The sequence below is a fragment of the Shewanella sp. 4t3-1-2LB genome (assembly GCF_017368415.1).
Lineage (GTDB): Bacteria > Pseudomonadota > Gammaproteobacteria > Enterobacterales > Shewanellaceae > Shewanella > Shewanella fodinae.
This window is the reverse complement of the sequence record NZ_JAFNJD010000009.1, coordinates 1-57,671: the sequence shown is the minus strand read 5'-3', so window position 1 is coordinate 57,671 and position 57,671 is coordinate 1. Positions and strand designations below refer to the sequence as shown.

Annotated in this window: 46 protein-coding genes and 1 rRNA gene (1 of these 47 running past the window's edge); 20 read left to right on the top strand and 27 right to left on the bottom strand. The window is 49.0% G+C overall.

The window, feature by feature from the left end; translation table 11 throughout:
- Positions 1-157, top strand: the final stretch of a protein-coding gene (locus J3L11_RS05390) for a thioesterase family protein (RefSeq protein ID WP_189617379.1). Its footprint begins 269 nt before the window's first position; only the last 157 of its 426 coding nucleotides appear in the window; its start codon lies beyond the left edge, outside the window; its stop codon occupies positions 155-157.
- A 91-nt stretch (positions 158-248) separates the two neighbouring features.
- Positions 249-1,184 (top strand): D-alanyl-D-alanine endopeptidase, encoded by a 936-nt coding sequence (pbpG, locus tag J3L11_RS05385; protein ID WP_242695110.1) that lies wholly within the window; start codon positions 249-251, stop codon positions 1,182-1,184.
- Here the strand turns inward: pbpG and J3L11_RS05380 are convergent, their stop codons facing one another.
- The 4 genes from J3L11_RS05380 to J3L11_RS05365 all read right to left on the bottom strand — a co-directional run bounded on the left by J3L11_RS05380 (position 1,185) and on the right by J3L11_RS05365 (position 5,983).
- The gene (locus J3L11_RS05380; protein WP_207570380.1) at positions 1,185-1,589 is read right to left on the bottom strand and encodes a DUF1850 domain-containing protein; all 405 of its coding nucleotides are present in this window, start codon (positions 1,587-1,589) and stop codon (positions 1,185-1,187) included.
- Entirely contained in the window at positions 1,589-3,619 is a 2,031-nt protein-coding gene (locus J3L11_RS05375; protein WP_207570379.1) for a TRAP transporter permease, read from the bottom strand. The genes J3L11_RS05380 and J3L11_RS05375 overlap by 1 nt, the downstream gene beginning before the upstream one ends.
- A gap of 67 nt (positions 3,620-3,686) precedes the next feature.
- Positions 3,687-4,640 (bottom strand): TAXI family TRAP transporter solute-binding subunit, encoded by a 954-nt coding sequence (locus J3L11_RS05370; protein WP_207570378.1) that lies wholly within the window; start codon positions 4,638-4,640, stop codon positions 3,687-3,689.
- Between the two features lie 443 nt (positions 4,641-5,083).
- The gene (locus tag J3L11_RS05365; protein WP_207570377.1) at positions 5,084-5,983 is read right to left on the bottom strand and encodes a LysR family transcriptional regulator; all 900 of its coding nucleotides are present in this window, start codon (positions 5,981-5,983) and stop codon (positions 5,084-5,086) included.
- 94 nt (positions 5,984-6,077) lie between these two features.
- Between J3L11_RS05365 and J3L11_RS05360 the strand changes: the two genes are divergently transcribed.
- Positions 6,078-7,004: a DMT family transporter gene (locus J3L11_RS05360; protein ID WP_207570376.1), complete on the top strand. Its 927-nt coding sequence runs from the start codon at positions 6,078-6,080 to the stop codon at positions 7,002-7,004.
- A gap of 230 nt (positions 7,005-7,234) precedes the next feature.
- Here J3L11_RS05360 and J3L11_RS05355 read toward each other — a convergent pair whose 3' ends face one another.
- From J3L11_RS05355 to J3L11_RS05310, 10 genes are all read right to left on the bottom strand, one after another.
- The gene (locus J3L11_RS05355; RefSeq protein ID WP_242695107.1) at positions 7,235-9,283 is read right to left on the bottom strand and encodes a TonB-dependent receptor; all 2,049 of its coding nucleotides are present in this window, start codon (positions 9,281-9,283) and stop codon (positions 7,235-7,237) included.
- Positions 9,284-9,681: 398 nt separating this feature from the next.
- Positions 9,682-11,472 (bottom strand): long-chain fatty acid--CoA ligase, encoded by a 1,791-nt coding sequence (locus tag J3L11_RS05350; protein ID WP_207570375.1) that lies wholly within the window; start codon positions 11,470-11,472, stop codon positions 9,682-9,684.
- 143 nt (positions 11,473-11,615) lie between these two features.
- A complete protein-coding gene (locus J3L11_RS05345) occupies positions 11,616-12,497 on the bottom strand; it encodes a transglutaminase family protein (RefSeq protein WP_133038277.1) in 882 nt (293 codons plus the stop codon).
- Entirely contained in the window at positions 12,494-15,058 is a 2,565-nt protein-coding gene (locus J3L11_RS05340) for a circularly permuted type 2 ATP-grasp protein (protein WP_207570374.1), read from the bottom strand. The genes J3L11_RS05345 and J3L11_RS05340 overlap by 4 nt, the downstream gene beginning before the upstream one ends.
- A gap of 31 nt (positions 15,059-15,089) precedes the next feature.
- A complete protein-coding gene (locus J3L11_RS05335) occupies positions 15,090-18,425 on the bottom strand; it encodes a transglutaminase family protein (RefSeq protein WP_207570373.1) in 3,336 nt (1,111 codons plus the stop codon).
- The gene (locus J3L11_RS05330) at positions 18,422-19,366 is read right to left on the bottom strand and encodes an alpha-E domain-containing protein (RefSeq protein WP_133038280.1); all 945 of its coding nucleotides are present in this window, start codon (positions 19,364-19,366) and stop codon (positions 18,422-18,424) included. The genes J3L11_RS05335 and J3L11_RS05330 overlap by 4 nt, the downstream gene beginning before the upstream one ends.
- Positions 19,367-19,368: 2 nt before the next feature.
- Positions 19,369-20,823 (bottom strand): circularly permuted type 2 ATP-grasp protein, encoded by a 1,455-nt coding sequence (locus J3L11_RS05325; protein WP_207570372.1) that lies wholly within the window; start codon positions 20,821-20,823, stop codon positions 19,369-19,371.
- A 296-nt stretch (positions 20,824-21,119) separates the two neighbouring features.
- A complete protein-coding gene (locus tag J3L11_RS05320; protein WP_207570371.1) occupies positions 21,120-22,382 on the bottom strand; it encodes a hypothetical protein in 1,263 nt (420 codons plus the stop codon).
- Positions 22,379-23,245, bottom strand: a complete 867-nt coding sequence (locus J3L11_RS05315) for an ABC transporter ATP-binding protein (protein WP_242695106.1) — start codon at positions 23,243-23,245, stop codon at positions 22,379-22,381. The genes J3L11_RS05320 and J3L11_RS05315 overlap by 4 nt, the downstream gene beginning before the upstream one ends.
- On the bottom strand, positions 23,242-23,628 hold the full coding sequence (locus J3L11_RS05310) for a GntR family transcriptional regulator (RefSeq protein WP_207570370.1): 387 nt from the start codon (positions 23,626-23,628) through the stop codon (positions 23,242-23,244). The genes J3L11_RS05315 and J3L11_RS05310 overlap by 4 nt, the downstream gene beginning before the upstream one ends.
- Before the next feature lie 85 nt (positions 23,629-23,713).
- Here J3L11_RS05310 and J3L11_RS05305 point away from each other — a divergent pair, with 85 nt between their 5' ends.
- From J3L11_RS05305 to J3L11_RS05295, 3 genes are read left to right on the top strand one after another with little or no spacing between them, the layout of a single operon-like run.
- Positions 23,714-25,207 carry an alpha/beta fold hydrolase gene (locus tag J3L11_RS05305; RefSeq protein WP_207570369.1) on the top strand — a complete coding sequence of 498 codons (1,494 nt, stop codon included), beginning with the start codon at positions 23,714-23,716 and terminating at the stop codon, positions 25,205-25,207.
- Complete coding sequence (locus J3L11_RS05300) at positions 25,204-25,938, top strand: ATP-binding cassette domain-containing protein (RefSeq protein ID WP_207570368.1); 735 nt, start codon at positions 25,204-25,206, stop codon at positions 25,936-25,938. Before J3L11_RS05305 ends, J3L11_RS05300 begins: the two co-directional genes overlap by 4 nt.
- Positions 25,938-27,071, top strand: coding sequence for an ABC transporter permease (locus J3L11_RS05295; RefSeq protein WP_207570408.1), 1,134 nt, complete (start codon positions 25,938-25,940; stop codon positions 27,069-27,071). The genes J3L11_RS05300 and J3L11_RS05295 overlap by 1 nt, the downstream gene beginning before the upstream one ends.
- Before the next feature lie 258 nt (positions 27,072-27,329).
- On the opposite strand, the gene J3L11_RS05290 is transcribed toward J3L11_RS05295, so the two are convergent.
- The 7 genes from J3L11_RS05290 to J3L11_RS05260 form a co-directional block, all read right to left on the bottom strand.
- Positions 27,330-28,829, bottom strand: a complete 1,500-nt coding sequence (locus J3L11_RS05290; protein ID WP_207570367.1) for a capsule assembly Wzi family protein — start codon at positions 28,827-28,829, stop codon at positions 27,330-27,332.
- A complete protein-coding gene (gene coaD / locus J3L11_RS05285) occupies positions 28,816-29,319 on the bottom strand; it encodes a pantetheine-phosphate adenylyltransferase (protein WP_133038288.1) in 504 nt (167 codons plus the stop codon). Before coaD ends, J3L11_RS05290 begins: the two co-directional genes overlap by 14 nt.
- Before the next feature lie 135 nt (positions 29,320-29,454).
- Positions 29,455-30,564: a glycosyltransferase gene (locus J3L11_RS05280; RefSeq protein ID WP_207570366.1), complete on the bottom strand. Its 1,110-nt coding sequence runs from the start codon at positions 30,562-30,564 to the stop codon at positions 29,455-29,457.
- 39 nt (positions 30,565-30,603) lie between these two features.
- The gene (locus J3L11_RS05275; protein ID WP_242695105.1) at positions 30,604-31,389 is read right to left on the bottom strand and encodes a glycosyltransferase family 2 protein; all 786 of its coding nucleotides are present in this window, start codon (positions 31,387-31,389) and stop codon (positions 30,604-30,606) included.
- A gap of 36 nt (positions 31,390-31,425) precedes the next feature.
- Positions 31,426-32,541: a glycosyltransferase family 9 protein gene (locus tag J3L11_RS05270; protein ID WP_207570365.1), complete on the bottom strand. Its 1,116-nt coding sequence runs from the start codon at positions 32,539-32,541 to the stop codon at positions 31,426-31,428.
- A gap of 49 nt (positions 32,542-32,590) precedes the next feature.
- Positions 32,591-33,664, bottom strand: a complete 1,074-nt coding sequence (locus tag J3L11_RS05265; RefSeq protein WP_207570364.1) for a hypothetical protein — start codon at positions 33,662-33,664, stop codon at positions 32,591-32,593.
- A gap of 17 nt (positions 33,665-33,681) precedes the next feature.
- A complete protein-coding gene (locus tag J3L11_RS05260) occupies positions 33,682-34,725 on the bottom strand; it encodes a glycosyltransferase family 9 protein (RefSeq protein WP_207570363.1) in 1,044 nt (347 codons plus the stop codon).
- 85 nt (positions 34,726-34,810) lie between these two features.
- Between J3L11_RS05260 and J3L11_RS05255 the strand changes: the two genes are divergently transcribed.
- Complete coding sequence (locus J3L11_RS05255; RefSeq protein WP_207570362.1) at positions 34,811-35,530, top strand: 3-deoxy-D-manno-octulosonic acid kinase; 720 nt, start codon at positions 34,811-34,813, stop codon at positions 35,528-35,530.
- Here the strand turns inward: J3L11_RS05255 and waaA are convergent.
- The gene (gene waaA / locus J3L11_RS05250) at positions 35,514-36,794 is read right to left on the bottom strand and encodes a lipid IV(A) 3-deoxy-D-manno-octulosonic acid transferase (protein WP_207570361.1); all 1,281 of its coding nucleotides are present in this window, start codon (positions 36,792-36,794) and stop codon (positions 35,514-35,516) included. The genes J3L11_RS05255 and waaA overlap by 17 nt on opposite strands.
- A 95-nt stretch (positions 36,795-36,889) precedes the next feature.
- On the opposite strand from waaA, the gene J3L11_RS05245 reads away from it, so the two are divergent.
- The 6 genes from J3L11_RS05245 (at position 36,890) to J3L11_RS05220 (ending at position 43,096) form a co-directional block, all read left to right on the top strand.
- A complete protein-coding gene (locus J3L11_RS05245) occupies positions 36,890-37,534 on the top strand; it encodes a TetR/AcrR family transcriptional regulator (RefSeq protein WP_133038295.1) in 645 nt (214 codons plus the stop codon).
- A gap of 208 nt (positions 37,535-37,742) precedes the next feature.
- Positions 37,743-38,936, top strand: coding sequence for a glycine C-acetyltransferase (locus J3L11_RS05240; protein ID WP_207570360.1), 1,194 nt, complete (start codon positions 37,743-37,745; stop codon positions 38,934-38,936).
- A gap of 20 nt (positions 38,937-38,956) precedes the next feature.
- The gene (gene tdh, locus J3L11_RS05235) at positions 38,957-39,982 is read left to right on the top strand and encodes an L-threonine 3-dehydrogenase (protein ID WP_133038297.1); all 1,026 of its coding nucleotides are present in this window, start codon (positions 38,957-38,959) and stop codon (positions 39,980-39,982) included.
- 78 nt (positions 39,983-40,060) lie between these two features.
- The gene (gene glpE, locus J3L11_RS05230; RefSeq protein WP_207570359.1) at positions 40,061-40,366 is read left to right on the top strand and encodes a thiosulfate sulfurtransferase GlpE; all 306 of its coding nucleotides are present in this window, start codon (positions 40,061-40,063) and stop codon (positions 40,364-40,366) included.
- Complete coding sequence (gene glpG / locus J3L11_RS05225; RefSeq protein WP_207570358.1) at positions 40,366-41,196, top strand: rhomboid family intramembrane serine protease GlpG; 831 nt, start codon at positions 40,366-40,368, stop codon at positions 41,194-41,196. Before glpE ends, glpG begins: the two co-directional genes overlap by 1 nt.
- Before the next feature lie 163 nt (positions 41,197-41,359).
- Positions 41,360-43,096: a M1 family metallopeptidase gene (locus J3L11_RS05220; protein WP_207570357.1), complete on the top strand. Its 1,737-nt coding sequence runs from the start codon at positions 41,360-41,362 to the stop codon at positions 43,094-43,096.
- 84 nt (positions 43,097-43,180) lie between these two features.
- On the opposite strand, the gene elbB is transcribed toward J3L11_RS05220, so the two are convergent.
- Positions 43,181-43,831, bottom strand: a complete 651-nt coding sequence (elbB, locus tag J3L11_RS05215; protein WP_207570356.1) for an isoprenoid biosynthesis glyoxalase ElbB — start codon at positions 43,829-43,831, stop codon at positions 43,181-43,183.
- 383 nt (positions 43,832-44,214) lie between these two features.
- Between elbB and polA the strand changes: the two genes are divergently transcribed.
- A complete protein-coding gene (gene polA / locus J3L11_RS05210) occupies positions 44,215-46,989 on the top strand; it encodes a DNA polymerase I (RefSeq protein WP_207570355.1) in 2,775 nt (924 codons plus the stop codon).
- A 572-nt stretch (positions 46,990-47,561) separates the two neighbouring features.
- Here polA and yihA read toward each other — a convergent pair.
- Positions 47,562-48,218, bottom strand: a complete 657-nt coding sequence (yihA, locus tag J3L11_RS05205; protein WP_207570354.1) for a ribosome biogenesis GTP-binding protein YihA/YsxC — start codon at positions 48,216-48,218, stop codon at positions 47,562-47,564.
- 148 nt (positions 48,219-48,366) lie between these two features.
- Between yihA and J3L11_RS05200 the strand changes: the two genes are divergently transcribed.
- From J3L11_RS05200 to hemN, 5 genes are all read left to right on the top strand, one after another.
- Positions 48,367-48,993: a c-type cytochrome gene (locus tag J3L11_RS05200; protein ID WP_207570353.1), complete on the top strand. Its 627-nt coding sequence runs from the start codon at positions 48,367-48,369 to the stop codon at positions 48,991-48,993.
- Between the two features lie 434 nt (positions 48,994-49,427).
- On the top strand, positions 49,428-50,066 hold the full coding sequence (locus J3L11_RS05195) for a methyltransferase domain-containing protein (protein WP_207570352.1): 639 nt from the start codon (positions 49,428-49,430) through the stop codon (positions 50,064-50,066).
- Positions 50,067-50,156: 90 nt separating this feature from the next.
- A complete protein-coding gene (yihI, locus tag J3L11_RS05190; RefSeq protein WP_133038306.1) occupies positions 50,157-50,675 on the top strand; it encodes a Der GTPase-activating protein YihI in 519 nt (172 codons plus the stop codon).
- A 12-nt stretch (positions 50,676-50,687) separates the two neighbouring features.
- Entirely contained in the window at positions 50,688-51,152 is a 465-nt protein-coding gene (locus J3L11_RS05185; protein WP_207570351.1) for a DUF2489 domain-containing protein, read from the top strand.
- Between the two features lie 215 nt (positions 51,153-51,367).
- The gene (gene hemN, locus J3L11_RS05180; protein WP_133038308.1) at positions 51,368-52,744 is read left to right on the top strand and encodes an oxygen-independent coproporphyrinogen III oxidase; all 1,377 of its coding nucleotides are present in this window, start codon (positions 51,368-51,370) and stop codon (positions 52,742-52,744) included.
- 27 nt (positions 52,745-52,771) lie between these two features.
- Here the strand turns inward: hemN and add are convergent, their stop codons facing one another.
- The gene (gene add / locus J3L11_RS05175) at positions 52,772-53,779 is read right to left on the bottom strand and encodes an adenosine deaminase (protein ID WP_207570350.1); all 1,008 of its coding nucleotides are present in this window, start codon (positions 53,777-53,779) and stop codon (positions 52,772-52,774) included.
- Positions 53,780-53,930: 151 nt separating this feature from the next.
- Here add and J3L11_RS05170 point away from each other — a divergent pair, with 151 nt between their 5' ends.
- Positions 53,931-54,884: an alpha/beta fold hydrolase gene (locus J3L11_RS05170; RefSeq protein ID WP_207570349.1), complete on the top strand. Its 954-nt coding sequence runs from the start codon at positions 53,931-53,933 to the stop codon at positions 54,882-54,884.
- On the opposite strand, the gene J3L11_RS05165 is transcribed toward J3L11_RS05170, so the two are convergent.
- A complete protein-coding gene (locus J3L11_RS05165) occupies positions 54,832-57,144 on the bottom strand; it encodes a GGDEF domain-containing phosphodiesterase (RefSeq protein ID WP_207570348.1) in 2,313 nt (770 codons plus the stop codon). The two genes, J3L11_RS05170 and J3L11_RS05165, sit on opposite strands and share 53 nt — an antisense overlap.
- A 408-nt stretch (positions 57,145-57,552) precedes the next feature.
- Positions 57,553-57,668 (bottom strand): 5S ribosomal RNA (rrf, locus tag J3L11_RS05160).
- Positions 57,669-57,671 lie beyond the last annotated feature (3 nt).

Genomic DNA, 57,671 nt, shown 5'->3' with positions numbered 1-57,671 from the left:
TGACAGATTTACCTTACATTACGAAGTGTTTAGCACTCAGCAACAGTGTGTTACCACCACGGGGAGTTCTGTTGCGGTGATGTTTGACTTCAAACAAGGTAAAAAAACGCCATTGCCCACAGATTTACGCGCCATTCTGCAGCGATTGCAACAATAAATCAGTCGTGGGTACTTGCGACTCATGCGCATTTAATTACACTTGGGCAAATATTTTTATCTGATCAAGCTGTAGGCTGCTGCTCATGAGTCTGAAAATCCTGCCCTTGCTCGGCGGTCTGTTACTGCTGCTCCCATCGCTGGCAAATGCCAAAGCCGTTCCCAAGACCCATCAACCGTTAGCGGCCGCCAGTGCCATGCTGGTAGATGTTAAAACGGGTGAAGTGCTGTATGCCGATCATGCCGATGAATCGCACCCCATTGCTTCAGTCAGCAAACTGCTGACGGTCTTGGTGGTGTTGGATGCCCAACAACCGCTGAATGAGCGGATAGATGTCAATGTTGATGGTGTTCCAGGAATGGACAATGTGGTATCGCGACTACGCTTTGGCAGCACTCTGCAACGCAAGGAAGCCATTGCACTGGCGCTGATGGCATCTGAGAATCGCGCGGCTGCGACATTAGCTCACCATTACCCTGGTGGGTTTCCGGCTTTCATTAAAGCCATGAATCACAAAGCCAAAACGCTAGGTATGACACACAGTCACTTTGTGGAACCTACCGGACTTTCCAGTCAAAACGTCTCCAGCGCCAGTGATCTCATCAAATTGCTGAAAGCCACCCAAAAATATCCGCTGATGGGACAACTTAGCAGCGCTAAAAATCGCAGTGTCACCCTCCAAAAGCCGCGTTATAGCTTGGCATTTTATAACACCAACCCTTTGGTTAATAAAAAAGGTTGGAAGATCCATTTGACCAAAACCGGTTATACCGATGACGCAGGACACTGCCTAGTGATGTTGACGGAAATGGCCGGACGACAAGTGGCATTTGTCGTATTGGATGCATTCGGCAAATATACTCACATTGCCGATGCCGGGCGGCTGAAACAATGGTTGAGTACGGGCAAAGTCAGCAAGGTACCGGCCGATGCGCTGGCATATAAAGCGGAAAAACAGCAACAAACGCAACAGACCGCCAACAACCTAGAGCAAGGCGATAGCATTAGTGCTACCGCCCAACCCTAATCATTTCTGCTGACGAGGCAAGGGGAGTTCACAGGGCCACATCTCCACGGTCTCGACCTGGTAGTTCGGCTTGCCAATCCAGTGGCTCATCGGCTGACACTGACCGTTAAAACAGATGTCGTAATCTCCACCTTCTGGCGCCCGGCCCAATTTCAGTAAAGGGATCGGCGGGCGCTTTTCATAGTAATGCCAACTGTCATCACGAAATACCGCACCGTCGGGGATTTCCATGCCAGCACCGGTGCCCTTAACTCTGGCCTCCGTCAGTTGTAAGCCTTGTGGCGTCACGTTGTAATCTTCTTCCCAACGGATTTTCTCAACCGTATGGCGCCAGCCTAAGGTGAACTCAGGCTGGGGTACACTTGCCCACAACTGCCCCGCCAGTCCCAGACACAAACCTAACATCAACTGGCACTCCGTAAGGCAGCGCGCCGACTAAACCACCAATGTTGCAGCACCACGATTGCCACCAGCGCAAATCCTATCTCATCGCTCATCGGCGTGGCGAGGATCAAGCTACCACCTGCAACAAACCCTCCTAGCCGCTCCCACCATTTCATTGGCCGCAACAGGAACCCGGTAAACACTGCGCCCCAAAGGCCAATGGCCAGCAACGCTTTAAACACCACGTATACGATGGCGCTAATGCTGTCACTCTGCAGCATCAAAGCCGGGGAATACACCGACATGTAGGGAATGATGAAGCCCGCGATCGCGATACGAATCGCCCACAAGCTAATCTTCAGTCCTTTTTCCTTGGCAATAGGTGCGGCGGCAAAACAAGCCAGTGCCACTGGCGGAGTCAAATCCGACATAATGCCAAAGTAAAAAACGAACATATGTGACACGATCAGCGGCACACCTAAGTCCAGCAATGCGGGAGCAGCAATGGAACTGGTAATGATGTAGTTGGGAATCGACGGGATCCCCATCCCCAGCACCAAACAGGTAATCATGGTCAGCACCAATGATAAGAACAGATTGCTTTGTCCCACGGCGAGAATGTATCCCGCAACGGTTGAGGCAACGCCTGTCAGAGACACAATGCCGATAATTACCCCCACCAGCACACAGGCGATCCCCACCGGTACCGCATGGCGAGCACCATCAACCAGCGCGTGGACACAAATGCGCAGCGTGTCTCTGCCACCTTTGACAAACCAACAGATCACCACTAGTGCGCCAATAACACCGAACACCACACCAATCCCCATGCGGAAAAATCCAGCACACATCAACCCTAGCGCTATCCAGAAAGCCACACGCAACCATTTGGATGACACTTGCATAGCGATAGCGGAGCCAAGGATCACAATCGCGGTAAGAGACAATCCAACGGTACCGGAAAACAGCGGGGTACGTCCGGCGAATAGCAGATAAATCAACACTGCTAAAGGAAATAGCAAGTACCAGCGCTGACTCACAGCTTGCCAAGGATTGGGGCACTCTTCTTTTGGCAAACCATGTAACCCGGCACGTTTGGCTTCAAGATGTACCATCCAGAACACCGAGCCGAAATACAACATCGCGGGCACCAGTGCCGCTTTGGCGATCTCGATAAAGGGCACATTGATGGTTTCAGCCATGATGAACGCCACCGCCCCCATGATCGGTGGCATGATCTGGCTACCCATACTGGAGGTCGCTTCCACGCCTCCCGCGAACGCGCTGCGGTAACCAAAACGTTTCATCAACGGAATAGTAAACTGGCCGGTGGTCACCACATTGGCCACGCCTGACCCAGTAATGGTGCCCATCAACGCTGAAGACACCACCGACACCTTGGCGGGGCCACCGAGCTTATGTCCAAACAAGCCCATTGCAAAATCGGTAAACAGCCGGATCATTCCCGCTTGTTCTAGGAATGCGCCAAACAGAATAAACAGGAAAATGTACGTGGCCGACACATAGGTTGGGGTGCCATAGAAGCCTTCAGTACCGAAAGATAACTGGTTCACGATCTGGTCAAGGCCATAACCACGGTGCATAAATTCACCCGGAAGATATTGACCTAACAACCCATAAGCCAGAAACAGGGTGCAAATGAATGGTAACGCTGGCCCCATCACACGACGAGCAGCATCAAATACCAGCGCGATCAACATCAACCCCATGAACATATCCATCTGGGTCAAATCACCGGAACGCTGGATCAGATCCGCTTCAAAAATCCATTGATAAGCCGCTGTAGACATACCTGCCAGTCCCAGCAACCAGCCGAGCGGTGCCCAGACTTTGTGACCTTTGAAGGTAGGGTAAGTGATATAAACTATCAGCAGCAAAAAGCCTACATGCACGGCACGCAGGACTTGAGTAGAAACCGGGTGAAACGCTGCAGTGATCAGCTGAAACGCTGAAAACAACAGTGCCACGGTAAATAACGCTTTCGGCCACTCTGAGGTGGCTGCTTCTAAACCCTCACGGGATTCAGTCATATTGTGTGCCTCGCTACTTCAAACAACAGTGAGTCACTCCCCGGCAGACCCGGGGAGTCTTTATCGCTTATTTCAATAAGCCCACTTCTTTGTAATAACGTTCAGCACCAGGATGGATCGGGATGGGTGAGTTAGTCGCTTTGTCCAGAGTGATTGCCTTGGCGGCTGCATGGGCATTCCCCAAATAATCCAAGTTTTCAAACAATAACTTGGTCATCTGATACGCCACATCGTCAGACACCGCAGTAGTGGTCACTAACAGATTCTGAATGGCGATGGTCGGTACATCGGTATCCTGGCCATCATAAGTCCCGGCAGGGATCACCCCAGCCTGGAATGCCGCATTGCCAGTTTTTGCAATCACATCGGCAGGGATCGGCACAAAATTCACTGACATAGTGGCGGCCAGATCACGCAACGCCGCCATGCCCAATCCAGAAGACTGCAGTGTTGCATCTAACTGACGGTTCTTAATTAACTCTACTGATTCCGCATAGGGCAGAAATTCCACTTTACCCAGATCATCATAGGTCAGTCCGGCGGCGGCAAAGATAGCCCTGGCATTCAGCTCAGTACCGGATTTAGGTGCCCCCACAGATACCCGTTTACCTTTCAGATCTGCCAGACTTTTGATACCGGCATCCTTGTTCGCCACAATCTGAATATAGTTAGGATAAATCGCCGCCAATAAACGTAGTTTATCCAATGGCTTTTTAAACCCGGCTTCTTCATCGCCTTTCCAGGCGGCAGCCACTGAGTCGCCGATAGAAAACGCCAGTTCCCCGCGGCCAGCCTGCAACAGGTTCAGGTTTTCCACTGAAGCTTTAGTGGCCTGAACAGAGGTTTTTGCCCCTTCGATATGGTTACCATAGATTTGTGACAGCGCCACCCCCAGCGGATAATACACACCGCTGGTACCACCGGTGAGAATATTGATGAACTTGGGTGCCGCCCAGACTGCGGAACTGACACATACCGCAGCGATAGCCCCAATAACGCCCATTTTTCTTATCAGTTTCATTATGGTGTTCCTTGTTCAATTTGCGGCAATTGCCGACTCTCCACCTTAGCACCATTTATTGCACGGTGAAAATTTCACCGGGTGCTTATGACAAAAAATAGAGAGTAATTTTTGATTTCGCAACAAACTCAAGGAGCTACTGCATATTCCCTGAATATGTTACCTATGATTTCGCTAATATACTGACGCTTTTCTGTTTTCCAGTCATAGTGGACTAAGGTCGTAGTGGCGTCCGTCGGCGGATTATGCTGTTACCAAAGGTCTTGCTGAAATTCAGCCAATTGCTGGCATAACACATCGGAGCTAATGAGATGCTGCGCAAAATAGCATACTGGAGCGGCCAGCCATCGCACAATGCTGTCTATTACCGCAAACCCAACTCATATAACTAAGGTAGGAGCTAATTTTCACTAAAACTTCTCAACCCTATCGGGAAAACGAGATCAATCCACCATTGTCGCAAAGCGCTGCAGCACATATTCGACAAACATCCTGACCCGCAGCGGTAGGTTATTACGGTCGCGATATAACATCATCAGTGTGCGCTCTTTGCTATGCCAGTCCGGTAACACACGCTGTATTTCACCTGCGGCAATCATTGGTAAGGCCGCGTAATCAGGGAGGTAGCCAATACCCAGTCCGGTTTTCACGGCATGAGCTAATAAGCCCACTTCATCCACCTCTAAACGCACCATCTTCTGGGGATGATAGTCAAATGCCTGTCCGTTGGTCTGATGTTCCAAATGCCAAGGGATCATCGGTCGGCACAGAATAATCGGGTGACCACAGAGTTGTGTGGGAGTAGTAATGGTACTGATATCGTAATCCGCCGGGGCACACAGAATAAAACGCATATGTTTCAGCGGCCTAGCAATCCAATTTTCGACAATGGGACTGCCGACACGAAATACTACATCCATGCCTTCGGCTTCGATATCAATCAACGAGTTGGAAAGATTCATGTCTAGCTGGATCTTTGGATAATGCTTGAGAAAATCGTAGAAAATGACCCGCAGAAAGTAAGAGCCAGAATTGATAGGTGCCGAGATCCGGATCTTGCCGCTGGGACGATGTTTATCTCGATGCAGATCTTCGTCGATATCCAGCAACTCCTCGAACAAGGCACTGCAGCGTTGATAATACTGTGCACCGGTGCTGGTTAGTACCACCCGATGCGCATCACGGTTAAGCAATCGCAGTTGCAGGTCGCTTTCGAGCTGACGAATACGGCGACTGAGAGTAGATAACGGTATGGCAAGTTGCTCTGCCGCCGCCGTAAAACTGCCCAAGCGCGCGACGGTGCAAAAGCAACGTAAATCATCCAGTGAATAGTTAGATTTCATTTTTGGAATTTGAAGTCTTATTTTTGCCTGTTTATCCAATTAATGAAATCAATACACTAGCCTGACGGTTTTCACAAGTTCTTTGGAGTAGGCGATGAAGTCAGACTCTGTACTCAAGGCGATTGCGCTATTGATTTTATGTGCGTTCTTTTGGGGAAGCTGTTTTCCCATCGGCAAGCATGCATTACATGAGGTGCATGCGCTGACACTCGTGCTATGGCGTTTTATATTAGCGGCAATCTGTTTGGCGATTTATCTGCAATTCACCCGCAGCGATAAACCCAACTTGACGGTTATGCAATGGAGCTGGGTGGTTATTGTCAGCGCTATCGGTATCGGCGGACTTAATCTCGGCTTATTTACCGGATTAACCCTTACCAACGCCACAAATGGTTCGTTGATTATGGCATTAAGCCCGTTAACCACGTCGCTAATTGCCTGTATCGCATTGCGGCGCTTGCCGACGTTTGCGCAGGTAATAAGTTTGCTAGTCTGTCTCTCCGGCGTACTAATAGTGATCACTAATGGCAATCTTGCCAGTCTTTTGCACATGCAACTGAACCAAGGTGACCAAATGATTTTCTGTGGCATGTTGGCCTGGAGCCTGTACACCTATTTCAGTCAAGGGATTAGTCGTTGGCTGGCCATCATCCCTTATACACTGATTGGGATGATCTGTGGCGCGCTGGTGATTGGCACTATGATAATATTCAACCCCGAAGTTAAGCCCTTAACTGAGCTCACCAGCGCCTCAACAGTGGTGATCAGCGAAGTTCTCTATGTAGCTATTTTTGGCACGGTTGCTGGCTACCTGTTGTGGATTAATGGGGTACGCCGTTTAGGCTCAGCCACAGCATCCGTGTTTTTCAACTTTGTGCCGATCTTTGCCGTGCTCACCGCCTTCTTGATGGGACAACCGGTGACACAACTGCAACTATTAGGGATTGCCGTAGTCATTGCTGGCTTGCTGTTGCCGCGTCTAAAGCTGCCGAAACGTACACCGCAACCCTGTAATTCATAGCACCGCTGGGGTTGCAGCAATACGCTTTAGCCGCTGCGACGACTTTGTACTTGGACTACGCTGAAGAGAGCAGGGCAGTGCTTTGAAAATAGTGTCATAAAAATAGGCATCTTCACGATGCCTATTTTTATATCTTGCTTAATCGTTATTAACGATAGATATCGTCGCTAGATTTTTTTATTTAGCAGTAAATTCATCTTATCAACTAAATATAAACGGCTCACTATTAGCTAAAATGAATAAGTCACTGATATCCCCATATTACGAGGGTCGGCAACAGAGGCATATCCGGTAGGATAGCGGCCATCAGGTGCAGTGCGACTCATCACTGCCAATTCATCAAAGGCGTTGTTCACAAATGCGGTAACTTGCCAATCTGCCGATTTATAGCTGGCTTGCACACGTACCAGTGTATAATCACCGGCTTTGTTACCCTCGGTATTGGTAAAGTCGCCATAGTATTCGCCAACATAGTTAGCAGATACACCAGCGCTAAACTCATTGGTTAGCCAATAAGTGAAGCCAAGATTGCCAGTAAATTTAGGTGCATTATTTAACTCATTGCCGTTGGCCGTTTGATACTCTGCGCCAGCATCTTTAATCTCACTATGCAATACCCCAATGCCTGCATTCATCTGCAAGGCATTGGTTAGATCAGCATTGATGCCCAGTTCAGCACCATAGGTCACCACATCATCCATGTTGGTGATGTAACGGCTTGAGTTAAGTGATTGAAAGCCATCGTAATCGTTGTAGAACAGGTTCGCGGTCAGAAACAGATCGCCATCCAGCAAGGCACTACGGCTACTGAGTTCATAGGTCATCACCTTCTCTTCGTCGTAGTAATAGTAATCTTGTGCGGTAAAGTTCAGCGCACCACCGCCCGCGTTGTAGCCTTTGCGAGCACTCAACGCCAACGTCGTCGCGTCAGTGATGGCATATTGCAGCTCCAACTTTGGCAGGAAAATATTGGTGTCTTTATCAAGATTGGCGTCGATAGCGCCATAGATAAAGTGACGCGTTTGCGACTCGCGCTCTAAGCGAGCACCAGTTAACAAACTCAGTTTATCGGTGAGGGTGAAAGTCACTTCACCATAAGCTGCCAAAGAATCACTCGAGTCGTCACCGTTATAGGCGGTTGAGCCAATACTGAGAATGTCATGCTCGCGTTTGAAATAATCTAAGCCCACAAAACCAAAAGCAGCATCGCCACGTCGATTGAAAGATAACTTAGCATCCACGGTGTAGTTGTCTTCATCAAAGCTAAGCACTTGTTTTTCCGCTTCGGTTTCATCGTAGCTATCAAAGCCCCAGTGATAGTCCATGTAAGCAGTCAACACTTCCAAGCGCAGATCGTCGCTAAATTCGTAATCAGTTGTTAGACTGGTGGTTTTCACGCGGGTTTTAATGTCGCGAAAGTAGATACGATTGAACTGCGACAGGTCATCCGCCTTGTAAAAGATACGGCCCACATCGCCCTTTTCATCGCTATCGGAATAGCTCAACAACATCGATAGTTTATCGGTTGGTGTCCACTTTAGTTTGGTGCGCACATGGGTGGCTTTCACTTTATCCAGGTCATAATCCGGCGGATTACCTTGATAACCGCTATCGTCGGTAATGGTATTGCCATTGAGTTGTTGCGCACTCACTCTGAACGACAAAGTATCAGTCACCAACGGCCCTGACAGCGCCACTGATGTATCAACGTAACTATCTTCATTGCGATAACCTACGCGTGCCGCACCATGCCAGTCTTCAGTCGGATCTTTGGTTTTGATATAGATCGCTCCAGCCATACTGTTACGGCCGTTGCTGGTAGATTGTGGGCCACGGTAGATCTCCATCTGCTCCATATCCCACAAGCCCATATCGCCACTATTATCCGCGACAAAAGGCTGCGCCACCCCATCGACAAGGATCGATACGCGCCCTTTAGCACCACCAGAAATGGAGTTAAATCCGCCCGCTGAACCGTTACCACTGACACCGCGAATATCAGGCAATGAGCCAGCAACTGCGACCACGTTAGGAATTTCAGATACTGCTTCTGTCACTGATTTGTATTCAGTACTGTTCAGTATCTCTTCTGACAATACCGCGACAGATGAACTGGTTTCTTTGAGTGATTTAGGCGCTTTCTCACCAATCACAACGATTTTTTCAATCGATTTTACATCGGTAATCGCCGCATCATCCGCCAAAGCACATTGGCTAATAAAGACGGCAGATACCGCCATAGCAAGCGGCAGTTTTTGGTATTGCTGGGGTTTTATCATCAGTTCCAACCTATCTGTTTTGATCTATTTAAGCCTGTTCCAACCAAACAGCAGCAGAAATGGACTACTGAATACCACCATGCAGGAAAGACTTATTTATATTTAAATCAATTTGTTAAATGACATTTATCATTAAACGGCCAATTAAGGTTGGAAGGTACTTTAGCCTTTATACACAAAAATGCAAATGAGTTTGATTCTCATTTGTGATCATATACACAGATAATCAGCAAATTACGTCGCCATTTACATTTGCCCTTCAGTATTCCCCTGAATCACAGCATCCACCAGCTTAAACCAGCAAGTAACTAGCGAACCGAGGTCGATAGGAAAGCTACTGGCTCGCTTCAATCATAAAAAAAGGCTGCCAAGCAGCCTTTTTTCAAATCACCCAGAGATTAATGACCATACATGGCATTAATTTCATTGGCATATCTATGGTAAATCATCTTACGCCGCAGTTTCAGCGTTGGAGTAATCAACCCGGCTTCCATAGAGAAGGCTTCAGGGAGCAAGGTAAACTTCTTGATCTGCTCGAACCCTGCCAAACCTTGCTGTAGTTGTTTCAGGCGCTCGTCAAAATGCGCCAGCACCTGAGAATGGCGGATCAATTCCACCGGTGACTCATAACTCAGCCCTTTTTGTTTTGCCCAGGCTTCTAACGCTTCAAACGCTGGCACGATCAGCGCAGTCACATAGTTTCTGGCATCAGCGATAATGGCCACTTGTTCAATGAAGGGGCAGCAACCTACTTTGCCTTCAACCCGTTGTGGTGCAATGTACTTACCGTTAGAGGTTTTCATCAGTTCTTTCAAACGGTCAGTAATAAATAGATTGCCGTTGGCGTCCAACTGCCCGACATCACCGGTTTTCAGCCAGCCATCTTCAAATACTTCGGCGGTATCCTGCGGCCGGTTAAAGTAACCGCGCATCACAGTATCACCACGCACTAGGATTTCATTGTCGGTGCCTAAGCGTACTTCTACTTCATCCAGCGGTTTACCGTTAGCGCCAGGCACCCGGTTATCTGGACTACAGCAAGCTACTGTCGCCGTGGTTTCAGTCATGCCATAGCCCACCAGCAACGGCACATTAATGGCGGCAAAGAAGGCACTGACATGTGGGTCCAATGCCGCGCCACCACAAGGCATGTACTTAATATTGCCCCCCAGTGCTTGATGTAACTTGCTGTACACCAAGCGGTTTGCCAGTAACCACTGCGCTTTCAGCCACAAACTGCCTTTAGCTCGTCCCTGGGATGCTTCAAATTGCCGTTGACCCACCGCTAGTGCCCAAGCAAATAACTTACGACTGAACGCTGGCGCTTTGGAAAGTTTGTCCTGCACCGCACTGTAGACTTTTTCAAGAAACCTTGGCACCACGCACACGGTATCGGGTTTTACGGCAACTAAGGCTTCTTTTACTTTATGGGTATCGGACAAATAGACATTACGGCCACCTTGACTGAGCACATAAAAACTCCAGCCACGCTCGTAAACATGACTCAAGGGCAGAAAGACTAAAGATACCTGATCACGCTTAAATGGCACTCGTTTATGGTGTTGCCGCATCGCCGAAGCAATATTACGTTGATCCAGCATTACTCCTTTCGGGTCGCCGGTAGTGCCAGAGGTATAGATCAACGTCATCAGGTCATCCAGTTGGCTCTGTGCCAACCGTTGTTGCAACTCTGGGTGTGGTTGTCCAGCCTCTTCGCTGATCATCTTATCCAGGTAGAAATGGCTAAAAGATATCAGTTCAACGCTATTATCGAACACAATCAACTGCTGCAAGCTTGGACACAACTGCTGCAGCTTGCAGGCCAAATGATACTGTTCATTATTGGCCACACACAGCACTTTGGCGCCTGCGTCACGGATGATATACGCCGCCTGTTCCAAGGTAGATGTGGGATAGATGGGCACCAATACGCCACGCGCCTTGATAGTCGCCACGTCAATACATGTCCACTGTGGACAGTTGTTAGACAGAATAGCAACCCGATCCTGCACCTCTAGACCGCTATCAATCAGCGCTGCCGCCAGTTGATCGGTGATATTTTTGAATTGAATCCAGCTGACCTTATCCCACGGAGCTGCTGTTTCAAAGCCTTCCAGGGCAATTTTATCCTGTTGTGTCTGCACCTGTTGGTCCAGCAACCTGATAATCTGATACTGCTCAAGAGACATGTTGTAACTTACCTTTTAGCTTACAGCTGTTTCGCTTTTGGCTATTCTAACTCAAGCGCAAGGCAAGCATAAATACTTTTGCTGCAATATCAGACTATCGTCCCATGGCAGCAAACGATTACAGTAGCTTAATTGAGGATACGTCAGAGACGTTGCACATCCACTGAAACATTGAGTTTCTGGCTGTCACCACCATCAAAAATAACCCCTTGCAGTGGTGAGACATCGGCATAATCACGGCCCCAGGCGGTGATGATATGCTGACCATTGGGCATCAGGTCGTTAGTGGGATCGAATTCCACCCAGCCTAACTCAGGCACAAAGATGGCAAACCAAGCATGGGAAGCGTCGGCTCCCACCAGCTTTTCTTGTCCTGGTGGCGGTAAGGTTTCCAGATAGCCACTGATATAACGTGCGGGTAAACCCACTGAGCGAATACAGGAAATCGCAAAATGGGCAAAGTCCTGGCACACGCCACGCCTCTCTTCTAACACCTGTTCCGCTGGGGTGCTGATGCTGGTGGCAGTGGCATCAAAAGTGAATTCTTGAAAAATTTTATGGGTGAAATCCAACGCAGCCTGCAATACCGATACCTCATCGGCAAAGGTATCCGCGGCATACGCCGCCAGCTTGGCAGAACGGTGAATATGGGTGGAATCCAGTAGATATTCTTTCACCATGCGCAGTTCAGGTGTATCCGCATAGGCCAGCATCTGTCGCAATTCGCCGCAGGTCGGTACCTGCAGACTCAGTTGATTAGGCAAATCCTGTTCATCAATATCGAAAATACTCTCCACTTCAATGGCGAGCTTTTTATGAGCTTCCTGGATGGAAAAATAGTAGGTTTCGTTACCGAAATAATCTTCCCCGGCGCTGTGATAGATAGGCGTCGGGCTGACCTTGATATTCCGGCTGAGACAACGCTGTTTCGGTGTATCTCTAGGCAAAAGATGGGTCATGTTGTAGCACAGCGTTACCGGCGCTACGTACAGATATTCGGTCAGATGTCGTACCCGGTATCTCATAGCTCGGCCTTCCATTTGGCTTTAATCAGCTGTTGTGGGCCCGCCGTGTGATCAAAGTATTTATCACTGAGCAACGAGGTAAACTGCTCCAATTGTTCAATAATCTGGCTCATCAGCTGTTGCAGGCTAGCACGACTGCGATGCCGGTGATCAACATGCGCCAACTGCGCCAGATCTGCCAGTTGAATATCGTTCAATGACTTGATGATCAGCCGATTTTCCGGCGACAATCCCGAGGTCATGCTTTCGTTGCGCGGCAACTCATTGAGATATTTACGCAATTGATTGACCTGATAGATCAGCGACCGGGGATTGGATAGATCTATCATCAATAAATCCAACCCGAACTCGATGCGGGTGCCGGTACGATAACGGCGGCGGAAGGAGATCAACGCTTCCACACTCAACAGTAGTGATTCCAGGATCAACTGCTGCTGCATCCCCGGTAACGGTTTACCCAACGTGGCCTTCAGCAGCGTTGCAGTCAGCAATGCCCGCTCGGTACGGCGGCCGATTTCCTGGAACATCCAATCCATGCCTCGCAGCATGCTTTCATTATTCAGGCCGGATAGCGCCAGCAAAGTGGTGACCAGACCGTCTAGTGATTCTTCTGGCACCGATGGCAAGCCATGGGTATAAGCGCGGTCGACCTCATGAATATGGTCACGCAGTTCGTTGAGAATAATGCGGGTATCGGCCGACAACATCTCTTTGACCTGCTCGCCACAGGCCAACATCGCTTGCAAGTTAGCCTTAATTGACCCGGCACGTTCATGATCCGTGACCAACGCTGCCAGTTCATCATTGGGATGTTCCAGCAATTCTTCGTTTTCAGTAAATCCCGGCAGGCACCCCGTTACTTGTGATAGCGCCTGCAGCAAGATATTGCGGCTTTCCGGCGGTAGTGGTTCCACACCGTTGAGCTGCTTAAAGATGGTGCGCATCAAACGCAGGCTCACTTCTGCCCGCTCGGCGTACCGACCAAACCAGAACAGGTTTTCAATTACCCGGCTCGGCAGATTGGTGACCTGCGCTTCATCACGCGGGAATTCTGTTACCGCAGATTGTTCTACCTCTGGTTTGTCACTCAAGATCCAGGTGTCTTTACTGCGCGAACCCGATAACTTAGTGACAATCACTTCGGCGGTAGATTCTGCCACCCGGCTAAGGCCACCAGGCATCACGCTGTAACCATTTTTCGTCGCCACGGTAAAGGTGCGCAAAATCCCCGTGCGCCCCTCCAGCCGTTGCTCGTGCCAGATAGGCGCTTGTGAACCTGGGATATAACACTGTGCCACATAACCCGCTGGATTTTTGGCCAACATTGCCAAGGTTTCCGCCCGCGCTTTGGCATCAAGACTGTGGCCGTAAATACTTCTGCTGGCAAAACTGCGATAAGTGGGTTTGATGATCAGTTGATCCAGATGATTGACAACATAGTCGTAATCCTGTGGATTACCACACCACCAGGTGCGTACCGATGGCAGTTGTAATGATTGCCCCAAGAGGAACTGGCAGATATCCGGCAAAAACGCCAACAACTCCGGCGCTTCCAGCACCCCGCTACCCAATGGATTGGCTAGCACCACATTGCCGTTACGCGCCACTTCCAACAACCCGGGAACCCCGAGCATGGAGTCAGCGCGTAGCTCCGCCTGGTCACAGAAAGAGTCATCCAGCCGCCGCAAAATAACATCCACTGGCGACAAGCCATTAAGGGATTTCATCCACACCTTGCCGTTACGCACAGTCAGATCACCGCCTTGCACCAGCGGATATCCCAAATGGTTGGCAAGATAGGCATGTTCAAAATAAGTGCTGCTGTAAGCACCTGGCGTGAGCACCACCACCCGCGGGTTATCGGTTTTATGGCTTACTAATCCCGCAAGGGTTTGCCTTAGTGTCTGGAAAAAAGCGGAGAGCCGTAACACATTGCTGTCGCGAAATAATCCCGGCATCACCCGTGACACTACTGTGCGATTTTCCAGCGCATAGCCACTACCGCTGGGGGATTGGGTGCGATCGCCTATCGCCACAAACTGACCATTTTCACCGCGAACTAAATCTACAGCGTGCAATATCAATGCGTTAGCACCAGGCAAACGCATGCCATGACACTGACGTAAAAAACCCGGGTCGGCAAAGACTATTTCTGACGGCACAATCCCTTGCTTCAGCAACTGTTGTTCGCCGTATAAATCGCGGTAGATAAGTTCGAACAGTGTCGAACGCTGTGCCAGCCCTTGTTCAACAAACGCCCATTCAGCACTGCTAATCACATTAGGGATGATGTCCAGCGACCAGACACTGGGTGACAAGGGATCATTATTCAGGTCATAGGTCGCGCCGTCATCTCGCAGAATGCGCTGCGCCCGGCGATAACGGTCATCCATGCCATCCGTGCCTAACCGACCAATGTGCTCCAGTAGTTGCAGCCAATGAGCACGAGGCTGCCGTCCTTCATCAAAGGCTTCGTCAAAGGCCCCAGCAGGCTTGACGTAGGGCGCATTGGGCACCGGTTGAGTTTCCGGTGCCGAGTTATTGGCTAAAGGCGAACGCATCAGTTAATGGCTTACTCCGGCAAATTGGCGCCTAGTATACTTTCTTTCTGAGATCTAATGTATGGGGGTATTCATGACTGATTTCCTCCATGGGCGGTGCCATTGGTCGCGGTACTTGTTCATTCACATAAAAATGGCGTATAGCATTAAATTCCGGCGGCGGTATCAATGGCCCCTGGGTAAAACCTTGCTCCTGGAACCGGTTAACGCGACGCGCTTCCGCTTCGTTACTGTTGACTGGCACGCTGGCAAAGTTGCGGCCGCCTGGGTGACTGACGTAATAGGTACAACCGCCTATCGACATGCCATTCCAGCTATCAATCAAGTCGAACACCAACGGCGCATCAACCCCTAATGTGGGATGCAGCGCTGAGGGTGGCGACCAGGCGCGATACCGCACCGCACCAATCATTTCGCCTTTGGTGCCAGTCGCACTTAACGGCACCCGGCGACCATTACAGGTGAGAATGTGTCGACCATCGGTTATACCGCTGAGTCGCACCTGCAACCGCTCCACGGAAGAGTCCACATAACGTGCGGTACCTGAGTGAGTCACTTCTTCCCCCAGTACGTGCCAAGGCTCGATGGCCCAGCGCAGCTCCAGCTGAATATCATCCAACTGCTGGCGGCCATAATGCGGGAAACGAAACTCTTCAAAAGGTGCCAGCCATTCCAGTTTGAACGGATAGCCGTGCCGTTGCAGGTCATCCACCACTGACTTGATGTCCTGCCAGACGTAGTAAGGCAGCATAAAACGGTCATGCAGTTCAGTGCCCCAACGGATCAACGGCTTGTTGTAGGGCTTCTTCCAAAAACGCGCCACTAAGCAACGCAGTAATAACATCTGCACCAGCGACATACGGGCATGCGGCGGCATTTCAAAGCCACGAAACTCCAGTAATCCCTGACGACCACTAGCGGTGCCGGCGGCGTAAAGCTTGTCAATGCAAAACTCAGAACGATGGGTGTTACCGGTAATATCCACCAGCAGATTGCGCATCAGACGATCAATCAGCCACGGCTGTGCCACCAAGCCATCCGGCATGTTGGCAAAGGCGATTTCCAGTTCATACAACGACTCTTCACGGCCTTCATCCACTCGAGGCGCCTGACTGGTGGGACCGATGAACATCCCAGAAAACAGGTAGGACAAGCCGGGATGGTGCTGCCAGTAAGTCACTAAACTGCGCAGCAGATCGGGTCGCCGTAACATCGGGCTATCCGCAGGCGTCAAACCGCCTAAGGTGACGTGATTGCCGCCACCCGTGCCGGTATGGCGACCATCCAACATGAATTTCTCGGAGCCCAGACGGGACAGATAAGCCTGCTCGTACAAGGTTTCGGTATTGTGTACCAACTCATCCCAACTGCTGGCAGGGTGAATATTGACCTCAATTACCCCTGGGTCTGGGGTGATCAGGAATTTCTGTATCCGATAGTCTTTCGGTGGCTCATATCCTTCAATCACCACAGGCAGTTGTTGCTGGCTGGCGACCGCCTCAATAGCACTTATTAGAGCTACGTAGTGCTCTAAATAATTCAGTGGCGGTAAGAATAGATGCAAGCGCCCATCGCGCACTTCCAGACAAATAGCGGTGCGCACCACAGGTTTAACAATTCTTAACGGTGGTTGTGGCGTTTGCCCGGTCTGCTGCGCAGCAATACTCGGGCTGTCACCACTCACGTCAAATGTTGCCAGCGGTTCCCTTGGTTCAAACGGATCGCGTTCAGCGTCCAGCTCCTCTTCGCTCATTGGCGGTAAGGAACCCAGTGGCAAACGAAATCCCATTGGGCTGTCGCCGGGGATTAAGGTAATCACCTCCGCCCGTAGTGGCCACAAACTGCTCTGCCACAAATAGCCGTCAAACATTACCGGCAGCACAAAGCCGGTGGGATTTTCCAACCCGTGAGTCAGCAGTTTTGCCAGACGACGCCGTTCCAGATCATCTTGCAGATTGGCCTTACGCGGGTTAGCTGCATCTGGCAGATTGCGCTCCAACCAAAGGTAGTACAAGGTGTCTTCAAACGCTGGCTGTAAATACTTGGCTGAGAGCCCTAACTCACCGCATAAGGCGTTACCAAAACGTCGTGCTTCGGTCTCAGTAAAACCATAATTTTTGTCGACCCGCGCCAACCATTGTGGATCATGCCACAGCGCTTCGCCGTCAGTACGCCAGAAACATCCCAGCGCCCAGCGCGGTAACTCTTCGCCGGGATACCACTTGCCCTGCCCATAATGCAACAAGCCGTTGCTACCAAATTTGGCTTTCATGCGTAGCAGCAGGTCTTTAGCCAGCCGCAACTTGTCGGCACCGAGAGCTTCGGTATTCCACTGCGCGGAATCCATATCATCAATGGAGACAAAGGTGGGTTCGCCGCCCATCGTCAGCCGCACATCGCCCTGTTGCAGCTCCTGATCCACCGCGCGGCCCAGCGCCTTGATGTTTTCCCAAACATCATCGCTATAAGGCTTGGTAACTCGCGGATCTTCATGAATGCGGGTCACCACGTTGGTATAGCTGAAGTTGACTTCACACTTGTCGGTATAACCGGTAATCGGTGCTGCAGAGATGGGCTCCGCAGTACACGCCAGCGGGATATGGCCTTCACCGGCTAACAGGCCACTGGTGGGATCTAGGCCAACCCAGCCAGCGCCAGGCAGATACACCTCACACCAGGCATGCAAGTCGGTAAAGTCGTGATCGGTACCCGACGGGCCATCCAGCGCCTTCACATCGGCCACTAGCTGCACCAGATAACCAGAAGCAAAACGAGCCGCCAACCCGAGCCGACGCAGGATCTGCACCAGCAGCCAGGCAGTGTCACGACAGGAACCTTTTTTCAGCGTCAGCGTTTCCTGGCACGTTTGAATTCCGGGTTCGAGCCGAATGCCATAGCCAATGTCCTGTGCCAACCGGCTGTTAAGTTCCACCAAAAACCCTACAATCGCCTGGTCTTTGCCATCAATGCTTGCCATCCAGGCTTCCAGTTCCGGGCAATCTTCAACGGTTTTCAGATAAGGCGCCAGTTCCTCTTGCAGTACCGGCTCATAGTTAAAAGGGTAAGTTTCGGCGTACTCTTCGATGAAGAAATCAAAAGGGTTAATCACCGTCATATCGGCAATCACTTCCACCGCAAACTGCAACTTGCGCGTTTTTTCTGGGAATACCAAGCGCGCCTGCCAGTTGCCAAACGGATCCTGTTGCCAGTTGATGAAGTGCTGCTCAGGAGTGACTTTCAGCGAATAGCCATGAATATGAGTGCGCGAGTGCGGCGCGGGCCGCAACCGCAGTATATGCGGCGATACTTTAACATCCCGGTCAAACTTGTAAGTAGTGGTGTGCTGGATGGCGATGCGAATGGTCATGCGGCATCCTCTTGGCGAAAGTGAAACCAGTTTTCTGTGATCTGATGATGCAACGCAATCATCCCCAGTTGCACCTCATTGAGATAGTCACTGAACTGTTGATTGAGATCTTCCGACTTTTCCACTCCTTGCGTGAGTTGCAGCAACTTGTCGACATTAGCCGCGATAATGCCAAAGCGAGGCAAGGTGGCAGCAGCGATTTTTATCTGCTCCAGACAATAGCGCTGCGAACGGGGAAAACAGGGGTCGGTCAGCATGAATGTCACCACCGCGGCGCCCGTAATGGAACAGCGCATGGTGCGGCGAAAACTCAAATAAGCGCTCTGAGATTTTAGCACTTTGGACCAGACGACCTGTCCCAGACGCACATCTTCCTCTTCCTGCGAGTGCAGCATTTGGAAATTAGCGGCATCCAGAATACGGGTGTTCATATCGGCCCGTTCCAGAAAACGCCCCATCATGATGAAGTGCCAGCCCGCGTGACGGTCCATGGTGCCGGTCAACAGGCCAATGATCTTCTGGCAACCTTCAATGATGGTGTTGAGATAAGCATGACGCACCGAACGGTTGATCCCTTGCTTGATATTGTGCTGCGCATAGAGATCTAACTCGTTGATCAGTTCCCACATTTCGCCCGGCACCACATCGCGGGTGGTACGGATATTCTCCCGCACCATTTTCAGTGATGACAACAACGAACCAGGGTTAGTGTCATCGGCCAGCAGGAACTTCAGCACATTGTGTTCATCCTTGACCTTGTAGCGCTGATCAAACTGTTCCACGCCACTGTTGATCTCCACCAGATTGTACCAAGACACCGCAATATCACGCGGCAAGTCATACATGAGGTCATCATAGACACTGACCAGACGGGCAATATTTTCCACTCGCTCCAAATAACGCGCACTCCAGTAAAGGCGCTCGGCAACCCGTGACAACATGTTCAGTCTCCTTTTGTCCCAACAATCCAGGTGTCTTTACTGCCACCGCCTTGGGAAGAGTTGACCACCAGCGAGCCTTTTTTCATCGCTACCCGGGTCAAACCACCAGTGGTGACGTAAGTGTCCTTGCTTTGCAAAATGAATGGCCGCAGATCCAGATGGCGCGGTTCCAGCACATCTTTACCTATTAACGTCGGTGCAGTTGACAGTTTGAGTGTCGGCTGGGCGATATAGTTACGCGGGTTGGCCTTGATCAGTTCCGCAAAGGTTTGTTGCTCTTTTTTAGTGGAATGCGGCCCCACCAGCATGCCATAACCACCGGACTCGTTGGCCGGTTTCACTACCAGCTTGTCGAGGTTTGCCAGCACATATTCACGTTCATCATCCCGATCACACAGGAAGGTTTTCACATTGGGCAGAATGGGTTCTTCGTTGAGGTAATAACGGATCAGTGCAGGAACGTAGGCATAGACCACTTTATCATCAGCAACACCTGCACCAGGTGCATTCGCCAGAGCTACATTGCCCGCTTTCCAGGCCCGCATCAATCCCGGCACCCCCAAAACAGACTCGGGATTAAAGGCTTCTGGATCAATAAACAAGTCATCAATACGCCGATAAATCACATCCACCCGTTCTGGGCCGTAGATGGTTTTCATGTAGACACAATCATCACTACCCACAAACAGATCTGAGCCTTCTACCAGCTCTACCCCCATCTGCTGCGCTAAAAACGCATGTTCAAAATAGGCGGAGTTATAAATGCCTGGCGTTAACACTACGATTTCTGGACGAGCGACCTTGCGCGGAGACAGCGCCGCCAGGGTATCGAACAGCTGTGATGGATAAGAGCCTATGGGTTGAATGTCATCATTTTCAAAGAGTTCCGGCAACACCCGTTTGGTAATTGCCCGGTTTTCCAACATATAAGACACCCCAGAAGGCACCCGCAAATTGTCTTCCAGAACATAAAACTTGCCATCGGCATCGCGCACCAAATCGGTGCCGCAAATATGCGCCCACACCCCATAAGCGGGCGAAACCCCAACACATTCTGGCCGGAAGTTTTTTGACTCTTTGATAATATGCTCGGGGATAATGCCGTCTTTGATACAGTGTTGTTCGTGGTACAGGTCATCAATAAAGCGGTTGAGGGCGGTCAGCCGTTGTTTCAGGCCCGCTTCGGTCACCGCCCAATCTTTAGCCTCAATGGTGCGCGGAATAATGTCGAACGGCCAGGCACGATCAATATTGCCTTCCTCGGTATAGACGGTAAAACTGATGCCCATCTCTTGGATGGTGGCTTCCGCCGTCAGCCGGCGTTTCTCCAGTTCGTCGGCAGAGAGGGAATCCAGATATTTGAGCAATTGTTTGGCGGGCGGACGGGGGTTTCCGGTGTGGTCGATCAGCTCATCAAAAAAATCGCCGGAATCATAATTTTTTATAAGTCGATCCATAACAAGCAACGCCCCCTCATAATTATCACCGGACACCGCATCATTATGGTGCAAATGAATAGCAGTGCCGATTTATCAATGCTTCAAATTGGTGCTAATACCAGTTTAATTTTCCTTTTTATAATCAATCAAATAACGTATTTGAGTTGAACTATAGCCTGGATAACCTTAAGGGATAGCAGAATTTATGCCAGATAATGAGAGAATGTTTTTAGACAAGCTAATGAAGCAGCACCATCCTGGCGCAGTACTCACAGCTAAAAGATGACACTGAGAGAATTCCAACCGTAATAAATTTATTCAGGCTGAAGAACATCTTTCGACCAAAGCCTATGACCACTTAGTTGCAGCGCAATCAGAGATATGACGACAAACACAGAGTCCAAGGCTAATCCCCAAACCATATCATCCTTGCTGAGCGCGGCATAGAACCCGGCAATACAACCAGAATGGACAAGGTATATCCCCCATAATACCACTCGCTGCCATGTCCGTTGGAAAATACAACCTAGAGCCATCACTGCAGCACATCCCCAAATAGTAGCCAACACCACATGCAGTCCAGCCAGCCAATGCCACTGAGCTTGCCACCATGATTGCACTAACCAAGCAATAGCGATGTTACATGTCAGCAGCCAGAGTAACCGCCACTGTTGCCGACAAAATTGTTGTCTCACTGCTTCAATACCTTCAAACCCGGGAAGTAACATCAGCATCTCGACCGACTGCCAACGTAACATCCGATGCCAGTGCACTAGCAAACAGCAGATGACGGCAAACTGGCTGCCCATAACGGCTGGTGAGTAATCAAAACGGGTCCATTGATTAATAGGCAGTAACACAAAAGGTGCCAATATTGTAAGTGCAATCACAAGCCCTAAACTTCCACCCATGAAAAAACTGATGGGATGTAGCCAACGGTTCAGCCCTTGCAATAAAGACAACGGCCATCGCTCAGCTAAACGGGTGCTGCACAACATTCCCTTGTCCATACCGCCACGGAAAATACTGATACCTTCCGCTTGCCATTTGGGCAGTCGCAATTGCGACATCAGTACCAGCCATAATAGCGAAACACCAAGCCACCATAGTGCCAATGGCAATGCTTTGGTCAGAAAAGCAAATAGCGGCAAACAGAAGAACAGTAAAATGGAAATAAAAAATAACTTAGGGCGGTATAACGTCAGCAAAACAAAACTTAAACCAACAAACCAGCTAGCCCCCTGAACAGCAATAGCTGCATGTGACGCAGGTATCAACGCAACTGCCAATACCAACTCAATCATTATCACCAGAAGTGCAAAACACAGAGACTGCCGAATCATCAGAGCATAGAAACCAGGCACGAGTCTGACCCATTCAGTACTCTGTAGGCGTAATGTGCGCCAAGCAAATGCACTGCAAAAACTCATAATGCTTAGACAGTAAAACAGTTGCAGCAATTCAACTTTAGGCTGGTGAGACATGACCAGAGCCAATATCAGCCCAAACAAGGATGCCCCGAGATAGCTGGCACACGCTTTATCTCTAAACCAAGACTCCCATGCCAAACGATTCATGAATGCAGCTCCAGAAACAACTGCTCGAGGTTTAACGGTTGACTGGTCAACAGACCTGCTGGGTGCAAGTGGCTTAGATCTCCGTCGACCAACCATCTATTACCGTGACGAGCCAGTAACTGGACATTGACAGGTAACACCGGGGCTTCGCCATCAGCAAATTGCAACACCCGTAATTGTTCGCGTAATGCGTCCAGCTCGCGAAACAGTATCAGTTCACCTTGCTTAAGCAGGGCGACATGACTGGCAACACGTTCAAGATCAGATGTGATATGAGATGAAAAAAGCACAGCCGAACCAGACTCGAGCGCTAAATCAAATAGATCAGCCATAAAACTGCGACGGGCGACAGGATCCAGACTGGCGACTGGTTCATCCAACAGCAAGAGTTGTGGTCTGTAAGCCATTGCCATAATCAGTGCCAGTGATTGTCTTTGTCCAATAGATAACTTTTGCACAGCTGTGCTTCTATCGAGTTGAAACCGCGTCAGCCACTCCTGCTCCAAGGTTACGTCCCAATTGTCATAAAAGCTGCGATGCCATTCCAGCGCCTTGCCAACACTAAAACCTTCATAGCCAAATGACTGCTGGGGGACATAACCAATACGGTTTTTTGCGGCAGAACTCAGTTGTTGAGGCTCATCCCCCAGAATCTGTACTGTGCCGCTATCAGCCTTAACAATACCCAATGCGATACGCATTAATGTTGATTTTCCGGCACCATTGGCACCAAGCAAACCTACCACCATTCCGGGCAGCAATTGCATCGTCAGTCCTTGTAATACCGTTTTACCATCAAATTGCTTACTGACATTGTTCAATGATAAAAGTACATCTGGCACCATCATCCGCTCCGAGGTCATTCCTCTTCTCCCTCTAACCAGTGTTGCGCTACCCATTGCTGTAGTTGCATCTGCGATATTCCCAACTGTTTGGCAGTGGTCAAAAGGGCCTGCAATTGAGGTAACAATAGTGTTTCAGCAGAGGCTTGTTGCTGATTGGGTAGAGTTGCCACTCGGGTTGCCTGCCCTCGACGCCGCTCTAACCAGCCCTGATCTACCAGTTGCTGAATAGCCCGCGACACCGTCATTGGATTTACGGCTAGATGTGATGCTATCTGTCGCACGGAAGGCAACACTGTTCCCGACGGTAGCTGACCACCGACAATCAGGTGCACGATTTGGTCAGTCAATTGCCGATAAATGGGTTCACCACTACTGGGATTGACATTCAAGAATTCCAACATTAGTCTTGCTTACTGTATTAATACATTGATACACTACAAACCTTAAATTAACATACTTGTTGCCAATTGCCAAAAGGAAATCAGCATGAAGCAAAGTTATCGTCGCAGGCTCTTTTCGGTGTGTGCACTAGTAATAGCGTGCACTGCAGCACCTCAGCTCAGTGCGACCACCGAAGTACCACAAAAGCGACAGATAGACAGTTGCTACGCCACCGGGCTATCCGACAGGCTCCAATGTGGCAGCGTTGAAGTTGCCGAAAACCCAGCAAAACCGGATGGGCGCAAGATTGCGATCCATTATGTGGTAATCCCCGCCATCAAGAATCTGGCACCACAGGAAGCGGTGCTGGGGATTGCCGGAGGACCGGGGCAATCGGCTATTGAGAACGCGGCCGGGTTTGAGCGGATGCTGCATAAAGTTCGGCAACACCGCGATATTCTACTGATAGATCAACGCGGTACCGGTCAGTCAAATGCGCTGAACTGTAACAGCGAAGATCTGACTGCGATGCTGGCACACAACGATGAAGCCATGGATATTGCTGCCGATGTTCGCAAGTGTAAAAAGCAACTCGAGCAACATGCCGATGTTAGCCAATACGGCAGCGAACAGGCGCTGGCAGATTTTGAAGCGGTACGCCGTCACTTAGGTTATCAAAAACTACATATCTATGGCGTTTCCTATGGCACGCGCATGGCACAGCTGTATATGCGTCATTATCCGCAGGCTATTGCCACCGTTACCCTAGATGGGGTAGTGCCAATGCAGCAAAGTGTCTTGGCAATCGGCGGAGCGATTGCGCGGGCACAAACACTGGTTATCAGTGATTGTGAAAAAGACCCGCTATGTGGCAAAGCCTTTCCCAAATTACGCGAGGAACTGGATACGCTGAGTGATACCTTGCAGCAGTACCCAGTAATGGAAAAAATTCATCACCCAGTGACCGGGGAAACAGCACTGCTAACGCTCACCCGTGACAAACTCCAAGGCGCGTTGCGACTAGCGATGTATTCACCGTCAATTCGCGCCTTGATCCCTTTTGCTGTCCACCAGGCTTATCGCAAAAACTACCAGCCAATATTGGGACTGCTGTCGTTGCAGAGCGGTTCACTGGATCTGGCGATGGGGATGCATGCTGCGGTAGTTTGCGGCGAAGACTGGCCACGATTGACCGCGGCACAGCGACACGATGCGGAAAAAAGTGTGATTGGCAAAGTCATGCTAAAGGGCATTGATGAAAGTTGCCCCATATGGCAGATCCCACCAGCACCGAAAAATTTTAGCGCGCCGATAGCAAGCAGTATTCCTACATTACTACTGTCGGGTGAAAAAGACCCGGCTACACCGCCCGCATGGGCCGATATGGCACTAGCCAAGCTCACCAATGCCAAACATCTGATCTCCCCCTACGCCACCCACAACGTGGCAGCCCAATCCTGTGCTGGTGACCTTATTGCGGAATTAGTGGAGAAAGCATCGGTCAAGCAGATTGACGGCAAGTGCTTGAACAAGGATGTGCGCCGCAGTTTCTACCTGAATGCCAGTACCGTTGAAGCGATTCCGGAGGATAAGCAATGATTAAGGTCAGCAATATCAGCAAACGTATTGGTAAGGTTCAAGCACTGAATCAACTGAGCTTCAGCGCCGATGACGGCATGATCACAGGCCTTTTGGGGCCGAATGGTGCCGGTAAAACCACCTGCCTGCGAACCATCTTTGGACTGCTTAAACCGGATCAAGGCTATGCTGAAATCGATGGTATTGACGTGGCCAAACACCCGGTTGCCGCCAAACAGCAACTGGGGCTATTCCCAGACCCTTTTGGCCTTTATGAGCGGCTGACACCGCGCGAGTACATCCGCTACTTTGCCGCCCTTAACGGCATGAGCAAACCAGCAGCCAGCCGAGCCACGGCCGAGGTGCTGAGTAAACTGCGCATGGAAGATATTGCCGATCGCCGCTGCAAAGGGTTTTCCCAAGGACAACGGATGAAAACAGCGCTAGCACAGGCAATTGTGCACCAACCCACCAATATCATTCTGGATGAACCCACCCGCGGGCTCGATGTAATGAGCACCCGGGTGCTACGGGATTTACTGTTGCAGTTAAAACAGCAAGGCCATTGCGTGCTGTTTTCCAGCCATGTGATGCAAGAAGTGGCCGCACTCTGTGATAGGGTAATTGTGATGGCCAACGGTAAGGTGGCCGCCATCGGTAGCCCGCAGCAGCTATGTGAACAGACCGGACAAACATCGCTCGAAGAAGCTTTTATTCAGTTAATAGGGACAGATGAGGGGATTGCCGCATGATGGCAAAAGTATTTACATTGCTGCGCAAGGAGCTGGTGGATGCCAGTCGTGACAAGCGTTCGGTGCTGGCGGGATTGTATTATGCCATCGGCACACCGCTGCTGATGTGTGGGCTGTTTATTGTGTTGATCAATCAGTTATCCAGCCCGGAAGACTTGCCAGTGAAAATGGTTAACGCCGACAAGGCACCGGATCTCGTGCGTTACTTGGGGCAACAAGGCATCAACAGCGGCAGCGGAGAAAAGGCCGACAAATTGGTGTTACAGATCAGCTCCGACTATCCGCAGAAAATGGCGCGGGGCGAGAGTGCCGAAGTGACCGTCATTGCCGATAACTCCGATGAAAAAATGCAGGATTCTATCCGCCGTTTGCAAAAAGCACTGCAAGCCTACTCTGCCGAGATGGGCAGTTTGCGACTGATAGCACGAGGCATTGACCCTCGCGTGTTGCAACCGCTGAAAGTGGAACTGCACGATCAGGCTACACCGGACTCCAAAGGTGGCATGATCCTCGGCATTGCCTTGTTTACCATGCTGTATTCGGTGTTTATCTCCGGCATGAATCTGGCAATTGACACCAGTGCTGGCGAACGGGAACGCAACTCACTCGGCTTATTGCTGAGCCACCCAGTCACCACCGGCCAATTGGTCATCTCCAAATTGCTGGCGGTCACCGCTTTTGCAATGTTGGGATTGGTATTGATCCTGCTGATTTCCCACTTTGCCTACCCGCTGGTGCCATGGGCAGAATTGGGCTTCAGTATCAGCATCAGTCCGCAATTTATGCTGCTGATGTTAGCGGTGGGTTTGCCCGTTGCCATGTTGGCTGCCAGCCTGCAGCTATTCGTATCTTTTATGGCGAAAACCTTTAAGGAAGCGCAGTCTTATCTAACCATGGTGATGTTCATTCCATTGGCATTAGCCATGAGCGCCAGCTACAACATCGCCCCTGAAGTGCTGAAATGGCTGCCAGTTTCCGGCCAGCAACAGGCGCTGATGGAAGTGATCAAGGGTAAAACTCTGCCATGGATGGAACTGGCAATAGCTTCGGGACTGACATTATTGATTGCGGCGATTCTGGCAACCGCGTTGGCGCGGATGTTACGCAGTGAAAAAGTCGTGTTCGGTTTATGATACCTAGAGGTTCAGCCGTTAAGCCCTAAATTCAGGTAAGGAAAATTAATGTCTCGATTATGGAAACAGCGACGATGGCTCACACTATTACTGTTGCCTGCGGCCTTACTGGCATATACATCAGGCGCTCACTATAGCAGTTTTGTATTAGTGCTAGCCGGAACCTCACTGGAAATGTGTTTTTGGTGGCGGTTATTGGGTCGTTCATAGTAGCAAAACGCCGACATTCGTCGGCGTTTTTCATTCCGATGGTAACAACTAAAAACGGTATTCGTAGCTACCAAAAATGCTGCTATCCGAGTCGTTATCTTTCAGCTCATATTCTGAACGTGATGCTGTGCCGCCTAATGTCACCATGCCGTCAAACATCGGCCAGCGGTAACTGAGCTCCAGCATCAACAATTTTTCCTGTGGAAAATTGGGCGTCCAGGGATTATTCGGACTACGGCCATCATCATTTAGCCGCGCATAACGCAAATAAGCCTGCAATCCGCGGCTATTGCTATACTGGCCAATCAAACCCAAGACATAAACCTTGGCATCGCTATCGTAAGTAGAGCCTAAGCTACGGAGATAGTAACGGGAACCACTCAGATAAGTGCTGTGTTCGTAGAAGCAGTTGAATGAATTGGGATCGGTACCGCAAGCCACCATGGTGTTGGAATATTCCAAAAACAGCTTGTACTGCTGCTGGCTAAAACTAAAACGGGTGTCGGCACCATAGAGCATGGCGCAATCGGTTAACTGCCAAGGCGACGGGCCACTGGAGTCTTCGCAAGTGCGTTCAAAATAGAGGCCAACTGGCACGCCAAACCAGTTATCAGCATAGCGCATATCAAAACCCGCCATCTGATTACCGATTTTACTGTCCAAAGACGAATCACAAGTTGCTGAGCCGTCAGCACATTCAGTGTTCCCTGAAATAGTATCCCAGAATGAACTCAGGCTACATTCCTGCCCCTGACCACAAATCTGTGTTGTCCAGGAAAATCCAATTTCCAGTTGCCGCAATGGTTTCAGCGTACCGCGGAAATTCCATAGCACGGTGTCATCAATAGCACGGTCATCATTTTCCCAACTGAAGCCCGTGGTCAAGGTCCAAGGGCCAATCCACGACAACCAAGGAGTTTCAAAACCATGGGCATCATTACGGCTTAACATGATTGATGGCATGGGTCGGGCATTATTGGTTTTAATCAGGCCAGTATCAAATCCCGGCCCCCACCACTGTGGCACGGTGCCAGCAGTCACCACCCAGTTCCCCAGAATAGCGGCGAAATAGGAATCATCTAAACGTAGTGACTTGTCATCCTGAGGATCTAGGGCGCCAGTGACCGACAACTTGTAAGCAAAGCGCTTACCCACATAGTCATGAGATGCGGTCAGTTCCCCTTTTTCCCGATAGTCGGAACCAAAATGTTGGAACCGAGCAGCGTCTGAAGCCAATGATGCCTTAACACTGCTGTTACCTTCGTTAGAGGTGGCCTGCTGGTAATAGTAATTCACTCTGGCGAAGGCTTGTTGCTGGGCCGCATTGAGCTTTTCCGGCTCCACCTTGGCAAGATCTGCCCCAATGCCAGCCCACATCAAGGGATAGGTGTTGATGGGCACGGTGATCACCCCAGCATCCGCCAATGCCTGAATATCTGCTCGCAGATACACATCGTGGGTGTCGACCCAAGGCGCAGCAGCAGCCAGCGCACTAGCCAACAACATCGCGAGGTACCAAGAAATTTTTAACCCTTTACTTAACATCATGACTTCCTTGTTTACTGAATAACTGTCGCAACGCGGTAGCGACGTCTGGATGCACAAACTGGCTGACATCGCCGCCATGCAGTGCGACCTCTTTTACCAACGTAGATGAAATAAATGAGTTTTCTTCTGCCGGAGTGAGAAACACACTTTCCAAGCCCGGATACAGACGGCGATTCATACTGGCGAGCTGAAACTCATACTCAAAATCCGACACGGCCCGTAAACCACGGACCAGAACAGTTGCCTGTTGCTGTTTAGCAAAATCCACCAATAAACCGCTGAATCCCATCACTTCGACATTTGTCAGATGAGCAGTAACGGTCTGCAACATAGCCACTCGCTGCTGTAGCGAAAAACGCGGTTGCTTGGAAGGATTTGTCGCTACCGCAATCACCAATGATGGAAATAGCGACGCCGCTCGTTCAATCAGATCGGCATGACCATTAGTAACAGGATCAAAGGTTCCCGGATAGATGGCCCTGGTATGCATGATTCCTCCGTAGCCCTGGAGATGATTCGACGGCGCAACTACTGCACCGTTGCCGGATTTTGCTATATTGGAGCGGTATTCTGCCACAACCGCCCCGAGCATGCACAACCCTAGCTTACTTGCTGTTTGTGAATATCAGTCGCGAGCAAGCAAAGACAAGTAACGCGTAACGATAGTGTCTAACGATACCTTGTCGAGGATTTCCGCCGATGAAACATCGGGCGGCTGCTCTAGTGCGCGATCCATAGCTGCCGCCAACGCTGCTGGATCTCGGCGCGGCACCAACCACTGTGATAAAGCACCACTAAGGATTTCACTGGGGCCATGGGGACAACGGGTACTGACGGCTGGCGTTCCCAACGCCAGCGCTTCCAGCAGCACGTTGCCAAACCCTTCATAATCGGAGCTAAGTACCAGCAATTTAGCGTGTTTGATCCACGGAAAAGGATTTTGCTGAAAACCGGGCACAATCACCCGCTGCTCCAGCCCCATCTTACGAATAGCCTTGAGTGCTTTTCTGCGATTACTGCACAACAGTACCAGCGGGATGTCATGCCGCATCTTTTTTAAGGCGGCGAATAACACATCGTGGCGCTTCTGCCGAGCAAAACGACCAACGTGAATAATATAATCACCCGCAGGTAAATCTGCTGTCTGGGCTTCAGCTTGCTGGCGAATCTCTGCTAATGAGAACGGATTATAAATGGTGGTAACTGAGGCGGGCTTAATCCGCCTTGAACGCCGCAGCTCATCAGCGACACCTTCAGATACGGCGATCAACTGCTGGCCATTAAGCGCCCGCTGTGCCCGCCACATCTCCAGCCAAGCCAGCGGCCCCAATTTGCGCTGACGTTGCAGTTCCTCATCCACTGAATTGTGCACCACACAATACAGCGGAGCAACGCCGGTACGCGTCATCAGCAGGTTGGTCTGATGCAAATTGGATAGAAACAGATCAAAGCTCCCCACTTGCTGCTGCAAGGTTTCCAGATATTGTTTGAGTCTGGCGACAGATGTTCCCAAACGCCAGAAGCTGTCCAAGTTGCGTGTGTGTGCATCAAAGCAAAAATGTAGCGGAATCTCGGCGGGCACTTCATGTTCCACCGCACGCTGCAGCACTAGGATATGCGGCTGATGCCCCCGCGCCAGCAAGCCCTTCGCCAGCGTTAACATCACTTTTTCCGCACCACCACCAGCTAGGGAATCAATGACAATGGCAATGCGTTTATTCGAGTTCTGTGACATGTCTGAATCCCTAGTGAATACAACAAGATGGATTCATGTTTAACGATGATCTACGGTGGCGGCGTCTTTGGACAACGATAGCTCCGCTAGCGCCGCATACTTATGAAATGCATATTCGCCGAGAATAATCGCCATCAGCAAACCTCGCCACCCATCTAAGAATCCCAAACTCAGCACATATTGCTGAAAAAAATCGGTGAAAAAACGCAATACCGCGAATCCGATTGTACTCGTCTTACCCTTATTCGCTTTTTCCTGAGCCATCAGACAAGCATATTTAAGGTGTTTTTCCTGTACATGCTGATAGTTACGCCAACTGTAATGCAGTAACGCTGATTTCAGTACTTTGATGCGCTGATTAGGCTGTAGCAAAGTCTCATGTACCTGTCGCTCTTTAAACTTAGCGCCAACCTTATAAAACAGTTTGCCTTGTGGCGCTGTGTAACGACCATGATTTAAAAACTTCCCAAAGAAATAGGTTTTCCAAGGAATTTTGATCATATTGGCATCAGGTTTAGCAACCGACAGCACTGCGTCTATTTCTGCTTTCAAGGCATCAGTGACGACTTCGTCAGCATCAATAGTTAATACCCAGTCGTACTGACACATAGCCAAGGCGCGATTACGTTGCGGACCATATCCCGGCCAGTCAGTGCAATGTACTTTACTGGTGTACTTTTTGGCGATTTCCACTGTGCCATCAGTGCTGCCCGAATCCAGAATAATTAATTCGTCGACCCAACCCTGCAGTGGTGCCAGACACTGCGCTATACGATCAGCTTCATTACAGACGATCAGGAAACAAGAGATTTTATGTTGTCGCATGCGGCTTCATTCTCAGTAAATAATTGATAACGGTTATCAGTCGTTAGTTGCTCTGAACAAAGAACGCTGGGCAATAACATCCATCACCTGCTGCACAGAAATATCGCTGACATAGCCGTTATCAGCCGCATAAATCACCGAGGAGAGTTCACTCCTTGGTGGTGCCCAGTAAGGTTTCCGCTGCCGCATCAACGCAATTAACGGCACATGTAATGCGCCAGCAAAATGCATGATGGAGGTTTCAACACTGATAACTAAATCACTACTAGCAATCATGGCGGGCAGTTCAAAGAAATGCCCCGTCACTGTGAAAACCGCTATCCGCTGCTGCATTGCCGCTGGCAGTTGAGCGACAGCCTGTTGAACTTCCGCCTGCTTTTCGCCAGTAACATTCAAGATAAATCGGCTTTGCTGCAGTTGATTCAAACGATTAATTAACTCAAATAACTGGGTTAAGTTCCAATCGCGTCGATGATCGGTAGAAAGATGATTCAGAAAAATCAACGGGCCAGTTTGCGCGGGGAAGTGCTGTTGCAGCCATTGTTTTGCTGCGGTGAGATGCTGGATACTTGGTCGCAAACGCGGTAATAATGCTGAACCTGACAGCTCAATGCCAAAAATACCATGGGCCCACTGATAATAGCGATCAGTAATATGGTGTTCCTGCGGCAATAACGTGATATCTGGCGAAAAGCGCGCATTGGCCTTGCGATAAAACCAGAACCCGAACATTCTCGCCATCCATGACTGACATGGACCAGCAACTAATAAGGCATTAGGGGCTATTTGGCGCGCAAGACTCAAGTAACGCTTGCCTCTAGATTGCGGCAAAGTGACGACAATGTCGTAATTTTGCTGCGCTGCTTGCGCTATCTGACGCTGCTGCTGTGCCACAGAATCGCAGCATCCCCACATATTGCCAAAGGCGGCTTCTGCCTCAATCCACTGCTGCATAATATGGCTACGAGCCAAGCGCCACGCCTGCTTATCGTTGCGATCATCATCCAGCCAGATATCGATTTGCAGCTGTGGATATTGCTGTTTCAGCGCTTCTAGAAATGTTTTTATGTACAGGAAGTCACCCAAGGCAAAAGGCGACATCACCAACAGTTTTTTGGCTTGAGAGAGTAATGTGTTATCAATTACCGCCATTATTATTTGTCACCTTTCAATACTGCAGAAACATTGCAACCTGTTGTCCCTATCTCAGCAAAGCTTCGAGCTGCGCCATCACCACGTCAAGGCCGTTGCTTAATCCTTGTGACGACATCTGTTGTTTGAGCTGCTTTTGCATCTCAGGTTCCCGTAACGCTATCGCGCAGTTAATCATCAAGCTTGTATCAAATTCAGCTTTGAGGCACAGATGCTGTGCAGCGCAGCTGTTGATCCGCGCGTGTTGGTCTTTCGCCACCGGCACGGCAACGGTAGGAATATGTAAGGCCAACGCTTGCAGCAAGGTATCGCCGCCTGCCAACACAGCACTGGCTGCTGCCGCCAACAGACTGATAAATGACACATTATCGATATCAGCAACGGCCACCACACCGGGATATTGTGGCAAAGCTTGCCGGTAGTTAGCGCCAAACACCATGACACAAGGCATACCTGTTTGTTGATAAACACCCGCAGCGGCTTTGGCAAAAGTATCCGCCACCAGTTTACCAGCCACCTGATGGCCACCTGACCCGGAGTTGAATAACCAGAAATTGTTAGCACGTAAGTTATATTGTGACAGTAGCTGTTGTTGCCGAGACGGTTGCGGAGAGCTAAACACTGTACCAACAGTTATCGGCTCAGGCTTTCGCAGCCACCGTAACTTCAACCGCTCCAACCAACTTATATCACCGATAAAAAACTTTGGCTGCACAACCCAGTGGCTATCAGTTACCCGTAATCGTTGCCATTTAAGGCCACGGCTGCGTTTACGCCGATGTTGGCTGATAAAGATGACTTTAGCACCACAACGTTTCGCATGTTGTAACTGCGTTTTGCGGCCAGAGGCATCGAAAATGACCACATCGGGTCGATAGTCAGAGACTATCTGATTCACCGCCGCCACCCTTTTGGTCGGCGTTTCATCCAGTAACGCTGTTGGGTAACGGCAAGCGCTGGCATAAGGTGCATCGCGATGAAGAATAAAACGGATCTGCGCCTGCGGCCAACGGTCAGCGATAGCGTCTGCGATAATAAGTGAGCGCATATATTCACCAATCCCCTCCGCAGAAGAGACCGGAATAAATAAAAATTTAATTCCCTTATGGGATGACCCAACCATAAATTCATCCATGTAAGCTACAAGTGTTGTTCTAATACAACCTGATCGAACATCCCAATAACGGCTGCTACCGGAATTTGAGACATCAGTTGTTCACCTTTAGCGCGGGTTCCCCAGGGCACTGGTTGCCCCGAAAATTGTGCATCAATGGCCTGCTGGTATGCACTTACCACATACTGTTGCCACAGATAGGGGCCGGTGCGACCGGGGTTTGAATGCGCATACAAACCAATGACCGGCGTGCCCTGAGTCACCGCCATGTGGGTTGGCCCGGTATCCGGCGCTAACACCAATGATGCCTGACGTAAGATTGCCAGCATCTGAACCAAAGTGGTTTTCCCCACAAGATTGGTGATCTGGCATTGACAGGCGTTGATGATATCGCTGGCAAGTTGCTGCTCCATCGCCGCAGGGCCGCCACAAAGCATAATGTTAAACCCATGAGCTGCCGCATGTTCAGCCACGGCAGCATAACGTTCCGGCAACCAATTACGTTCAGCTTTGCTCGCCGCAGGGCAGATAACAAACCACCGTTGAGTTCCCATCAGTTGCTCAGCAAATGCACTATCAGCCGTTGGGATCGGTATATCCCAGTGCGGCTTGAGATCCGTTACCCCCAACTTGGCGGCAAATCCCATAAAACCATCAAGTACATGTGGAGTTGCCAGTGGTGCCACCCGCTCATTAGTGACCAGCCACTGCCCTTCTTTGGCGCGGGCGCGATCAAAGCCAATACGAATTTTTGCCGGGATCATCAAGGACGCAATAGTGGCTCGCAATGCCACCTGCATATGCAGCAGAACATCAAAACGGCGACCGTGAAAGGCTTGTTTCAGCGCGCGATAACTACGCCATCCCTGAGATTTATCAAATACTACAAATTCAATCCCCGGCAGGTATTTGAGAAGTTGGTACTCCACTTTGCCAATCACCCAGGTGATAGCCAAGGTTGGGTATTGCCGCTGAATCGCCTGCACCATGGCAACCGCATGGCACACATCGCCAATAGCAGATAAACGCAATAAACACAGTGAGCGAATTTGGCGGGGATCAAAACTCATCGGAACAAATGCCGGTTATGGGATGCAAGCCCCGGATCTTAATGTAGAATGGCCGCAGGTTCCATGCTTACACATTAGATTTCCCATGCACTTTATTAAAACCACCACAGGCTGCATCGCCGCAACCGACGCCACACCAACAGAAATTACCCCAGCATGGTTTCGTGATTCTTTCTGGCGTGAGCAGCAGTTGATCACTGGCACTTCCAAGGGACGCTACACCACTTGGTTTGTGCGCTATGCGCAGCAACATTGGGTATTACGCCACTACTGGCGCGGCGGTTTGATGGAAAAGTTCAGCAAGGACGCCTACCTGTTTACCGGTTTTCACCAAACCCGGGCAGTGGCCGAATTGGTATTGCTAGAACAGCTATACCAGCAAGGGTTACCGGTACCCAAACCGATCGCCGCGAACATCGAGCGTTTTGGCTGGTGGTATCGAGCCGATATTTTGATTGAGAGCATTGCTGGAGCAAGCGATCTGGTGGAAATTCTGGCACACGCAACATTGACCGAAACTCAGTGGCAAGCATTAGGGGCTCAGATCGCCGAATTTCACTGTCGTGGTGTTTATCACGCGGACTTGAATGCTAAAAATATTCTGCTCAGCGACGACAAATTTTATCTGATTGATTTCGACCGCGGTTGTTTCAAAAAAGTAGCATCGCAATGGCAACAGGCGAATTTGCAACGGTTATTACGCTCCTTCAATAAGGAACAGGGCAAACAACCAGCACTGGCCTTCAACGAGCAATGCTGGCAATGGTTACTCAAGGGATATCACCAGGTTAATCCGCGGACTTAATGCTTGCCAGCAACTGCAACACTAACGTTGACTGACGTTCGAGTGCACCTTTATTGGCGGAGACCACCGCTAAACTGGCACGACTTGCCTGTTGCCAACGTGCCACATCAGACCATAATCCTTGTATGGCCGCCGCCAATTGCGGCGCATCCGCCACAATCTGCATTGCCCCGGCATCCTCCAGCAAGCCACTGATCTCTTTAAAATCTCGATGATTAGGCCCTTCTAATACCGGTAGCCCCAAGGCTGCTGGTTCCAGTGGATTATGTCCGCCATTGGGGATCAGTGTCCCGCCTACAAAAGCCACATCGGCACAACTATACAGCGCCAGCAACTCGCCCATCGTATCGGCCAGCAATACCTGAGTATCGTGACTAACACGGGTGCTGTGACTGCGCCGCACAAAACGCAGGCCACTGCGTTGAATCACCTCGGCAGCATTATCAAATTGCTCAGGATGGCGGGGCACCATAATCAATAACGCTTGCGGCCATTGTTGCAACAGGGTTTTATGGCAATCCAACATCGCTGCAAATTCACCGGGGTGGACACTGCCAGCAATCCATACTGGCGAAGCCTGACGGCCCCACTGCTGCCGCTGTGCCTTGGCCACCGCAATTTTGCTTTCATCCAGTTGCAGGTCGAATTTGAGGCTACCGCATACTTGCAGTTTGCTTGGCATGACTCCTAAGTCGATAAAACGCTGCGCTTCCGTGGCGGTTTGTACGGCAATGCGGTCCAACGACTGTAACATCGGGCGGCTGAGCTTTGGCCATTTACGATAATTGGCGGCCGATTTAGCCGACAACCGGGCATTCGCCAACAGCAGTTGGGCACCTTGCTGTTTTGCCTGATGCAACAGGTTGGGCCACAGCTCGGTCTCCATAATAATCACTAGCTGTGGCTGTAGCTGTTTAAGAAAACGCCGAATACACCAAGGCAGATCAAATGGCAGATATTGGTGCTGCACACTGTTCCCTAGTGCTTTGATGACTTCGCGAGATCCGGTAGGACTGGTGGTAGTCACCGTAATACTGAGATCTGGCCGCTGCTGTTGCAGTATCCGAATCAAGGGTAACGCCGCTAAGGTTTCGCCCATGGAAACACCGTGGATCAGTATATCGCTATGCCTTAACTGACTCAGGCCAAAGCGTTCCCCCCAGCGCCCACGGTAATCCGCACTCTTGAGCGCACGAAACGCCAGATACAGCAGCAATAGCGGCGTCAACAGATATAACAATAATGAGTAATAACGCAGATTCATCAGACAATTATCGGAAGGTTCAACCACAATGAGGAGAATGTTAACATAGTCGCTGCCGCGGCAATAACCAGGACTTGCGTTTGCAAAGGAACTCTATGAAAACCCGTGATCGAATCATCCAAGCTAGCCTGCAGTTATTTAACGAGAATGGTGAACGCAGTACCACCACCAACCATATCGCCGCCCATCTCGGTATGAGTCCAGGCAATCTCTATTACCACTTTCGTAATAAAGAAGACATTATCCGCAGCATCTTTACCCTGTACGAAAATCACTTAGAGTCAGCCTTTCAGCCCTATACGCCACAACAACTGGATGTAGAATTGCTGATCCGCTACTTCGATGCCATCTTTTACACCATGTGGCAGTTTCGCTTTATGTATGCCAACTTAGTGGATATTCTCGGGCGAGATGAAGCGTTGAAGCTGCGTTATCTGAAAGTACAAACTCGAGTGCAAACCCATGCCACAGAGCTGCTGACACAGTTGTGTCGCGATGGTTTTCTAGCGGTTGCACCTGACAAAATTAGCCGTCTAGCTGACACCATCAGAATGATGGTCAGCTTTTGGATCAGCTACCAACTGACGCAATCCGATGCCACCGGCATTACTAAGGCCACCCTTTATGAAGGGGTATTGCGAGTACTGATGATTTTTAATGGATATGCCACCAGCCATTCAGCAAACACTTTTGTCCGGCTGGAGCAACATTACGCTGAGTTGGCGCGTAAGCCACAATAAATCAGTAAAGAGAAACAACCAGTTACACAAGATTAACCGACGAGAAGTTACTGGCAGATTCATTAGATTTATTTATCAATTACAGCAATCTGCCCTAGTTTGACTAATCCAATTTGATGGCGGATAAAAATCGCTGTAGAGCCCTGAACTTTGGGGTTAAAATGCCGCCACTCCACAAGTCAACATAATCAAACCAAGGAGACTTAAGGTGGCATCTTCCTCATTCTACGCCCAAATTCAGCAACAACTGGCTGACACTAAAGCCGAAGGTCTATACAAAAACGAACGGGTGATTGTCTCCCCGCAACAAACCGCGATTCGCGTTGGCGAGCATGAAGTTATCAACTTCTGCGCCAATAACTATCTGGGATTAGCTAACCATCCGCAATTGATCGAAGCGGCGCAGCAAGGCATGGACGCCCACGGTTTTGGCATGGCATCGGTACGTTTTATCTGTGGGACACAGGACATCCATAAACAGTTGGAAGCCAAAATCGCCGCATTTCTGGGAATGGAAGACAGCATTCTGTACTCCTCCTGTTTTGATGCTAACGGCGGTTTGTTTGAAACCCTGCTAGGTGCCGAAGATGCAATTATCTCCGATGCACTCAACCATGCCTCCATCATTGATGGCGTGCGTTTGTGTAAGGCCATGCGCTTCCGTTATGCCAACAACGACATGGCCGATCTGGAGCAACAACTGCAAGCGGCAAAGGCGGCTAATGCCCGCCACATTCTGATCGCCACCGACGGTGTATTCTCGATGGATGGTGTAATTGCCAACCTGAAAGGGGTGTGCGATCTAGCCGATAAATACGGCGCGCTGGTGATGGTTGATGATTCCCATGCCGTGGGCTTTGTTGGTGCGCATGGTCGCGGCACCCACGAATACTGCGAGGTAATGGGCCGCGTTGACATCATTACCGGCACACTGGGTAAAGCACTTGGTGGCGCTTCCGGTGGCTATACCGCCGCCCAAAAAGAGGTGATTGACTGGCTGCGGCAACGCTCTCGCCCTTATCTGTTTTCCAACTCATTGGCGCCAGCAATTGTCAGCGCCTCCATCAAAGTACTGGAACTATTGGAACATGGTGACCATCTGCGCAATGCTGTTTGGGAAAACAGTCGTTATTTTCGGGAACAGATGACGGCAGCAGGCTTCACGCTAGCGGGGGCGGATCACGCCATCATTCCAGTAATGCTAGGCGATGCCAAACTTGCCAGTGCTTTTGCTGATGCCCTACTTAAAGAAAATATCTACGTTATTGGTTTCTCATTCCCCGTAGTGCCCAAGAGACAAGCGCGCATCCGTACCCAAATGTCAGCGGCCCATACCAAAGCACAGCTGGACAAAGCCATCGAAGCCTTTACCCGAATCGGTAAACAGCTGGGTGTTATCTAAAAATTTTGTAGGAATAAATAATGAAAGCTCTCAGTAAACTCAAACCCGAACAGGGTATCTGGATGGTCGATGTGCCGGAACCCACCATGGGGCCCAACGATCTGCTGATAAAAATTCGCAAAACCGCTATTTGCGGTACCGATGTACACATCTACAACTGGGACGAGTGGTCACAGAAGACTATTCCGGTGCCTATGGTGGTCGGTCACGAATATGTGGGTGAAGTTGTGGGTGTGGGTGATGAAGTGCGCGGTTTTAAAGTAGGTGACCGAGTGTCTGGCGAGGGTCATATCACCTGTGGTCATTGCCGTAACTGTCGTGCGGGACGCACCCACCTATGTCGCAATACCTTTGGTGTTGGGGTAAACCGCGAAGGCTGCTTTGCCGAATATCTGGTTATTCCGGCCTTTAACGCATTCCGCATCCCAGAAGACATCAGCGACGAATTAGCCTCCATTTTCGACCCCTTTGGTAATGCGGTGCATACCGCACTGTCATTTGATCTGGTGGGCGAAGATGTGTTGATCACCGGTGCGGGCCCTATCGGCATCATGGCGGTGGCCATCTGCAAACATGTGGGTGCCCGCCATGTGGTGATCACCGATGTTAATGAATACCGCCTAGAACTGGCCCGTAAGATGGGGGCTACCCGTGCGGTAAACGTTGCCAAAGAAGATCTGAAACAGGTGATGAAAGACCTGAAAATGACGGAAGGTTTTGATGTGGGTCTGGAGATGTCCGGGGTGCCATCAGCGTTCCATGCCATGTTGGACACTATGAACCACGGTGGCAAGATTGCCATGCTCGGTATTCCTGCTGGACAGATGGCCATTGACTGGAGCAAGGTGATCTTCAAAGGCTTGGTAATCAAAGGCATTTACGGTCGGGAAATGTTTGAAACCTGGTATAAAATGGCCAGTCTGATCCAATCGGGTTTGGATATTTCGCCGGTGATTACCCACAGATTTGCAATTGATGACTTCCAGCAAGGCTTTGACGCCATGCGCTCTGGTCAGTCAGGTAAAGTCATTCTTAACTGGGATTAACAGTCACAGGGCACTGTACGGATGCGGTGCCCTGATGCAAAATGTGATACAAATCACTTTTACATCTTCAGGATCAACATGAGTAACTACCAGATAATCTCTGCCGCAGCACTGAAACAATTGCAGCAACAGCAAGCTGAAGTGCAAATCGTCGACATTCGTGATATTGCCAGTTATGAAAAAGGTCACATTCCTGGCGCGGTCAGACTGGGTAACGACAATCTGGCAGAATTTATGACTCAAGCAGATATGGAAAAACCCCTAGTGGTTGTTTGCTATCACGGCATCAGCAGTCAGAGCGCCGCAGAATACCTACATCAACAGGGATTTGACGAAGTGTACAGTCTGGAAGGTGGCTTTGCTGCCTGGCCTTGGTACGACTGATGCTGGAAATTGGCCGACTCCCAAACACAAGAGCCGCGTTGGCGCTGATTGACTATCTGCGCGGCCAAGGCATCGAATGCCAAATGGTGCACCTAGAGCGAGGCGTTGCTATCTGTGTTAAACACGCAGAACAGGTTGAAGCCGCGCGCCAGGCATTCTTCGATTTTATCCGCAATCCAGGTGATAACAAATATCGCCAGGCCTCTTGGGAACATGGCGATAACCGCCAAGCACCAGATTATGGTGCGCCGTCGCTGCAGTTATTCAGTCAATTTATTACCGGAGCCGGACCGCTCACGCTGGTCGTGATGTTGGCCTGTATCATTATTTTTGCCGCAATGAATCTGGGCGGTGAAGAGACGGTATTTAATGCTCTCGGTTTCTTTGGCAGCTCCGCCGATGCCACACCAGCCCAAGTGTGGCGCTTGTTTACCCCAAGTCTGTTACATTTTTCCGCATTACATATCGTGTTCAATTTAATGTGGTGGTGGATTTTGGGAGGACGAGTTGAAAACCGCGTTGGTAGCCAATCTTTACTACTGCTATTGCTTGTTGCCGGAACGCTTCCCAACTTGGTGCAATATTTTGTTGCGGGGCCCGATTTTGGGGGACTCTCTGGCGTGGTATATGCGCTGCTCGGTTACTGCTGGATAATGGGCCGTTTGAAACCCACTGCCGGTATAGAGGTACAACCTGCTATTGTGGGCTTTATGCTGCTCTGGTTAGCATTTGGTTTTACTGGCATGTTTGGTCTAAGCATTGCCAATGGTGCACATCTGGCAGGGCTGTTAGTCGGCATGGCACAGGGCTGGCTCGACGGCCGGAAATAATATCTGTGCTTGTTTCATTCTTTTACAAATTTCACAAAATCTTTAAATATATTTAGAATTAGTTAGTTACCTCAACAAAGAGACATCTAGACCACAGTGCTCTCTTGGACAATCATGACCTTCCCGGTAATGTTAATACCTTGTTTCTCAATAATGCCATCCGATGAAAAATCTGCTTTGGTTGTTGGTGCTTGTAGCGGTAGGCTGCGCCCAACACGCTGATAAAAAACCACAAACACAATTAACTGCGATTACCCAAGCTTCCGGTGGTGACATGCCAGAGGGGCAAAAAAATCTTCATTTCAGCAAAGCTGAGCTGCATTGGCAGGTATTTCCAGAACAGCAACGGATTGCTGGCCATGCAATATTGACCTTTAAAGCTAAAGCCGCGTTAACTCGTTTATCTTTGGACCTAGATCCACAACTGGTCATCAGCCAGGTGATGTTTAACCAAGCACAGTTACCCAATTCCCAATGGCAGAATCCAGAGGGTCGGCTATTTATCCAATTGCCAGAAACTGTCGCGCTAGATCATGCGTTCACAATTACCGTCGATTATGCTGGCAAACCCCATGTTGCCAAAAAGGCGCCCTGGGATGGAGGGTTTGTTTGGTCCAAAACCGCAGATGGTCAACCTTGGATTGCCACGGCTGTTGAAGGTGAGGGCTGTGATCTATTCTGGCCGTGCATCGATCAGCCAACCGGAGAACCTGACACGGCTGAGTTATATATCACTGTGCCTGCACCATTAGTGGCGCCGTCAAACGGCGTGTTCAAGGGCATGACCGAAAATGATGGCTGGCGCACTTATCATTGGCAGGTCGCCCAGCCCAACACCTATGCGATTGCTCTGAATATCGCCCCATATAAAAAACTGGAAGCCACCTACCACAGCCGTTTTGGCAACAGTTATCCAATGAACTTTTGGTATCTGCAAGGTGAAGAGCAGCAGGCCCAAGCGCTATTTGCCGAATTTCCAACACAGTTGGACTTTTTTGAGCAGATGATTGGACCTTATCCATTTGCTAATGAAAAAATGGGGGTGGTACATACGCCATATCTTGGAATGGAACATCAAACCATCAATGCCTATGGTAACGGCTACGCCAAAAGCATGTTTGGTTACGATGGTTTACTGCAACACGAACTAGCGCATGAATGGTTTGGCAACCAGCTAACAAATAGCAACTGGGATGATTATTGGCTACATGAGGGGTTTGGCACTTACATGCAGCCACTTTATGCACAGTATCTCTGGGGCAATATGGCTTACGCTGCCGAACTGTACCAAATCCGCGCCAAGATAACCAACAAGGCAGCGGTAGTATCCGGTCAATCACAAACAGAAGAATCGGTCTACGACCCTGAACGCGGCCCGGGGCAAGATATCTATAATAAAGGCGCCTTGGTACTGCATACGCTACGGCACTATTTGGGCGATGATAAATTTTTCCAAGCAATACGCGAATTAGTCTACGGCACGGCGACACCTCAGCCAGGCAATTTCAAACCGCGCTATAGCAGCACACAGGAGTTTATTGAGATTGTCAACCGCATCAGTGGCCAAGATATGCACTGGTTCTTCGACAATTATCTGTATCAGGCGCAACTTCCTAAACTCGCAGTAAACCGTAACGGGGAGCTGTTACAACTGCGCTGGTTGCAGACTAAATCGGCCTTTCCAATGCCGGTGGAGGTGATGGTGAATGGAGAACTTCACACTGTTGCTATGCCGGCAGGACAAGGCAGCCTGGACATTGGCGCTGCGGCGCGTGTACAAGTCGACCCGCAGCAGTACATTCTTAAAGAAAGACCCCATTTTGCGATTTATCAGGCATGGGAAAAAGCCCGGAAAGCACAAGTATTAACGGAAAAGAAGCCCACTAAAGAGCGCGATTGAGTTATAGAAGACAGGTAAAGCCATTCATCCAAGAACGGCTTTACATTGCTCAACTGTACTAGCGCAACGCTATGCCATCGTCCGTTACGCCAACTCCAGCACTTTTGTCACCAGCTTTTCGATACCAGTGTTGGCTTCGGCAATAGATCCCGCCAACATATACGCGGGAGTACTCACGATTTTGCGCTCGTTATCCACTACAATATCCGCAACCGTTGCCTCAATGTGCTCGCCGCCCATGGCACAAAAAGCGCTAACCGTGTCTGCATCCGAACCAATAGTTCCTTTAGCTCCCTTGCCATATAATTTTGGGATCATCACTGGTGCAATACAGATAAAACCAATCACCTTCTTGGCATCAATAAACTGCCTAATGAAGTGATCGACTGCTGGAGTCAATGTGGTGTCAGCTCCAGCCAGTGCAAAATCACACAAATTTTTAGCAGCACCAAAACCGCCGGGAATGATCAGCCCATCAAATGCCGTGACCTCTAAATCTGCCGTTGCTTTAATATCACCACGGGCGATACGAGCCGCTTCAACCAGCACATTACGTTGCTCAGATGCAACCTCGCCACTGAGATGGTTCACCACGTGCAACTGTGGAATATCTGGCGCAAAACATTGATAGCTGACACCAGCTTTAGAGAGCGCCAGTAGTGTCAGCACCGCTTCATGAATTTCACTGCCATCAAAAACACCACAACCACTTAACAGCACTGCGATTTTTTTCATTAAAAATTTCCTTTTATGTTATTTATGTTTAATAAATGGTTATACAAGTGTTGATCCGCTCAAAAATCATGCTAATTTATTTCTTCTATTCCAGCGAGTACTGAAGACCTTCAGCCTCCGCCGTAAATCTGGAAAAGGAATTTTTAGAAATCCACAACCGGGAAGATTTACACAAAACAGAAGCCAGCTCACAAAAAATAAAATAATCTATAAAAATCAAAATATTAGATAACGAGATCTGCTTACTCCATATCTTGCCGTTATTTTATGTACTTTTTAACTCACAGACTTATCCACAGGCTGCGAGGCAATTTGTCATGGCTGAAAATCTCCTGTTGTGGCATGCTTAAAAGCCTTCTAAATGCAGACAATACTAAGCCACTATGCCAAAAATTGCTGAAAATCCCTTAATCCTTGTGGATGGTTCTTCTTATCTTTACCGCGCCTATTACGCACCACCACATCTAACCAACTCTAAGGGTGAAGCCACTGGTGCGGTATATGGCGTAGTGAACATGCTGCGAAGTTTGCTGAGCAAATTTCAACCACAGCAAATGGCGGTGGTTTTCGATGCCAAAGGGCCGACTTTTCGCAACGAAATGTACCAGCAGTATAAGGCCCATCGCCCACCTATGCCGGATGATCTGCGTAGCCAAATTGAACCGCTTCACCAAATTATCAAAGCGTTGGGTTTACCGCTGATTTGTGAACCAGGAGTGGAAGCCGATGACGTTATCGGTACTTTAGCATTGCGTGCCAGCATAGCTGGCAGAGCCGTTCTCATCAGTACCGGCGATAAGGATATGGCGCAGTTGGTTGACACCAATATTACCCTCATCAACACCATGACTGACACTATTCTTGGGCCTGCAGAAGTGTGCGAAAAATTTGGTGTTAGCCCAGACCGAATCATCGATTTATTAGCATTGATGGGGGATAAAGCCGATAACATTCCTGGATTACCTGGCGTTGGAGAAAAAACTGCACTGGCGATGTTACAAGGCGCAGGCAGCGTATCGCAGTTACTGGCTGATCCAGAATGTGTTTCAACGTTGGCCTTCCGCGGTGCTAAATCCATGGCGGCTAAAATCAATGAAAACAAGGCTATGCTGGAGCTGTCCTACCAACTTGCTACCATCAAGACCGACTGCGAGCTGGAACTGGACTGGCAGCAACTCAATATTGAAGCACCTGACCGTGATGCACTGGTGAAACTCTACGGCGAGATGGAGTTTAAACGTTGGTTGGGTGAAGTGCTGGAAAATCGCTTACCACACCACGAACACACTAGCATTGGTGCTGCTGCCACCGTTGTACCAGAGGAACCGTCACAGTCAGCAGCGCTGGAAGCCAACTACGAAACCATTCTTACCGAAGACGCCTTAGCTCGCTGGCTGAAGAAACTCAGCAAAGCGCCATTGATCGCCATTGATACCGAGACCACCAGTCTTAACTATATGGATGCCGAGTTGGTGGGACTGTCTTTTGCGGTTACCGCGGGTGAAGCCGCATATCTACCTGTCGCCCATGACTACGACGGCGCCCCAAAACAACTCGCCAAAGATTATGTGTTATCGCAACTGAAGCCGTTGCTGGAAGACCCGCAAATTCGAAAGGTAGGGCAGAATCTCAAATACGATATGAGCATTCTGGCCAATGCTGGAATTAAGCTGCAAGGTCTTCAGTTTGATACCATGTTGGAGTCTTATGTGTTCAATTCGGTCGCTTCACGTCACGATATGGACGGGCTAGCATTAAAGTACCTCGGCTATAAGTGCATCAGTTTCGAAGACGTCGCCGGTAAAGGTGCCAAACAGCTGACCTTTAATCAAATCCCGCTAGATATTGCCGCACCTTATGCGGCCGAAGATGCCGATATCACCTTACGCTTGCATCAACACTTGTGGCCTCGACTCGAAAAAGAACAAGGCTTGGCAGAAGTTTTTAATGAACTCGAATTGCCACTGATCCCAGTGTTGTCGCAAATCGAACGTAACGGTGTGTTAATCGACACCATGCTGTTATCACAACAAAGCGATGAACTGGCGCGTAAAATCGATGCATTGGAACAAAAAGCCTACGAAGTTGCGGGTGAGCAATTTAATCTTGGCTCACCCAAGCAGCTACAAGAGTTGTTTTTTGAAAAACTGGGGTATCCGGTCATCAAAAAAACGCCCAAAGGCGCACCATCTACTGCCGAAGAAGTGCTGGTAGAGCTAGCATTGGACTATCCGTTGCCCAAAATTATCTTGGAACACCGCAGCCTAACTAAGCTTAAAAGCACTTATACCGACAAACTGCCATTGATGGTCAATGGCAAAACCGGGCGGGTTCATACCAGTTATCATCAGGCCAATGCCGCAACAGGCCGTTTATCCTCTAGCGATCCTAACTTGCAGAATATTCCGGTACGAACCGAAGAAGGGCGCAAGATCCGTCAAGCATTTATAGCCCCAACTGGCCGCAAGATCCTCGCAGCGGACTATTCGCAGATCGAGTTGCGGATTATGGCACATCTTTCAGAAGATGCCGGATTGCTCAAGGCCTTTGCCGAAGGTAAAGATATTCACCGCGCCACGGCCGCTGAAGTGTTTGATGTTGCGTTTGAAACTGTGACACCAGAACAAAGACGCCGGGCTAAGGCTGTCAATTTCGGCCTGATTTACGGAATGTCAGCATTTGGCTTATCACGGCAGCTAGATATTCCGCGTAACGAGGCACAAAGCTATATCGATATCTACTTTAAACGCTATCCAGGTGTCCTAAAGTACATGGAACAAACGCGCGCGTTGGCTGCGGAACAGGGATATGTTTCGACACTCTTTGGTCGCCGCCTGTACTTACCCGAAATTCGTGATCGTAATGCCATGCGTCGCCAAGCTGCCGAACGCGCAGCGATTAATGCACCCATGCAAGGCACCGCCGCGGATATCATCAAAAAAGCCATGATCAACATTGCTAAGTGGATCGAACAGGAAGCCAATGACGATATCACCATGATCATGCAAGTACATGACGAATTAGTATTTGAAGTGAATGAAGATAAAGCCGAGCAGTTGCGCCAACAGGTTTGCAAACTTATGGCTGCCGCCGCTGATCTACACGTGCCCTTATTGGCAGAAGCGGGGATCGGCGATAGTTGGGAACAGGCACACTGATCGTCATCTTTAGTCTCCTGAAAAAGCTGCTGATGGCAGCTTTTTTACTTTTTATGCAACAATCAAGTACAAAAATCTCACTATTTTCCTGATAAATTTATCAATATCTCTTTGTTACAATCCGTAGAAATTACCAATAACTTCATTAAAAACATAATAATAGAGAAAGTCACACTGATAATTGGCTGTCATATGTGATCAATAAGGCATTATTTATACGTAAAACAAAAAACTGTTTTCAAAATTACGTCTAATACGCTATTATTCTGGCCGTAGGGTACAGAGGTTAAGATGTTCTATCTTTCAGACCTTTATTTCACTTTTAAGTGATGCCAAATTCTGGCGCCCCGGCAAGCAATTGCCGGGGCTATTTTTTTGTATCTAAATTAGAGTAATTACTTTAATTTGTAGTTAATCTGCGCTATTCTGCTCAACGTTACCATCAGACCCCAAATTTGGTGGTACTTGAGTCTTGTTGAAAATTTAGCTTCTCCCCAAAAGAGCTAATGGTATTGAGCCGAAGATCCTATTGATCCTCGGCTTTTTTTTATTCTTATCTGAATAACAACACGTTACTCGGAGGGAGAAGAAGAGTTGATAGCATCCAGTAACCATTGCGGATGGCACCAGTTGTCGAGGATTGAGAGCACTTTTTCTTTACCAGTACCTTTCAGTGCCGAGAAAGGTTCAACTATCACGTCGCCTTGCAGCGCTTTTAGTGCACTACGCACTTCATTGACGGTTTTCATGCGCGCACTTTGAGGCAACTTATCCGCCTTAGTCAGTAACACCAGCACCGGTAATTCACTGGACACCGACCACTCCACCATCTGCCGGTCCATATCTTTTAAAGGATGACGAATATCCATCAACACTACCACGCCACCAAGACATTCCCGGTGTTGCAGGTATTCTGCCAAAGCCTGCTGCCACTTCAGTTTCATCGCTTGAGGAACCTGAGCAAAACCATACCCTGGCAAGTCCACCAAACGACGCCATTCATCAACAGCAAATACGTTTATCAACTGGGTACGCCCTGGCGTTTTACTGGTTCTTGCTAGGCTTTTTTGATCTGTAAGTGCATTTAGCGCACTGGATTTGCCCGCATTAGAGCGCCCAGCGAATGCGATCTCTATGGCCGAAGATTGTGGCAAATGCTGTTCCAAATGCGCGATATCCGGCGCACTGATCAAAAAGCGAGTTTTGTGAAAATTGATACGGGTCGTCAAAGGGCAACTCCATCAGTAAATAACAGTGGTTATCGCCATCATGGCTGCGCGACAAACCAGATTTGATTAAAATAATGATTTAGTTGTGTCATATTACCACGTCAATGGCTGGCTGCAGTCAGTCTCAGAAACTTAACTGCTGGTTGTTATGAAAATACGTCTATTTTTGGGATCAACACTGTTACTGACCTCAGGTTTATTTACGGTGCAAGCCACCACTGTGCCAGAGAAGGCCACAATTTGCAGCGGTTGCCACGGTACTGACGGGAATAGTTTAGCGCAAGAATATCCAACGCTGGCCGGGCAGCGAGCCCTATACTTGCAGCGTCAATTGCAAGCCTTTCGCGCAGCGGCCCACAGCAATAATAAAGAGGGCCGCGCCGATCCCATCATGAGCAGCATGGCGGCAACATTGTCCGATGCAGAGATTGCAGAGTTGGCGCAATACTATGCAAACCAACCGGTGCACAAAGCTACCAAGCCCATAGCTATGACGGATGATGCAGGTAAAAATTTATTTGAAGGTGGGGATTTATCACGAGATATTGCCGCTTGCGCAGCGTGCCATGGGCCGGATGGCAAAGGGATGGCGGCGGCAGGATTTCCATCATTGCTAGGACAAACACCACACTATCTCGTTGAACAACTGCAAAAATTTAAACATGGTGATCGTAAAGATGATTATCAGGGAATGATGCAGGATACCAGTGCCAAATTGACCGCTCAGGATATGCAAGCATTGGCGGAATATATTGCCCAGATGCCGACAGATTGATGACAGATTACTATGTTGACGTTTACGTAAACATAAAGTGCTTGACATAGATCACATTATTGTCTCTAATGGGCAGCGAATACAGATGCCCCTGAGCCGATAACCTCTAAAAATAATCAATGTCGGTTGGCTCTGCATTACAGACAAGGATGGTCTGCTTGGCGTTACGGATGGACGTTTTTTGTTGATGTGCCGCAATCACACATCAACGCTGATGAGTGCGGAGACCGCCTCACCCCCAGAAAAGTCTATAGACTACCAATAACGACACGCAGGAAGCGAGACAAAAAACAGGGATTTGACCGGGAGAGTCGTTTCATACAGCAAGGACAGCTGGTCAATGGATCAGGTGTTGGACACCACGATTGAGCGGCAGGCTACTGCCGCTTTTTTATGGCATAATCTCAATATCTTTTTTGCCACCTGTGTATCTGATGCAACACTGCCCGCTCTGTTACCACGACAATATCTCTCAGGTCTTTGACAATCGCCGTCGTCACTTTTTTGAATGTCAGACCTGTGCATTAGTATTTGCAGCGCCAGGCAGTTACCTATTACCTGCCGCAGAGAAACAGCGCTATGGTCGAGCCGGTCGCGACGGTAAACAAAAGCAGTTGGCACAATTCATTGCTACCTTGTTGCAGCAGCTGCAAACGCTGCAATCCAACGCCTTGGAAGGTCTAAATTTCGGCCGAGTCTTAGCCCCGGCATTGCTACTGCCCATACAGCAAGCGGGACACCAACTACACCAGTACGACCCATTTTTTGCACCAGAACATCAGTTATTACGGCGACAGTACGACTTTATCAGTTGCTACCGGGTATTTGAGCATTTCCACCTGCCCACTAAAGAATGGCAGATAATTGTGCAAGCATTGAAGCCTGGAGGTTGGTTGGCAATCTCTACTCCACTTTTGCAGTCAACGGCAATGTTTGCCAAATGGCATTACAAAAACAATCCCACCCATGTGAGCTTTTATCAGCCACAAACCTTTGCATATTTGGCAGCACATAGCTGTCTACAATTAATATTTGCTCAGAAGGACTTTGTTCTGATGCAAAAAGCATCATAATTTGCTATAACACGCGCCCCGGTAACGCATGGTGAGTAACCGTTAGCATGCAACCAGGCTTGAAGCATTAAGTTTATCGTCGAGAAGGTTATGACCCGAATTAAGAAAACGCGTAAAGCAGGTGATTCTGCCCCCAAACATGCGCCAAGAACCAAAAAATCAGAGCGAGTCGTTGCGCGTAAAAAACAGGACTCCGGAAACAAAGCCGGTAGCCGCCAAAACCCTGCTGGCAGTGTCACCGCTAAGGGCTCAAAGACGGCAAAAGATCCTCGTATTGGTAGCAAAAAACCTGTGGCATTGGGTGCTGAAGTGGTAACCAGTCAGCCCAAAGTAGCGAAAGTGAAGCTGACAGATGAACAGAGATTGCTACAACTGGAAGAAGATCCACGCTTGAATCAATTGCTGGATATGTTGGAAGAAGGCCGGGATTTATCTGCGGCAGATCAGCAGTGGCTGGAACAACAATTAGCAAAAATTGAAGCCTTGATGCAAAAACTGGGTATTGAAGATCTGGATGATGCTGATATTGTCAGTGATGACACTGATGACGCTTTGCTAGATAAATTTGATGCTGGCGTAGCACAATTACAACAGTATCAGAAAGAGTAAACAGGAGTTGTTTTGCAGATTATTCTGATTATCATCGCCATGCTGATTGTCGCGGGTCTGAGTATGTATGCGACGATCTTGTTGCTGCGCTTGAAAAAACAAACTGCAGCAAACAAAGCCGCGCTACAAGCTCAACAACAAGCGCTGGAGCAGAAACGGCAAGAACTGCTGGGCGATATCCGGTATATTGCGGCCGCGATGACAGAAGACCGCTGTGAAATCTCTGAAGGGGTTTATCGTATTGCCAAGTTGTTTGAGCTGTTGTCGCTGACAGAGCGAGTGTCTGGTGAATTCCCTGCTTTTTATGAACACTTTGAGGTAATTAAAAGCCATCCGATACGCGATGCTCGGGCGCAACTGCAGAAGCAAGAGCGCATGCGCCTAGACTTGCAGCGGATGAAATCAGAGTCTGCGTTACAGGAAAACATTCTGCTAGAAGCCAAGCGCATGACTCAGTTCGAACCCGTCACCCATTAACGATGCTTTTACAGTCGTTAAGTTTCTGACACCTCAGTTACATGGCGTGAGTCGGTGCACAAAACCCGGAAAAGGCGGCAGACATGGCCGTCTTTTTCATGGATATTCGCTACTTTCCTGCTGGCTGATTGTTTTTTTTCAACCTTGATCAAGGTTATTAGACTAATAAAGCCGCATACTTCGCCCATTGCTAAATTACTGTCGGAGGACTCGCCTTGAAGCAGCCCACACATATCAGTTGGGATCAGTCGATGATCGAAAAGTACAACTACAGCGGCCCACGTTATACGTCTTATCCCACCGCGCTGGAGTTTGATGAATCATTTACTGAAAGCGATTTACTGTCGGCGATTGCCAACAGTAAAGGCGAACATCTGTCGCTGTATGTCCATGTGCCGTTCTGCGCCAAGCTATGTTACTACTGTGGTTGTAACAAGATAGTGACTCGTCATCAGCACAAAGCGGATCAATATATTGAATATCTGGCAAAAGAGATTGTGACTCGTGCGCCACTGTTCAAGCATTACAAAGTCACTCAGATGCATTGGGGCGGTGGGACACCGACGTTCCTGTCACCCGAGCAAATTCTACGGCTGACTTCACTGCTCAAAGCTAACTTTGATTTTGCCGATGAAGGCGAGTTTTCTATTGAAGTGGATCCGCGTGAAATCGAACTGTCCATGTTAGATACGCTGAAAGAAGCCGGATTTAACCGTATTTCTATCGGAGTACAGGACTTCAATAAAGAGGTACAGGTCGCTGTTAACCGCGAGCAGGACGAACAGTTTATCTTTGACTTGATCAACAAAGCCAAAGCCATGGGCTTTGTTTCTACTAACGTGGATCTGATCTACGGCTTGCCTTATCAGACCCCCGAAACATTTGCCCAAACCATTAACAAAATTCTGGAACTATCGCCAGATCGTTTATCCGTGTTCAACTATGCACACCTACCGGCACGTTTTGCTGCTCAGCGGAAAATCAAAGAAGAGAATCTGCCGACACCACAACAGAAGTTGGAGATTCTGCAATACACCATCGAAACACTGACTGGCGCGGGTTACCAGTACATCGGGATGGATCACTTTGCCAAACCTGATGACGAGCTGGCGAAATTACAGCGCGAAGGTCGTCTGCATCGTAACTTCCAGGGCTACACTACCCAACCGGAATGCGACTTGTTAGGCCTTGGTGTATCGTCCATCAGCCAGATTGGCGATTGCTACGCACAGAACCAAAAAGATATTCATCCTTACTATGAAGCGATTGAAGCCACAGGCCATGCGTTGTGGAAAGGCTGCAAACTGAACCGTGATGACGAAATCCGCCGCGCGGTGATCAAGCAGCTCATATGCCACTTCGAATTGGACATGGCGAAGATGGAGCAGCAGTTAGGCATTCAATTTGACGAGTACTTTGCCGAAGATCTGAAGCTGTTACAGACCTTTATCGATGACAAGCTAGTGACTATCGAAGACCGTAAAATCGAAGTCAGCCCTACCGGTCGTCTGTTGATCCGCAACATCTGTATCTGTTTTGACGTGTACTTTCGAGAGAAAGCTCGCCAGCAGCAATTCTCTCGGGTAATTTAGCCCGCCGCCATTGCAACAAAGCCGACCTCAGTCGGCTTTGTTTTTGCAACGGTCATATAGAGCTCGGCGCTCGCTATCAGACACGAATGCCATCTCTACCCCATTTCGCTGGAGCTGTCGCAATTGAGCAGAATTCAAGCCAATCTCAGTATTAGCCACTCGGTATTCGTGCAGAATATCGATACCACTGACCCCAGGATCATCGGTATTCAACCCCGCACAGATCCCTGACTCAATAAATGCACGTAATGGATGTCCTGCATAAGAAGTAACGGTTGATGTGTGCAGATTGCTAGTTGGGCACGACTCAATACCAATTCGATGATCAGCGAGGTACTCCATGAGCCGGGGATCGGATACCGCGTTGACACCATGACCAATGCGGCTAGCACCGAGCTCGTTAATCGCCTGCCAGATGCTTTCTGGGCCCGCAGCCTCTCCAGCATGCACGGTAACCTGTAATCCGGCATCCCGCACCTGCTTAAAGTGCTCGGTAAACAACTCCCCAGGGAATCCCCGCTCGTCACCCGCTAAATCAATTGCCACCAAGCGGTCAGCACACGCCAGTAGCGCTGCCAATTCCTGTAAGCAACTCGCTGCGCCATAAGAGCGCGACATAATACCAATCAGTTTAATGGCAACCGGATACTGTTTTATGCCATCCCGGACACCATCAATCACCGCTTCCACTACACCTTGTAACGGTAATCCGTGAGATTGTGCCATGTAGTGGGGGCTAAAGCGCAGCTCTGCATAATCTAGCCCGGCGCGCGCCACGTCCACTACATTCTCGTAAGCGACCAGCTTAACCGCATCCAGATCGGCCAGCACAGCCACCATCCAATCCAGTTTGCTGAGAAAAGCTAATAGATTTGCTTCTGTTCCCTGAACCTGCACGATTGACCGTAATGCCGCGACAGACGTTACGGGTAAAGAGATGCCATGCTGCTGAGCCAATTGCCAGATAGTTTCGATACGGACATTACCGTCAAGATGGCGGTGTAAATCCACCAAGGGAATCGCAGCGTCAATCATGTGCACTACCTTTTTGTTATGAGTATTAGTAAAGTGCAACCTATTCTAGCATGGCGTGATACCAGTCTGTAAAACCAAACTCTCGGAAACGCTGTTGCTCTGATACACTGATGAACCCAAATATTACTGATGCAATGGAAAATGCTAGAACATGGATAAAACAGATTTAACGCAGTTCTGGCAGCAAGTGACGCAGTCGCAGCTACCGATTGAAGATGGTCTATCGCTCGCATACTGTTTTGCCCGGCATCCACAGTCAAATAAAGCGATAGTTGTCAGTAACGGCAGAGTAGAGAGCTACCTCAAGTATCAAGAAACGCTCTATGATCTCTACCAACAAGGTTATAGCGTTTATGCCATTGATCATATAGGCCAAGGGTTATCCAGTCGCCTGACCCATAACCCTCATAAAGGCCATATTGATCGTTTCAGTCGTTACGTAGACCATTTTGAGTATTTCATTGAACACGTAGTAAAACCTGCAAAGCATTCACAGTTATTTCTACTAGGTCACTCCATGGGCAGTGCAATAGGGACGCTATACCTAGAACGTCATCAAGCAGTATTTAGTGCGGCCGTTTTTTGTGCACCAATGTATGGCATTAAGCTACCGTTGCCCCGTCGTTTCATTCTATGGCTCGCAAAAACCCTAAATAACTATGCTCCGGGGAAAGAGCCCAACTATGTACTAGGGGGTCACAATTATCAGCCCGTCACCTTTGAAAAAAATCAACTGACCCACAGCACCGAACGTTATGAACGACTCTTGCAGCTGTACCAGCAATATCCCCAAATCCAGCTAGGTTCGCCCACAAACCAATGGCTGCTCGAAAGTCTATTAGCCAGTGAGCAAGCCAGACAGGTTGCCGCATCAAATAGCACTACGCCTTTATTGATCCTTCAAGCCGGTAATGATCAAATTGTGGACAACAAAGCGCAACATCGTGCTATTGGCGCAATGACTCAGCTAAAGGTGATAGCGCATGCATCCCACGAGCTCCTCATCGAAAAAGATAGCTATCGAGATGCCGCACTTCAGCAGTTTTTCGGATTTATTGATTGCCATGCTCTGGCTGCAGAAATTCCTGCGTTAACAGCTCAGTAAACGAGGCTGCTGGAACCGGTTTACTCCATAAAAAACCTTGAAAACTATCGCAACCCACATTTAACAGAAATTGTCGTTGCTCTGGCGTTTCCACACCTTCCGCGACAACTTGTAATTCCAGCGCATGTGCCATGTTCACAATGGTAGAAACAATCGCATCTGCTTTATGACTACAACCTATCTGTTTGACAAAGGATTGATCTATCTTGAGTTGTGTCAAAGACAAGTGTTGCAGATAACTCAAGGATGAATAACCAGTACCAAAATCATCAATCGCAACCGCGATTCCAGCCTGTCGCAAGGCTTCAAATTTATCTTGGATCACCGACAAATCTGTGAGCAGTAGGTGTTCAGTTAACTCAAGTTGCAGCTGGGCTGGTGCAACCTGAAATTCTGCGATTGCACTGAGAAAGCTTGGAACAAAGTCAATATGATTAAATTGTCTGGCGCTGATATTGATAGAAATCCGAGGAATAACACAATTTTTTGCTGCTAGGGAGTTAATAAAACGACACGCCTCAGCAATAACCCACCGGGACAATTCAATGATCAGCCCACTATGTTCAGCAACAGGGATGAATTCCGCCGGAGAAACAAAACCAAGCTTGGGATGGCACCAGCGCAGAAGCGCCTCTGCCGCGACAATTTTGCCATCACGTTGCACAATGGGTTGATAATAAAGCATCAATTGCTGCTGATTGATGGCATTACGTAGATCATTCTGCAGCAGCAAATTCTGGTTGGTGCGTTGCTCCAACTCTGCCGTATATACCACACAGCCATCCCGGCCATTTTCTTTAGCAGCAAACATCGCCATTTCAACCCGCCGTAGTAACTCCTCAGCATTGAGTTCCATCACGGTATTTATAAGGTGAATACCTACACTGGCTGAAACATGTAGCTGTCTGCCGTCAATGTTAAAACTTGCCGCAATAACATGCCGCAACTCACCTGCAATCATTAATGCCTGGGTTGTCGCTGACGCTTCATTCTGACCGATGTTATTAAGCAATATGACAAACTCGTCGCCACTGAGCCGCGCGACAGTTTGCTTTGCAAACATGTCAGATAACCGAGTAGCCAGTTGTACCAATAATCGATCACCGATATGGTGCCCTAAAGCATCATTAATAATTTTAAAATTATCCAGATCCAAGCAGAGCAAGGCACTATAACTATTGGTAGCGTGAGCAACATGCACCGCCTTCTTCAATAGCTCCATCAAGCTATTTCGATTCACCAGATTAGTCAGGGAGTCATATGACGAAAGATGGGCTAACGTTTGCTGATTATTAATATCCTCAGAAACGTCCATATGAGTACCAATCATTCGCGTGGGGCAGCCTGCATTATCCCAGGCAATAATCATTCCTCGATCAAGGATCCACAGATAATGGCCATCCTTATGGCGTAAGCGATGGAGTAACTCAAACTGATCTGTCTCACCATCTAGGAAGGATTGCAGTGCAGCCAATACATGATCGGCTTCATCTGGATGTAAGCGCTCCTTCCAGGTAGTAAAACTATCGGCAATTTCTTCCGGCCTGAAACCGAGCATTTCCTTCCAACGATCAGATAGAAATACATCACGACTGGCAATATTCCAATCCCAAATGCCGTTGCGGGTACTATCAATAGCAAATAACCATCGTTGTTCGTTATCCTTCAATTGCTTGATTAACCGATTCTGCTGTTGTTGGTGCTGCAACAGACATTGTTGTAATACCGCCAACTCATCAGCAATCCAAAAAGAAGGGATGGGGACTGTATTTTTACCAATTGAATTTATCAGTATTTTGATAGGTTTAAGAAAAGATAGATAAGTCAGCCCCAAAACAACCAACAGCAATAATGAAACAATCCCCCAAGACAGAATAAAGCGGGATTTGAATACGTTATCTGCGGCAGCAATTGCCGGATATAAATCATATTCTAAATAAATTATCTGTGGATATTTACCAAAAGCAGCATGGGCACTCTGGAGTGGATAGTAGATAGTTAACAATGACCGTTCATAATCAACCTGAGTCGAAAATGAGGCTGCGTTAACAACCTGGTGCTGAAACATAGGTGAGAAAGTATCAATCACTTCCGCAGCATTACTACCCCGCCATATAGCATGATTGGCATAAAGTATTTTGCCGGTAGCATCGAGCAACAGATAAGTTTTCAAGTCCAGATCTGTGCTGACAAACAATAATTCATCTTCAATACGTGTTTGATCTTGATCGTTGATTGTTTTTTCAACAATCATATCCATTCTGGACAGTTCATTGGTCCAACGAGAAATGACTTTTTGTGAAGTATCAGTGAGCAGTAGATGGTGTTCGTATAGATAAGTACCAATCAGTAAACAAGTATAAAGAAACAGAATTATACCGGGCACAAAGTAAGATCTGAGATGCTGCAACAGCTTCACAAAAAAGGACTCCACGAGCCACAAGACGGATCATCCAGAGGGATTACAATTTACGCATAAACTCAATTCAAAGCCAACTTGTTTCTGGTTGATTTAAATGTAGTTATAAAAAGATCGGGATCTAAAACACTCTAGCCTAGGCTCAGTGTTGAAAACTGGAACTGATAAATGACAGTGAAATGCTAAAAAGTCATGAGTCAAAAATGAAAAAGCCCCGACAATATGTCAGGGCTATTTCATCAAATAGGCGCTTGGCGATGACCTACTCTCACATGGGGAGACCCCACACTACCATCGGCGCGATTGTGTTTCACTTCTGAGTTCGGGATGGAGTCAGGTGGTACCACAATGCTATTGTCACCAAGCAA

Coding starts and splice junctions, on each gene's coding strand:
- J3L11_RS05370 (WP_207570378.1), bottom strand. CDS start 4,640: ATGAAACTGATAAGAAAAATGGGCGTTATTGGGGCTATCGCTGCGGTA.
- J3L11_RS05350 (WP_207570375.1), bottom strand. CDS start 11,472: ATGTCTCTTGAGCAGTATCAGATTATCAGGTTGCTGGACCAACAGGTG.
- J3L11_RS05330 (WP_133038280.1), bottom strand. CDS start 19,366: ATGTTGTCACGGGTTGCCGAGCGCCTTTACTGGAGTGCGCGTTATTTG.
- J3L11_RS05200 (WP_207570353.1), top strand. CDS start 48,367: ATGAAAATACGTCTATTTTTGGGATCAACACTGTTACTGACCTCAGGT.
- J3L11_RS05295 (WP_207570408.1), top strand. CDS start 25,938: ATGGCAAAAGTATTTACATTGCTGCGCAAGGAGCTGGTGGATGCCAGT.
- J3L11_RS05365 (WP_207570377.1), bottom strand. CDS start 5,983: ATGAAATCTAACTATTCACTGGATGATTTACGTTGCTTTTGCACCGTC.
- J3L11_RS05170 (WP_207570349.1), top strand. CDS start 53,931: ATGGATAAAACAGATTTAACGCAGTTCTGGCAGCAAGTGACGCAGTCG.
- elbB (WP_207570356.1), bottom strand. CDS start 43,831: ATGAAAAAAATCGCAGTGCTGTTAAGTGGTTGTGGTGTTTTTGATGGC.
- J3L11_RS05355 (WP_242695107.1), bottom strand. CDS start 9,283: ATGATAAAACCCCAGCAATACCAAAAACTGCCGCTTGCTATGGCGGTA.
- J3L11_RS05275 (WP_242695105.1), bottom strand. CDS start 31,389: ATGCGACAACATAAAATCTCTTGTTTCCTGATCGTCTGTAATGAAGCT.
- J3L11_RS05315 (WP_242695106.1), bottom strand. CDS start 23,245: ATGACCTCGGAGCGGATGATGGTGCCAGATGTACTTTTATCATTGAAC.
- J3L11_RS05260 (WP_207570363.1), bottom strand. CDS start 34,725: ATGAGTTTTGATCCCCGCCAAATTCGCTCACTGTGTTTATTGCGTTTA.
- J3L11_RS05165 (WP_207570348.1), bottom strand. CDS start 57,144: ATGGATATGATTGTTGAAAAAACAATCAACGATCAAGATCAAACACGT.
- J3L11_RS05265 (WP_207570364.1), bottom strand. CDS start 33,664: ATGGTTGGGTCATCCCATAAGGGAATTAAATTTTTATTTATTCCGGTC.
- waaA (WP_207570361.1), bottom strand. CDS start 36,794: ATGAATCTGCGTTATTACTCATTATTGTTATATCTGTTGACGCCGCTA.
- J3L11_RS05220 (WP_207570357.1), top strand. CDS start 41,360: ATGAAAAATCTGCTTTGGTTGTTGGTGCTTGTAGCGGTAGGCTGCGCC.
- add (WP_207570350.1), bottom strand. CDS start 53,779: ATGATTGACGCTGCGATTCCCTTGGTGGATTTACACCGCCATCTTGAC.
- J3L11_RS05310 (WP_207570370.1), bottom strand. CDS start 23,628: ATGTTGGAATTCTTGAATGTCAATCCCAGTAGTGGTGAACCCATTTAT.
- J3L11_RS05195 (WP_207570352.1), top strand. CDS start 49,428: ATGCAACACTGCCCGCTCTGTTACCACGACAATATCTCTCAGGTCTTT.
- J3L11_RS05270 (WP_207570365.1), bottom strand. CDS start 32,541: ATGGCGGTAATTGATAACACATTACTCTCTCAAGCCAAAAAACTGTTG.
- J3L11_RS05335 (WP_207570373.1), bottom strand. CDS start 18,425: ATGACCATTCGCATCGCCATCCAGCACACCACTACTTACAAGTTTGAC.
- glpE (WP_207570359.1), top strand. CDS start 40,061: ATGAGTAACTACCAGATAATCTCTGCCGCAGCACTGAAACAATTGCAG.
- J3L11_RS05290 (WP_207570367.1), bottom strand. CDS start 28,829: ATGATGTTAAGTAAAGGGTTAAAAATTTCTTGGTACCTCGCGATGTTG.
- J3L11_RS05380 (WP_207570380.1), bottom strand. CDS start 1,589: ATGTTAGGTTTGTGTCTGGGACTGGCGGGGCAGTTGTGGGCAAGTGTA.
- J3L11_RS05255 (WP_207570362.1), top strand. CDS start 34,811: ATGCACTTTATTAAAACCACCACAGGCTGCATCGCCGCAACCGACGCC.
- polA (WP_207570355.1), top strand. CDS start 44,215: ATGCCAAAAATTGCTGAAAATCCCTTAATCCTTGTGGATGGTTCTTCT.
- J3L11_RS05340 (WP_207570374.1), bottom strand. CDS start 15,058: ATGCGTTCGCCTTTAGCCAATAACTCGGCACCGGAAACTCAACCGGTG.
- yihI (WP_133038306.1), top strand. CDS start 50,157: ATGACCCGAATTAAGAAAACGCGTAAAGCAGGTGATTCTGCCCCCAAA.
- J3L11_RS05320 (WP_207570371.1), bottom strand. CDS start 22,382: ATGAATCGTTTGGCATGGGAGTCTTGGTTTAGAGATAAAGCGTGTGCC.
- J3L11_RS05345 (WP_133038277.1), bottom strand. CDS start 12,497: ATGAGATACCGGGTACGACATCTGACCGAATATCTGTACGTAGCGCCG.
- tdh (WP_133038297.1), top strand. CDS start 38,957: ATGAAAGCTCTCAGTAAACTCAAACCCGAACAGGGTATCTGGATGGTC.
- coaD (WP_133038288.1), bottom strand. CDS start 29,319: ATGCATACCAGGGCCATCTATCCGGGAACCTTTGATCCTGTTACTAAT.
- J3L11_RS05300 (WP_207570368.1), top strand. CDS start 25,204: ATGATTAAGGTCAGCAATATCAGCAAACGTATTGGTAAGGTTCAAGCA.
- J3L11_RS05360 (WP_207570376.1), top strand. CDS start 6,078: ATGAAGTCAGACTCTGTACTCAAGGCGATTGCGCTATTGATTTTATGT.
- glpG (WP_207570358.1), top strand. CDS start 40,366: ATGCTGGAAATTGGCCGACTCCCAAACACAAGAGCCGCGTTGGCGCTG.
- J3L11_RS05325 (WP_207570372.1), bottom strand. CDS start 20,823: ATGGATCGACTTATAAAAAATTATGATTCCGGCGATTTTTTTGATGAG.
- J3L11_RS05375 (WP_207570379.1), bottom strand. CDS start 3,619: ATGACTGAATCCCGTGAGGGTTTAGAAGCAGCCACCTCAGAGTGGCCG.
- J3L11_RS05245 (WP_133038295.1), top strand. CDS start 36,890: ATGAAAACCCGTGATCGAATCATCCAAGCTAGCCTGCAGTTATTTAAC.
- J3L11_RS05305 (WP_207570369.1), top strand. CDS start 23,714: ATGAAGCAAAGTTATCGTCGCAGGCTCTTTTCGGTGTGTGCACTAGTA.
- J3L11_RS05280 (WP_207570366.1), bottom strand. CDS start 30,564: ATGTCACAGAACTCGAATAAACGCATTGCCATTGTCATTGATTCCCTA.